The organism is Duganella sp. S19_KUP01_CR8 (assembly GCF_036688705.1).
GTDB lineage: Bacteria > Pseudomonadota > Gammaproteobacteria > Burkholderiales > Burkholderiaceae_D > Rugamonas.
The window spans coordinates 56403-113372 of sequence record NZ_JAQQPR010000020.1; the positions used below are offsets into that span (position 1 = coordinate 56403).

Sequence of the window (56970 nt, forward strand, 5' to 3'; positions counted from 1 at the left end):
CGTCGTCGAGGACGAGCACCATCTGGACTGGCTTCGACTGCGATTCGGCAGTACCGGCCGGAACAAACGCGCCAATAAAAAGACTGGTGTTGACGGCCGAACGCAGCGCCTCGTTGGCAGATGGGTCGATCAGCAATGGCTCCCAACCGGGTGGCAGCGTAAGCGCCAGCGAGCTGACTGGCGCGCGGCCTGTTCGCAGTTTGCTCTCGCCGCGCGGTGCGCAATTCAAAGTGTGACTGGTGGCGTCGGGCCGGACCCGCACCGAGACCGACTTCAAATTGCGCGGCTGCCTGGCCCCGCTCCCGCCAGCGGGAAACTGCCGCTCGAACAACAGCCATTCGTCTTCGATGCGATATCGAATCTCCGCCGGCGCGCCTTTGGCCGCACGCGTCGATGGATCGAGCAGCGTCACGCGCAGCGTGTCCTGGCCAATGCGCTGGTAGGCCGACAAGGTCTCGGTCTGGCCGGATGCGCCGTAGCAGCGCGAGCGCACCAATTCCGCATCGTATTCAGACACGCAATCACCATTCTGGTCATTGCGCGACTGGTCCGCGAGCGTCACCTGCACCTGCTGGCTGCGCCAACAACCCAACAGCGTTTCATCAAGACCGACGGCATTGACGGCCGGGCCGGCGGCGAGCAGCATCGTGGCAAGTAAGACGGGCATCCGCATGATATGGCAAGCATAATATTATCGAAAATATATTATGCCATAAGCTGATTTCAGAGCTGCTCGGGATAGCCCGTGATGTCGGCGATCTCCTGGTACATCGGCTGCAATTGCTTGTACATGTTCAGGTACACGCGCCGATACAGCTTGTCGTAGATCTGCCGGTTCGCCTCGATAGGATGGAACACGCGGCCCGGCCGCGTCATCGCGTGCGTGGCGCTGTCAAAGTCCTTGTGCAGCCCCAGTCCCGCGGCCACCGCGATGGCCGCGCCCAGCCCCGACGTCTCGTACACATGCGCGCGCGCCGCCGGCAGGCCGAAGATATCGGCCGTCAGCTGCATCGCCGCGTCGCTCTGCGAGCCACCGCCGGCCACGCGCAACTCCGTCACCGGCACGCCGCTGCGCTTCTCGATCCGTTCCTTCCCTTCGCGCAGCGCGTAGGCCAGGCCTTCGAGGATCGCCCGGTACATATGGGCGCGCGTGTGGACGTCGCCGAAACCGATCATCGCCCCCTTGGCCTCCGGACCCGGCGTCTTGATGCCGGGGCTCCAGTAGGGTTGCAGCATCAGCCCCATCGAACCGGGCGGCACCTCGTTCACCAACAAATCGAACATCGCCTCCGGCGACCTGCCCTGCTCCAAGCCGGCCATCTGCTCGAAGTGCCCGAACTGCTCCTTGAACCAGTTCACCATCCAGTAGCCGCGGAAGATCTGCACCTCCGTGCTGTAGGCGCCTGGAACGGCCGCCGGATAAGGCGGTATCAACGGCGTAACCTCGACGTATTTTTTGGTGGTGGTGTTGATGGTCGCCGTGGTGCCGTAACTCAGGCAGGCGATGTGCGGCTCCAGCGCGCCGGCGCCGATCACCTCGCAGGCCTTGTCGGCGGCTGCCGCCACCAGCGGCGTGCCTTCCGGGATACCGGTCGCCTCGGCGGCGGCGGCGGTGATCGCGCCGATCACCGTGCCCGGCGCCACCAGCTCCGGCAGCATCTCCGGCTTGATGGCCAGCGCCTCCCATTTCCAGTCGCGCGCGCCGGCCCATTTGTGGCGCTTGTAGTCGAACGGCAGATACGCCACCTGTGAGCCGACGGAATCGATATGCCGCCCGCACAAGCGGAAATTGAGGAAGCCCGATAGCAGCAGGTACTTGTCGGTGCTGGCCCAAATCTCCGGCTGATGCTCGGCGATCCAGTTGATTTCGGCCTCGCGGCGGAAGTACTCGATGGTGCCGGAAACGCGCGCCAGCTTGAACGCGGTGCGCCACAAAAAACTCAACGGCTTCTGCTTGCCCACGCGGCGCTGGTCCAGCCAGGTGATCGCCGGCCGCAGCACCTTGCCGTCGCGGTCCAGGTTGACCACCGTGCCGCGCTGCGTCGTCACCGCTACGCCCTTGACGGCGGAACGCGGGATATCGGTCGAAGCCCACAACTGCTGGCACGCCTTGCAGACCGCCTTCCAGTAGCCGTCGGCATCGTGCTCCGCCCAGCCGGGATGATCGGAGAAGTAAGCCTGCAAATGCACCTGCGCCTTGGCGGCCAGGTTGCCGTTCAAATCGAACAGCAGCGCGCGCACACTTTGCGTGCCGTTGTCGATGGAAAGAAGGTATTGATCGGCCATGTCGCTCTCTATGCGGGCAAACTGTAGTGGGTATTCCATAATGCCAGATAGGCAGCCTGCTCGACATCCCAGCGTTCGTCGCTCCAGCCCAATTCCGGCTGGCAGATGGCGCGTATGCGGCCGAGGATCTCGACGCCGCCGCCGCGCAGCTGGATGCCGATGCGGCTACGGCGCAGCAGCAGGTCTTCCAGCTTCTGCACCGACTCGCAACGGGCCGCCCAGCGCAGCTGCGCCCAGATGGTCTCCGTGCCCGCGATCAGCGACAGTTCGCCCGGCTGCGCTGCCGCGATCAGCTCCCGCGCCAGCGCGCCGTAGCGCCCTTGCAGGCGCTGCGCCTGGCCCGCCGGCAAGTGGCGTTGGTAGGGCAAGGTGCGCGCCATCGCCGCGCCGCGTCCCGCCGCTGGCGCAACGCCGAAGACCGGTTGCGGCTCCAGCTTGTCGCGCCAGTCCGGCAGCAAGGTGGCCGCCAGCTTGAGCGCATCCAGCGCGATCACGCGGAAGGTGGTCAGCTTGCCGCCGGTGACGGTCAACAGCCCATCCTCCAGCCACAGCGCATGATCGCGCCCTTCCTTCGACGGATCGGCCTTGCCGCTGTCGATCACGGGACGCACGCCCGCATAGCTGGCAATCACGTCGCTCTCCTGCAAGCCCAAATGCGGGAACTGGTCGTGCAAGGCCGCCATCAGGTAATCAACTTCGGCGCGCGTGATCGCCGCCTCGTGCGAAAGGTCGCCCTTGTGGTCGACATCCGTCGTGCCGACCAGCGTCACGCCTTCCCACGGAAAGGCGAACACCGGCCGGCCGTCCTGCGGATGCATCAAACTGATCGCCTGCGCCAGCGGCAAGCGCCAGGCGGGCAGCACCAGATGGCTGCCACGCAAAGGCCGCAGGCGAGGCTTGGCGCCGCGCGCCGCCGCATCGCCCTGCAAGCGCAAGCCGTCGGCCCAGGCGCCGGTCGCGCTGATGACCAGCCGCGCGCGCACATCATGCTGCGCGCCGCTCAGCCCATCGCGCAGCCGCGTCCCGCACACGCCGCGCACGCCGCCATCCTCCCGCAGCAGCGATTCCACCGCCATGTAATTGACGGCGACACCACCATGCTGCTGCGCCTCCTGCAGCACGCGCATGACCAGCCGCGCATCGTCCGTCTTGGCGTCGGTGTAGACCATGCCGCCCTTCAGGTCCTTGGTCGACACGTTCGGCGCCAGCGCCTCGAACTCGTCCCGGCCGAAATAATGGCGCGCCTTCTGGCCCGCCATACGGTCGTAGATCGCCAGCCCAAGCAGGAACATGCGCTTGCCTGGCTTGCGGCCCTCAAACTCGCCGAACGCAAAACTCTGCGGCTCCACCAGCCCGGCCGCCTGCTGCAGCAAATGCTCCCGCTCCTGCACCGACTCGCGCGTCAGCGCGAACTGGCCTTCCTTCAGATATCGCAAGCCGCCGTGCACCAGCTTGGACGAGCGGCTCGACGTACCCCAGGCAAAATCCCGTTGCTCCACCAGCAGCGCCTTCAAGCCGCGCCGCGAAGCCTCCAGCAAAATCCCCGCGCCGGTGATGCCGCCGCCGATCACGATCAAATCCCACTCGCGCCCCAGCATCTCCGCCAAGCCGGAACGCCCGCCGCTGCGCCACAGCGCCGTCATGGCAGCAGCTTCCCGGGATTCATGATCTGCTGCGGATCGAAGTGCGCAAACAAGGCCCGCATCGCCGACAGGCCCAACTCGCCCTTCTCCGCCACCAGGTACGGAGCGTGGTCGCTGCCCACGCCGTGCTGATGGCTGATGGTGCCGCCGTTTTCCACGATCGCCATGCTGACCGCATGCTTGAGCGTGCGCCAGCGCGCCAGGTCCTGCTCATAGTCGCCGGCCAGCCGGTACACAAAGGTCGAATAGACGCTCGCTCCCTGCGCATACAGATGCGACAAGTGGGTATAAGCGTGTACCTTCTCGCCATGCTGCGCCAGCGCTCCGGTGGCGGCAGCTTCCAGCGCCCGCATCATCGTGCCGACGCGCGGCCAATCGACCGCGGTCTCCACCGTATCGATCGCATAGCCATGCTGCCAGGCCGCGTTGCGCAGGTAGACATTGCGAAAGCGGTTCTGCTTCCACTTGTCGCCCATCTTGCGGCCGATGTGCACGCCGCCGTGCGACGCCGTCAGCGCCAGTGCATCGCCCAGCGCCGCCTTGGCTGCGGCCTTGCGACCGCTCACGCCTATCATCAGCATGCACTTGCCGTCCTTGCAGCCGCGCAACGACAGATAGCCTTCCAGCGCGCCGATCAGCTTCTTGTGGCCGGCCAGCGCCAGCATGGTGGTGGTCTCCAGCGGATTCGACAAGCGCAGCATCGACAGCGACAATCCCGCCTGCACCACCTGCCGCACCGCCGTCTCCGCCGCTTCCCAGCTCGGGAAGAACACCGCGTGGAAGGCCTCGTATTCCGGCAGCGGCGTCACGCGCACCGTGGCCTCGGTCAGGATGCCCAGCCGGCCCTCCGAACCCAGCACCATCTCGCGCAGATCCGTACCCGCCGCCGATGCCGGGAAGGTTGGAATATCCAGCGTGCCGGCCGGCGTCTCCACCTTGCCGCCCTTGAACATCTGCTCGATGCGGCCATAGCGCAGCGACTGCTGGCCGGAAGACCGCGTCACCACCCAGCCGCCCAGCGTCGAATACTCGAACGACTGCGGGAAGTGGCCCAGCGTGTAGCCGCGTGCACGCAACTGCGCCTCCAGGTCCGGCCCGAACACGCCGGCGCCGAAGGTCGCCAGCTGCGATTCCGTATCCAGGTAATACATCTGCCGCAAGCGCGTCAGGTTCACCGTCAGCACCGGCTGCGCGCCAGCCGGCGCGGTCAGGTGTCCGGCCACGCTGGTGCCACCGCCCTGCGGTATCAGCGCCACACCGAACTGCTGCGCATAATCGATCAACGCCCGCACCTGCTCGGCGCTCTCCGGATAGGCCACGCCGTCCGGCGCCGTCTCGATCACGCCATAGCGCAGGCGCAGCCAGTCCGGCAGGCTCTGGCCCAGCGCATTGCGCAAGCGGACCTCGGCCGAAGTATCAATCAACCCATCGATCAATCCATCGATCAACGCATGCGGCGGCAGCCGCGATGGCGCGATCCGCGCGCAGGCCTGCTCGAACGCCGCATCCGCCACCGGCTTGCCGGCGCCGACGCGCTGCGCCAGAAATCCCAGCGCATCCTCGTTCAGCGCAAACTCTATCGTATCGTCACCCCAACCGTTCCAGCGTCTCATTGTTTTCCTGTCTGCGTAGCGGAGCGCTTGCTATACTGGCGCGCACCGAGTTTGAATGACAACAGAATAAGATAACGAACCAACCTGGTATTGCGCTTTTATGACACTCGCCTTGTTCGATCATGCCAAGTACGCCCGCTGACCTGTCGCGCCGCGTGGCCGGCTCCTACCTGCAGCCCCTGCTCGAAGCGGCGGCGGCGCGCGGCGTCACGGCTGCGGCACTGGAACGCGCCGCCGGCATGGCGGCAGGCGCCCTGCAACCGCTGCCCGACTCGCTGCCCGCCGACGACTACGTACGCCTGCTCGACATCGGCGCCGGGCTGGCCGCCGATCCGCATTTCGGCCTGCACGTGGGCGAACGGGTCAAGCTGGGCACCTACAGCGTGTATGGCCTGATCCTGCTCAGCTGCCGCGACTTCGGCCAGGCCTTCGAGCAGACCATGCGCTACGAGCAGCTGGCGCACGACCTGGGCCGCTCCACGCTGACCGTGGCGGACGGCGTGGCCCACTACACCTGGCACAGCAACTACGGCCCGGCCCAGCGCCACCTGGCCGACAGCGTCTTCGCCGGCATCCGCGTGTTCGGCAACTGGCTGGCCGGGATCACGCTGCCGGCCGCGCAGCTGGCGCTGATGCACGACGGTGGCGCCGCCGAAGCCCGCGACGAATATCTGCGCGTGCTGGGCGCCATGCCCAGCTTCGGCGGGCCGGCCAACGTCGCCAGCTTCGACGCCGCCCTGCTGGCCTTCCCGGTGCCGAATGCCGACGTCAGCCTCTACCCGGTGCTGCAGCAGCACGCCGAGCAGCTGCTGCGCCAGCGCGCCCAGACCGACAACTCGATCGCCCAGCAGGTGCACGCGGCCATCGTCCGCAACCTCGCACACGGCCAGGTGCGGCTGGCGTCCATCGCCGAAGAACTGAAACTGTCGCCGCGCACGCTGCAACGCAAGTTGAGCGACGCCGGCGCGACCTTCCAGCAGATACTGGACCAGGCCCGCTTCGCGCTGGCCAAGGACTATCTGCGCCAGTCGGAACTGAGCCTGGTGGATATCGCCTTCCTGCTGGGGTACCAGGAGCAGAGCGCCTTTAACCACGCCTTCAAGGAATGGGCGGGCGTCAATCCCGGTGCATACCGCAGTTAGATCGCGTTGCCCTTGACCCGCACGAACGGGCCGATGCACTTGTCCGTGCGCCGCTCCACGCACATCAGGAACATATCGCCGCTGGGGTGGAACAACAGATAGCTGGTGACGGCGCGCCCGACCTCGGTCACATCGCCGAGGCAATCGCGCTTGCCGTTGTCCTTGACGATGGTGTCGACTTCCTTGTAGAAGCCCTGCTTGTCCGGCTGGTCGCTGATGGCGAAGGTGGACTCGGCCACCTCCTCGTTGCTGAACACCAGCGTGGTGCCGTCGGCGCGGATGCGATAGGTCTCGCTGCAGGAGCCATCCGGCATGGTGATCCGCCAGGTGCCGATCACGGGATGGCTCTGGCGCAGCACGGGCGCGGCGCCGGCCGGCGCCATCAGGACAGCCGGTATCGCCAGCATCGCCACCGCCCGCCTCAGACGCATGTTCATGGCCCGCCTCCGCTCATGCTATTTTTCAGCCACCGCCTTCATGTTCGCCAGGCCGGCTTCGAAGTCCTTGCCGATCATGGTGTCCATACTCACCGCAAGGCCCATCAACTTGGTCATGAAGTCGCTCGGGCCGGACATGGTCCAGCTGACGGTGGTCAGTTCGCCCTTGGTTTCCAATACGAACTCGGTCTGGCAGTGCGATTCGAACGGCTTGAGGAAATCGAGCTTGATGTCCACCTTGGTGGGTGCCTGGCCGGTGATCTCCATGCGTCCGGCGCCGACCTTGTCGTCGCCTTCCCACGCATAGATGGCGCCCTGGTCCTTGGGCGCGCCGCTGAAGGTGCGCTTCATGGCCGGGTCCAGCTTCTCCCAGGGAGACCATGATGTCCAGTTGTGGAAATCGCTAATCAGCGGCAGGATCTTCTCCGCCGGCGCCTTGATGGCGATGGTGCGCTGCACGCGGAAACTGTCAGGCTGCATTGCGGCCAGGCCCAGCACGACCAATACCAGAATGACGACACCCATGGCGATCTTCTTCAGCATGATTTCTCCCTTTTTTTAAGATGCGCCTCTAGACTATCATGTTTTTTTGACCAGTCGCACCGGCAATGCGCTCGGCGTCATCGTGAAGGTGAAGCGCTCCTCGACCGGCGCCGCGCCCGGCACGCGCTCGATTGCAAAATTCTTGACCAGCATGGACATCGCCATCTTGATCTCGGCCATCGCCAGATAACGGCCGGGACAGAAACGCGGCCCGCCGCCAAAGGGGAACAGCTTGCGCGCGGGATCGTCGCCGTTGCCGTGGGCGCCTTCCAGCCAGCGCTCCGGCTGGAAGCTTTCCGGCTGCGCCAGGTCGCAATCGCGCTCGGACGCCTGCCGCAGCAGCAGGAAGATCACGGTACCGGCCGGCACCAGCAGGTCGCCCACCACCGCGTCGTCGTTCGGCTGCGCCGCCATGAAGGGCGCCACCGGTTTCAGGCGCATCGCCTCGCGGGTGGCGGCATCGATGTATTTCAGGCGGTCCAGCAGATGATAGTCGTCCAGCACGTTCTTGGCGCCGAGGACCTGTTCCGTCTCCGCCGCCATGCTGCGCGCGGCCTGCGGATGGGTCGACAGAAAATCGATCAGCCAGGCCGTCGTGTTCGACGTCGTGTCCTCGCCGGCGAACACCATGGTGATCGCATTGCCGACCACCGCCTCGTCGGTCAGGCCTGAATCCGGCTCGTCGCGGGCGACGATCAACGCCTCCAGCATATTGGAGGGCTTCTGCCGCAAGGCCGGATTGGCCTCGATGCGCTTGCGGGCCTCGGCGATGAAGCCGAAGATGGCGCGCTGGATGCGCGCGGCGGCGGCGATGGCCTCGCGGTCGTCGGCGCGCTTCAGCATAGCGATGCGCCAGTAGGCAAACGGCGACGTCAAACGCTTGGCCACCAGCTTGAACAGGAATTCGATGTCGCGCTGCAGCGGATGCTCCTCCAGCTCCAGCGTGTTGATGTCCTGGCCCATCGCCAGGCCGATGGTCACGTCCAGCGTGTAGGCCTTCAGGTCGCGCAGCACGTCGACTGGTTTTCCGGCGGCGAGGGCCGCGTCCCAGCGCAGGCGCAGGCGTTCGGTCAGCGCCGTCAGCGTGGGGAAGAAATTATGGATCACCTCCGGCGTCAGCGCCCGCATCACCAGCTTGCGCTGGCGGCGCCAGTCCTCGCCCTCCGCCGTGAACAGGCCGCGCGTGCCGACCTCGTTCAGCATCTCGGCCGTGCGGCTGGATCGGCGCATCGCGTCGGGCCGGTCGCGCAGCAGGCTGGCGATCAGTTCACGGTCCGAAGTGGCGATGAGCTCCTTGTTCATGATGCGGAATTTGTACATGGTGCCGAACTCGCGGCCCCAGTCCTCCAGCACCTGGTGCAATGGGCGGCGATTGATATCGCGGACATTGCCCAGCAGCGGCCGGCTTTTCGGTCCAGGCAAATCGGCGAGGCTGCGCAGCTGCGGCGGTGCGACGGACGTCAGTTCCATGGTGTTTCCCCATTTGTTTAAGTCTCCGCGTACACTATACCCCGAAATGTTGACGATATACTCACTTAATCGAGGAAACCGATGCTATCGCATATTTATGTGGGGATTAACGAGTTCGAACCGGCGTTCGCCTTCTACAACGCGATGATGACGGAGCTGGGCACGCGCCTGCGCTTCAGCGACGCCGCCAAGCCGTGGGCTGCGTGGCAGCCGGCCGAAGGCGCGCGGCCCTTGTTCATTATCGGGAAGCCGTACGACGGTCAGCCGGCAGCCTGCGGCAACGGCCAGATGGTGGCCCTGATGGCGCCGACCCGCGCAGCGGTCGACCGCGCCCACGCCTCCGCGCTGGCGCATGGCGGCGTATGCGAAGGCGCGCCGGCGTTGCGGCCCCACTATCACGCCAACTACTACGGCGCCTACTTCCGCGACCCGGAGGGGAACAAACTCTGCGTGGTCTGCCACGACGCCGAGTAGGAAAAATGCGGCGTCCGGCCGGCCGCCCATTTGCTGCATTGCGGCAACTTTTCGACGGGTATAATCTTGCTTCGCATGCTGGGTCACCACCGCTACTCCGGCATGCACCAATCAAAATTAAAGGACTCCTCGTGAATCGTTCACTGATCAGCGCCGCCTGCTGCGCCCTGCTCGTCTGCTCCACCCCGTCGCTGTACGCCCAGACCGCCGCGCCGGTATCCGGCATCGACCTGAAAACCCTGGACCCGGCGGTACGTCCGCAGGATGACTTCTACGGCTACGTCAACGGCGTCTGGACCCGCAACACCGAGATCCCGGCCGACAAATCGACCTGGGGCACCTACATCGAATTGCGCGAAACCGCGCAAGGCCAGCTGCGCGCCGTGATCGACGCCACGCTGAAGAATCCCGGCAAGCCAGGCAGCGACGCCCACAAGATCGCCGACCTGTACACCAGCTACATGAACGACAAGGCGCGCAATGCGGCCGGCTTCAAGCCATTGAAGGCCGACCTGGCCCACGTGGCCGCCATCAAGGACAAGAAGGACTTGCCGGCGCTGTTCGCCTACCTGCAACGCAACGGCATCCAGACGCCGTTCTCGGCCTTCATTGCGGCCGACGCGCAGGATCCCGAGCACTACACCGTCAGCATCAGCCAGTCCGGCCTGGGCCTGCCTGACCGCGACTACTACCTCAAGGACGACGACGCCAAGCTCAAGGCCGTGCGCGCCAAATACCAGCAGCATATCGAGACCATGCTGACCATGAGCGGCGACAAGGACGCGGTCGCCCACGCCGCCCAGGTCATCGACATCGAGACCCGGCTGGCCTCCGCGCAATGGACCCGCGTGCAGATGCGCGACCCGGTCAAATCCTACAACCGCGTCGAGTTCGACAAATTCGCCACGCTGGCGCCGGCCTTCGACTGGAAGGCTTACTTCACCGCCGCCGGCCTGGCGCCGAAAGAATCGTCGGCCGTGGTGCGTCAGCCGAGCTTCTTCGGCGGCTTCTCCGAGACCGTGGCCAATGTGCCGCTGGATTCGTGGAAGAGCTATTTCAACTGGCGCATCATCGAAAGCTATGCGTCCTATCTGAACGACGCCGCCGTCAAGGAACGCTTCGCCTTCGAAGGCACGGTGCTGCGCGGCGTACCGCAAAGCGAACCGCAGTGGCAGCTGGCCTTGCGCTTTACCGATGGCGCCCTGGGCGACGCGGTCGGCAAGCTGTATGTGGAAAAGTATCTGCCGGCCGAAACCAAGCCGCGCGTGATGGCCATGTTTAACAACTTCGTGGCCTCGTTCAAGGACGGCATCGAGAAGCTGGACTGGATGGGCCCTGAGACCAAGAAGGAAGCGCAGCTCAAGCTAGCGGCCTTGAAGCCGAACATCGCCTACCCGGAAAAATGGCGCGACTACAGCGCCATGAAAACCCAGAAGAATGACCTGATCGCCAACGTGCGCGCATCGCGCGCCTGGAGCCGCCAGCGCAATCTCGAGAAGCTGGGCAAGACCGTCGACCGTGATGAATGGTCGATGACGCCGCAAACCGTCAACGCCAGCTACAGCCCATCGCTGAACGCGATCACGATACCGGCCGCGATCCTGCAGCCGCCGTTCTTCAACGTGAAGGCTGAAGACGCGGTCAACTACGGCCTGCTCGGCATCACGTTCGGCCATGAGATCAGCCACGCCTTCGACGACTCCGGCAGCCAGTACGACGCCAAGGGCCGCCTGCGTAACTGGTGGACCGCGGAAGACCGTACCGCCTTCAAGGCGCGTGCAGCGGGTCTGGTCAAACAATACGGCGCCTACAGCCCGGTGCCGGGCTACTTCATCAACGGCGAGCTGACCCTGGGTGAAAACATCGGCGACAACTCTGGCCTGTCGATCACCTACCAGGCGTATCAGCGCTCGCTGCAAGGCAAGCCGTCGCCAGTGCTGGACGGCCTGACCGGCGAGCAGCGCCTGTATATCGGCTTTGCGATGAAATGGCGCGCCAAGCTGCGCCCGGAAGCGGCGATCGCCCAGATCAAGAGCGACCCGCATTCGCCTGGCGAATTCCGCGCCAAGGGCACGGTGATGAACCAGCCGGGCTTCTATCAGGCCTTCGACATCAAGCCGGGCGATCCGATGTATCTGCCGCCCGAGCAGCGCGTGATCATGTGGTAAGCATGTAAGAGTAGTCCGGCATGCCTTGGCCGCGCGCGGTCCAGGGCATGGCATCAGTTAGTCAAATTCATGGCTTTGCGCCACGCGAAACAGCCAGCCATCGCTCGGCCTCGGCCTTGTTCACAGGGACACCATTCCCCTCGCTATAGAGAAGCGCCAAACGCTCGCCTGCAGTTTTATTGCCACGCTCACCGGCCTTCCGATACCAGATGGCGGCTTGGGCGTAATCGCGGGGCACACCATGTCCAGTCCAGTACATGGAGGCGAGATTCATCATCGCTGAGATACTACCGTTGTCGGCTGCCTTCGCGTACCACTTGCGGGCAAGGACGTTGTTCGGAGCTGTTCCCCGGCCCTGCTCGTACATGGTAGCGACATTATTCTGCGCGGCCATGTCGCCATGCTCGGCGGCCTTGGTGTACCACTTGAATGCTTGCTCGTAATCCGGTGGCGCGTCCGCGCCTGCGGCGTAGAGCGCGGCCAGGTTCGATTGGGCCTTGACACTCCCTTGGGTGGCAGCCTTCAGATACCATTTCACGGCGAGCCGCTTATCCTTCTTTACACCCACGCCGCTATCCAGCGAAACGGCGAGGTTGTACTGGGCGTCCACATTGCCGTCTTCCGCCAGCTTGCGATAGATGTCCATCATGGCTTCGGGGTGCTGCTGCGCCACGCGTAGCTGCGCTTCCATGCTGCCCTGCTCCGCCGCGGCCCGATACCAGAATGCGGACTGCTCCGCGTTCTTCGCAGTTCCCCTGCCCGTCTCATACAGTCCGCCTACTTTCAACTGCGCGTAGGGTTCTCCCTGCCTGGCCGCCTTCAGGTACCAATCGAAGACTTCGCTGTCGGGCCCCAGATCTGGATTCGCCGCAAGCAATCCGGCAAGGTCGCGCTGCGCCAAGGCGAATCCCGCATCGGCTGCCTTGCGGTACCACGTGCGTGCCTGGCGCAGGTTAAGCGCAACGCCGAGCCCCTTTTCGTACACGGTTCCGATGTAGTACGGCGCTGCGGTATCGCCGAGGTTTGCCGCTTGTGTGAACAAGGCCAATGCCCGGGGATAGTCTTGCGCGACGACTTCGCCTCTGAGAAGCAAGGAAGCCATATTGCTCATGCCAGCAGGACTTTCGCGCTGTGCCGCCTGTGAATATAGCGCAAAGGCTGCGGCCAGGTCTTGCGCCACCCCGGCCCCTTCCTCGTACGCCTTACCAAGATTGTTTTGCGCTGAGACGTTGCCGTGCTCCGCAGCTTTCCTGTACCACTCAACTGCGCGCGCGGGGTCTTTAGGTACGCCGCAGCCATCGGCGTACAGCATGCCATCAGGTTTTCCGCCGTGTCACTTCCATGCTGTTCGGCGCGGTTCAACCAAAACAAAGCCTGCTGACAGTCTTTTACCGTCCCTTCGCCGCGCATATGCATCCGCCCCAGCGTCGATTCCGCGATGGGGTCGCCGTTCTGGGCATGCACGAAAAATTCCTTGAACGCCTTCGCGAAATCGCCGCGCTTGTAAAAGTACATGGCATCGGCGGCCCCATCCGACATGGCTACGCCAGCCACAGAATCGGCACGCGCAGGCATGCCAAGCGCCAGTTGAAAGCCAAGAAAAATAAGTGCGGTGTTTTTGATTTTCATCGCCAGCGTTATACCCTTAACTGATTACAGAACCAATCACTCCACCGACTACGCCCATGAGAAAGAGCAGTACAGAGTAGCCCAGCACTCTGCCCAGCGCACGCAATCGAAGGCCTTTCTCGTTGCTGCTGAATACGTACAATGGAATGGCTAACGGCGCGACCGCTACAACACCCACATTCAGCCAAAATGTGCGTTTGAATTCTTTTTGTATGCTGTCTGCGCGATACCAGCAGAAGATCGATACGCTGACTAAAAACGAGGAAAACAGACGCCACCAAGTCGGCTCTGACAAGTTACGAGCGTCAAAAAAACCGCCTACCAGACCCATAAAAACAAACAACGCCAGCTAAAAAATTTCTATCTTTTTCTTCATAATGAGATTTCATCGGTCCAAAAATATCGCGAACATCTTTTCGAGGAGGGCCAGCATAGCATCTTGCTTATCTGAAAAATCCACCAATTGTCACGCCAGGCCGACAATGGCATCGGCGACGCCATCCGGTCATATCAGAGGGTTGCGGTAAGTTGCAGTTCCAAGACTAGTAAGCGACGTCTTCTAGCCGGTAACGGAATTTCCTGCGCTCCGGTAAATCCCAGCGGGGCTCGCGGTCGGTATTACGCGGTGGCGCGGCAGCTGAGTATTCTTCTCAAAAAGGACACTACTTCTCATATCAAAGCGGACACCGATTCTCATAACAAAACGGACATCGAATCGCATCTCAAAGCGGACATCGATTCTCCAAAGCGGACATCCATATATAAGTATGACAAAGGTAACCGGTTCCTGAACGGCGTTGTTTCTATCGGTTCGTCATGCCGGCACAATCTTCTCCGAGTTCAACAACACGGAGCGGGACATGGTCAAGCTGGAATTTCAGACCTCGAAAGAAGCGACCTGGCGCAGTCACCTGGCACGACATGCCGCAAGCGGCAAGAGCATCGCCGCCTTCTGTCGGGATGAAGCGATCTCGCGGGCCAACTTTCACGTCTGGCGCACGAAACTCGCAAACGGCGCCAATGAGCACGCCGCCCGGCCCGCACCGCAGGCGACATTCATCGATCTTGGCGCCGGCGTCGTACTGACGATCGCGAGGCGCTGATGTTCTTCCCCAAAGGCCAGGTGCGCGTATTCCTGTACGGCCCGACGGTGAGCATGCGCCTTTCGTTTGATGGCCTGTACGCGCTGGCCAGGCACGTCATGCGCCAGGATCGGTTGTCTGACAAAGTGTCTGCGGTATAGGTCGATTGCAAGGGAAGACCAGAAACTTTAATCAGTGACGTTGCGCCTCGGGTCAAGACAAATAACCCAAGGCACTAACAACGCTACCTTTCCTTCGTAGGCCTAACCGGCTTTTTCGCTTCGGGGGTTTTCCTCTTCCTCAAAGAATCTCCAGTGAGTCGCATATGATACGAACTGTGGATGATACGATCCATAACAGCGTCCGCGACAGTTTTATTGTCGAAGCCATCGTGCCAGAGATTTAGCGGGTGCTGACTTGTGATGAGTAATGACGTCTTCCCCATGCTCCCATCAACGAGTTCTAGTAGATCATTTTGAGAGCGCTTAGACAGCGGTTCAATTCCCCAGTCATCCAAAATTAGAAGATCAAATTTTTTCCATTGTTGGAGCCGTGTCGCGAAGCTGCCTGTTGCCCTGGCTGCCGTAAGTATTTCCAATACCTGTGGAATGCGCATGAAGAGGCAAGACAGTCCCATGCGGCAGGCTTGGTTGGCCAGCGCGCAGCCGAGCCACGTTTTTCCTGTCCCGGTTGGGCCGGTTAAAACAAGGTTATGCGTGGCACGGATCCAATCAAGAGAAGTGAAAGAGAGCATGATTGCCTTATCCATGCCGCGCGGCGCGCGGTAATCGATGTCCTCGATACATGCCGGCTCAGGCAAATGAGCCTTTTTTAACAGAGCCTGCAGCCGTTTGCTTTCGCGTACCGTCGTTTCGTTCTCGACGATCATGCGGATGCGATGCTCGAACGGCAGATCGTTGGCCGCCGGCGTCGCCAGTTGCCGCTGCAGCTCATCGGCCATGCCGAATAATTTTAAATCATTGAGCTTTTCGATTGTGTTGTTAATCATGCCTCGTTTCCTCCTGGACTGTTGAGCAGCCGCTCGTAATGGCCGGCGCCGCGGATATTTTCATGATCGGTCTCGTTTACTGAGTTTCCTACGATCTCATCAGGAAGCAGAAGGTCGAGCTTTTTAGAGATGATGTTGCGCAGGTCTTCGGTACCAGAGACCTTGTGGGCGAGCGCATACAGACAAACGGCCTCCAATCTCTCCCTACCATAATTCTTCCCCAAGCTTCGCATGGCCTCAGTAATCCGGTACCCGAAGTGATGCCCACGTGTCTTCGCCAGCTGTTGTTTCAGCATCGCCTGCGCGCTGGGCCCCACGGTCGCGGCCCAGGACATGGCTTCCTCCTCGGTCCAATTAGCCACCGCTTTATGCGATGCAGGACGATGCGCAGGGTTCGTGCTCGTGCCGCCGACGAGATAACTTCGCGTGTGGGTTGCTATGACCTTGCCCTGACAGATGATATCGAGGGTATGTTCGGTAAGCCGAGTTTCCAATTCTCGGCCTTTGAACTGAAATGGGACGCTATAAAAATGCTCTTCGATGCTGATGTGATAGTCCTGTCCAGCGCGGACCTTTCCCCATTCCGATAGTTCATAGCGCTGGGAAGGTAGAGGTAGAAGCGCTGATCGCTCGTGCTCCAGCCAGCGGCTGAATCGACTTCCCGCCAATTTTTGGAATTTTCGCGCATTTAACTTTTGGAGCAGGCTGGCGATTTCCCGATTGAGTTCTGCGATGGAGAAAAATTTATGGCGCCGCAGTACAAATAGGATCCAGCGCTGTGCGAGCAGCACACCCGACTCTGCCTTCGATTTGTCGCGGGGCTTGTATGCTCTTGCAGGAAAGGGATTAGTACCGTAATACCTGCACATGGCGAGATAGGTTTCGTTAATGACGGGTGAAAACCTGTCTGCCTTGTTGACTGCCGCCTTCAAATTGTCCGGTACAACAACGTGCGGCACGCCACCAAAATATTCGAACATACGAACATGGGATGCGATCCAGTCCCGCGAGCGTTGCGTGGCACTCGCCTCGCAATATGTGTAGTTGGAAGCGCCCAGTACGCCTACAAAGATTTGCACCTGACTGATTTCACCAGTGTCGGCATTGGTGACCGCCATCGTAAGTCCAGAATAGTCGACATAAGCGACTTCGCCATACGCATCAATGCGACGCATCGAAATTTGCAGACTTTTTTTGAAAATTTGATAGAGTTTACAGTAGTGTGAATAGCTGATCGGAGACAGGTCTGGGTGTTGCTCCAGCCACTCATGGTGTAAAGTTGCCAGCGTCGCACCTTTGGCTTTAAGCGACTCATGTACGGCACCGAAGTCTATGGGGGGGGCCAGCCCGCTAGGGCCGGGCGCCTGCCCCGGATATAAGGCGCGCTCCAGCATGATGTCATCTATTTCAGCCGTTAGCGGCCAAGTCAGACCGGCCAAATCAAAGCGCTTTTTCACGGCATGAACAGCGGACCTTCCAACGCCGGTATAAAGCGCGGCGTCTCGATACGATAAATTTCTCTCTAGCAAGCATGTGAGGACATCGCGAATTTTTCGCATGTCTATTCTCCTATTCACCATACATTTCCCTTACGCAGGACGTGAGTCGTCCTGCCGCAAAACGGGGCTAAGTAAAACTGCGTTTGTTGGCTTGACAGCGGGGGAAGGAGCGCAGAAAATAGGCACGAATACTTTGTATTAGACGCACCTGCAGGGATACGGATCTGATCATCCGTATCCCTGTTTTTCATTGCCGCCCCAGGTTTTCTAAGGGCTCATTTCTAAATCCTTTCGCTGTTGGATGTAGCCGTCCTTCAGGTCGAGCAGGACGGCGATTTCATGTGATTTCCCCCGCAAACACCGTGCACGCCCTGACAACACCTGTTGCACCAAGTAGACGGGATAGCCGTTGTTGAGCGCCCAACCCGTGATCGATTGGCCGGCACGGTCAAATTCCTTGCGTACTTCTTCGACGGTTTTCATTTGGCGGTGTGCTCGCGACAGAAGTCATTTAAAAACATCTCATGACGTTTTTTTCGACTTCGTTGTACGTTTAAACGTATAATTATCTGTATCTTACCTCCGCATTTGTAATTCATGCAAAGACTTTATGGACAATGAAACTCTAGTTGAAGGTTTTGGCGAGCGCATGCGCGCTGAGAGAGTTCGACTACTCATGACGCAGGAGTCGCTCGCCGTGCGAGCCGGCGTGAAGCAACAAACCATCTATCAATACGAAAAGGGACGGACGTCTCCAACACTGCAGTTCGTGTATGCCCTGCAGGGCATTGGATTTAACCTGCAATTTTTGCTCTTTGGCCGCGAATCCGTTCCGAACCCGGATAACTTCCCACCGGAGGTGTTTAAGGTCGTCGTCGAGATGGTGGAGGCGATCGAGGGCAAATTTTCGGGTGGCTCTTTTTCCAATGAAACGCGTCTCCGGATGATGTTGATTTTGTTGGGACAGTATGTTGCGGAGCCATCCTCGCTTCCGTTATCCGATACGCAGTCTCTTGAGTTGCTGGTGCGTAGCTGATGTTCGAGGCGGATCCAAACGATCAGAAGCAGCTGGTACAGCTGCTGACAAAGGCCGTCCGACGCGCTGGAACTTTTACCACAGACACGCGCGATGTCGCTAACTTCAAGGATCTTGTGATGAGCCCATTGGCTGATGCTTCGACAGCGCGGCCAATGGAAATGCGGATGCTCATGCTCTTCTTCAGAGCTGCGCTATGGCTACAGGGCTTCTGGCTCGCAGTTCATCCTTGCGCATCGACTTCACAGCTGCAGTACCATGACGAACTTCGTCAAGCGCTGCGTTTTGGCGTTCGTTTCGGTCGCATGGCAGGCGCCTCACAGCGTGCGTGGTGCCAAAGGGAAATTGAGCGCCTTGGCATCACTTATTTCGACGCGCCGATTTTGGTCTGGAGCCGTACTATCGACTTTCGCAGAGGTCGAATCTGCTTCGGACATTGGGACTGGATAATCGGGTTGCTCGCCATGTACCAAGTTTTTTTCATGATCTTTATGACTGTGGTCACTTGCATGTGTCCGTGTTTTCAGCCTTACGACAAGGTTATATACGGTGCGGGATATTTGACGTGCGTTGCTTTCTTGTTTCAGTTTCACAAGGGAAGAACTTTTGACGTCTACACAGTTGGAAGAAGGTATTTCAAGGCCCGTGGATGGGGATTTACGCCTGCCATCCGTGCACGCGCGACGATGCCGTTACACTAGTCAGGCGGCCGCATCGCATCGGTGAAGCGTCTACAAAGACACGGGTTGCCAGGGCTATTCACCCTCGTCCGAAAGTTGCAATTCCACCAAATGGAGTAGCTCAGATGGTGCAATTCCAAGCGGCGCTGCCAATTTGAAGATGACTCGAATAGTTGGTTGATTAATGCCGCGCTCAATCAAACTGACAAAGTTCCGCTCAATCCCAGCCGTCAATGCCAATTGCTCTTGCGATAGCCCAGCTTGCTTTCTTAGCAAGCGCAGAACTTTTCCAAAAGCGATAGCTGGATCCAAAAATTTCTCCCAATATACTGGGAAGAATGTTCTTCTTACGCTATCATTTAGTCTTCACAATATATTGGTAATTTAGCGATTTAAATGCCAAAATTTAGACCAAGATGATAATAAAAATGAAACATCAACCTCTTCTAACCCTACTGCCCTTGGCATTTCTGGTCGTCGGCTGCGGCGAAAAGGTCATAGAGAAGCCCGCAAATTCTGTGTCGTACTATTCCAAGCATCTAACAGAAGCACTACAAGTCAACGCGAAGTGTGTGGCATTCCAAAATAACGAATTTAGTGTTATGTCTCCAAGCAAACAGCGTGCTTGGAAGGAAACTACGGATGGCATTAACTGTGCAAATGCTGAAACGGCCAAGGTCTACGCCGCGATGGCCGCGCGTCAACAGAGAATGATCGACGCTGACGCGCCGTTCCAACCCGCTCCAGAGAAGAAGATGGGTAAATAAGCTGGCGCCATGATAACAACGAATGAGCAACATGAAGTCCAACCGTTTTCTTTCATGCGTACGCCAGGATTCAAGTCCTGGCGCGCAGTTGGCGTAGATATATCGAAGACTTATTTTCTTCTAAATTTTGCGTGCAAGGAAGGCCGAACATGGGTCAGCCAAGGAATGATGCTATGGGATGACGAAGATCTATTAGGTCTTTGCGTACAGGCTCGCGAAAGTACTTCGAAAAAAATATATCAAATCGCAAAGCTCATGCCACCTAAATCCGGTCAAAGTGCAATTTGGCGTTGGTCTGCGATCAAGGAAATATGGCGCTGCCAGGATGAGCGCGGGGAGGAAGTTATTCTATATATGACGGACGATAGCGAGCAAGAGATTAGCCATCGAACTGCAATTGATCAGAGCCGCTTAAAGCAAGTTGAACAATTGTTTGTTGCGTCTAAAAAGCCCGTTTCAATCCTATCGTAAATTAATTAACGTATGCTTAGCACCATAACAATACCGCAGTTGGACATTCCATGAAACCGATCATTTGTCTCGATGGCGATGGTGTCTTACTGGACTTCCATTTGGCGTATCGCAATGCTTGGCATAAAGCGTTTGGTACACTCCCGGCCCTAAAGGATCCTGACGCATACTGGCCAACCGATCGATGGGATGTTCGCTGGTTGGATGGAGAAGAACTTCGTCATTTCCGCTCGTATTTTGACCACGACTTTTGGCGGTCTGTTCCCGCCATTATTGGGGCAAAAGAAGCCTGTAAAAACATATCTAACGCCGGCTATGAGCTGGTTTGTGTAACGGCCCTGGATGAGCAATTCCAAGAAGCAAGGCTGCAAAATCTACGAGACCATGGGTTCCCGATTGAGCGGGTCGTCACAACTGCAAGTACTATCGGCGACGTGAGTCCGAAAGCTGAGGCGTTGCGGCAACTTATGCCAATCGCATTTGTCGATGACTATTTACCATATCTCCGCAGTATTCCCGAGTCTGTTCATGCTGCATTAATCCTGCGGCAGCCACATGGGAGCCCCAATGTAGAAGAAAAATTCACTAAGGTACACTCGCGCCATAACGACTTGTCAGAGTTTGCTGATTGGTGGCTACGAAGATTAAAATCATGAGAAATATTTATATTGGGAGATGCAATGGACCGGAACAGGCATGAGGCATAGCCCAAGCGTTCCCGTTAAAAACCAACCGGGCATTCTCATCTAATGCCGGTCAGAAGCTCTGATCTGGAATAGCCCTCCGATTCAAGTTGCATGCTAACGCAACAGGACGTACCTCAACCAATGGTGGCGGGTGGGTGGTCCAGATTACCTATTTCATTTCTAGTGATTGGTTCGCTCAGTATTTTTCACTACGTGCTCAGCCCGGCAGAGTAAATATAGTTTAATTGCGAAGATTTCTACACGGCCGGCTGCTTCCGCCCCTCAGCGGACGGTGGCGTTTTTCGCCGTCAGATCAAAGTTCCGACATCCGCGCAGGAAGTCAGAACGTGCGTGCAAGGCGCTCAAGGTGCAGCGGCACGAGTGCCGTCGCTTTTGTTTACCATGGTGGAATTTATAATTGTCTATCTGAGTCGGGCAACCGGTCAACTATTGCCTGACAAAGCGCTTCACATTCTGTCCTCTCAGCCGGTGTAAGCAATCCATTTTTCAGTCTATCAAGCAAAATGTGAAGCCTCGTAATTTTGCGATGATCGACGCCGAAATATACTTCACCATTTCGTTCAATCCAGTCATCATTTTTTCGTTCAGACATTTGAATACTTGATGCGTTATGTTGTTTAGATGATGTCTAGCAATTATCAGCTCAGCCGACACGTTATGCAAAGTCTAATCAACCTGATCGAGGAAATTGCGCCCGAGGAATGTGTGTGAATATAAAAATTCGTCGTTAGGTGGGACGCTCAGTTTCGTAGAAAATTTATTACGCTGATCAGCGACAAGTTCCCTGCTACGCCATGTCTGCCCCCACGAGTCAGCTACACTTACATATACCGATTCAGTCGTCACTCTAGTAATGTAATAGTCTGTGAGGCGGCATGCTGGGCGCACGTGCGGCGTAAGTTCTATGACCTGCACGCGGCGAGGCCGACGGCGCTGACCATCGAGGCGCTACGCCGGACCGCCGACGTTTATGTGATCGAGGCCCAGACTCGGGGCAAGCCACCGGATGAACGAAGGCAAGTTCGGCAGGCCCGCTCGCGCCGCTGGTCGATGATATGGGGTGATGGTTGCGCGCCACTCTCGATACATTCTCGCGCAAGTCTGATACGGCGGCGATCTTGTCCGCGCTCAAACTCTGGCCGGCGCTGCTGAGCTACTGCGACAATGGCACTATAGAGATTGACAATTCGGCGGTCGAACGCGCGCTTCGCGGGGCGGCGATTAACCGCCGCAACGACCTGTTTGCCGGCGCCGACCAGCGGTGGCGAGCGCGCAGCCGTGATCTACTCACTGATCGTTACGGCCAAGCTGAACGGTAAAGGTACCTAATGTGGGACCATGTTGGTGGTGTATCTTTAACTATATCGAGATGTTCTGCAATCCGAAGCGCCGTTCGTCGCCTCATCTTCGTTAAGCCCCCTCCCAACAGCGCGCCACCTCACATCATGAAGCCTACAATGAAGTTCTATTTTGGAGGATTCATGAATGAGCACCGAAATTCAATTTACATTCCGTTCACTACAGTGCGCACAAAGAATGCTATAAGGGATTTAGTCCCTGGAGTTCTTTCAAAAATCGACGTGGTCAACACTAAGGATCCGGAAGACCAAAGGGAGGTAGATGTCTGGGCTGTTGAGGCTTCCGACGGTATCAAAATCTACTACAGGGACGGTCCGGGTAGCAAGGTCTTCCTCGGCTTTAGTGACAAAGTTCGTGTTGTGATTGAGGAAGCTGCGACGGAAGGGGAGCCTGAAGTAGAGGTACCAGTTGAAACAGCGGCACGAACAGCGACATGATCCACTGGCGCGCTGGACCCGCACTACATCTCAAATCAAAAGGCATTTGTGGATACCGTCGAAAACTCCAGTGTGCAACTTGATTCAGGCGGGCTGGTAAAAATTCTGTATGCCCAAAGCGCCGAGTCCAGCAAGACCGATACCATTGCACTGTGGCGGCGGCTTGCCGCCGAACTGGTCGCCATTATCGGACGCAACGATTTCGACTCGCTGTATGCGCGCACCATCCATCTGGTGCGCATGCAGCACCCATGGCTGGTGGAGGGGAGAGATCAGACTTTCGACCACCTCCAGACGAGCTTGGAGGGCCAGGAGCAAGCAACTGCGTACATAGCCAGCGTCGCCCTGCTCACCACTTTCACCAACGTGCTAACCCAATTGATCGGGGAGCGGTTGACCACTGCCATACTTAAATCGGCTTGGAGCCAAGAAACGGCGGACACTTCCGCCAAGGAAATCAACAATGAATAACAAGGTCACGATTCAACGCTTGGCGACGGGCGTACCGGGTTTGGATGAGTTGCTGGGAGGGGGTATTCCGGAGTATTCACTCAACCTGCTTGCAGGCACGCCGGGCAGCGGAAAGACCACAATGGCGCACCAGATCATGTTTTCACTGGCCAATCCAGACCGCCGGGCGCTATTTTTTACCGTGCTGGGAGAGCCGCCGCTAAAAATGCTGCGCTACCAGCAGCAGTTCCCATTTTTCGACATCGGCAAGGTCAACCAGTCGATTAAGTTTGTCAACCTAGCTCCGGATCTGCTGGACAGAAACTTTGACCGTGTGCTGGAACGCATCGCTGAAGAAGTGCGCAATTTTTCGCCGAGCTTGGTGTTTGTCGATTCGTTCCGATCGCTAGTGAAGTCGGCGCAGGGCAGCAATCATGGCACCGCCAGCTTGCAGCATTTTGTGCAGCAGCTTGGCATGCAGATGACTAGCTGGCTGGCGACCACCTTTCTGATCGGGGAGTACATGGAGCCGGAAGCGGAATCGAGCCCGGTTTTTACCGTCGCCGACGGCATCATATGGATGTCGCAGCTTGTGCATCGCGACGCGTTGGTGCGCAAGATCCAAGTGGTCAAGATGCGTGGTCAGGCGCAGAGCCTGGGCGTACATACCTTTCGCATCTGCGGCAGCGGTGTGGAAATCTTCCCACGCGCTATGCTTAGCAGCACCGCTACAGAGGTGAAGATCGACAGGCAGAAGCGGCTATCGATGGGCTCACCCGAACTGGATGAAATGATAGGCGGCGGTGTGCCGGCCGGTTATTCACTTCTGGTGGTTGGACCGTCGGGTTCGGGAAAATCGGTGTTGTCCACGCAGTTCCTGGCCGAGGGCGTGCGCATTGGCGAGGCCGGCGTAATCGCAGCATTCGAGAAGAGTCCGAACCAACTGCTCAGTCACCAGCTCAACTCGCTCATCGAGAGTGGGCAAGTAGACCTGGTAAATACCCGGACGCTGGATCTGTCGCTCGACGAGATTCTGCATGACCTGGTCACGATGATCAAACGCAAGCAGGCCAAGCGGTTGGTGATCGATTCACTATCTGGCTTCGAACTTGCACTGGCCCCTTCATTCCGTGACGATTTCCGCGAATCACTGTACCGCATGGTGGCGGTGCTGACGGCGATGGGCGTGACTGTGCTGATGACGGCTGAGTTGGAGGACCGCTATGAGATGCTGCGCTTTAGTTCTTACGGCAGCGCTTTCCTGGCCGATGCCATAATCATGCAGCGCTACGTCGAACTGGAGGGCCAGCTCAAGCGCGTGATCTCGGTGGTCAAGGTGCGCGCCAGCGACCATAGTAAGGAGATCCGTTTTTTTGATATTACATCTGATGGCATAGCCATACGAAATCCGCTGCATCAATACGTGGGCATACTTAGCGGACGACCTATGCCAGTCTCTGTTACGGAACAGTGATTTCATATGCGGAGTAGACTGTTGGCGCCGACGCTACACTGACCCACCGTGCCGATTTTGGCTGACCCAGGCGATGCCGCGCGACTCCGTATAGGATCTGCGTTTGCGCGAGTTCAGCAGGGTCAATGAATCTCGGCAGCCTAGCGTCTTCGACAACACTGGCCCGCCATCTGGCTACATAAACGTACATAGCGCCACCCTCACATGATTTGGGGTAGTATCAGTGACCATCTCCTTGTGCGACGAGCCCCGAAAAGGACAGGCTCAGCAACCTTCGCGAGCGTACGACGCCCACGATTGCCTCATTTTCCCAGTAGAAATTTTCCTATCCTATCCAAATATTCTTGGACTGGATGAGGCTCATTTATTGCAATTTAAACAAACACTGTAAAGGTTCCGCCGACCCTCTGCCGTACGATTTGAGTTTTAAGATGAAACTTCCCAGAACTCCCTCCATCCGCTCACGACTTACTTTTCTCGTTCTGGCGTACATCATTCCTGCTTCGATTATGGCAATGATGCTGATTTCGTACGACTATCAACTTACTCGCGCGGGACTCGTAAAAAACGCTGAGGTAGCTGCCCAGGCCACGGCATCGGCAGTCGATAGCGAGTTTGCGATTCTTGAATCAAACCTCTTAGTGTTAGCTACATCACCAAGTCTTGCCAACCAAGACTTAGCCACATTTTATGCCCAAGCCACTGAGGTGCGTCGAATTCAGGGTGTGAACAATATTGTTCTCAGCGACATGGTGGGAAAACAATACGTTAACACCTTGCTGCCTTTTGGTGCTGCTCTGCCTGAGAAGCATGACAACCCACCACTGAGGCGGGTCAATGAAACCGGGGAAGCGGCTATTTCCAATCTATTCATTGGTCCAGTATCCAAACGCCCTACGTTCGCGGTCGGCGTTCCTGTTCGCCGTGGGGGTCCGGTCTTGTTCGCCCTCAGTGCCGCCATGTCCACGGAACGCTTCGGCAAATTGTTGAGCCTTCAAAATTTGCCGCCAGACTGGGTGGCCGTCATCCTGGATAGAAGTGGAACAATCGTTGCACGCACTCATGATATACAACGCTATATCGGCAAGAAAACGACACCGGACCTATTGAAGCGAATGCTCACATCCCAAGACGGTGCGTTTGAGAGCACTACCACTGACGGAATGCATGTGCTCGCGGTCTTGAGCCGAGCGCCCAATTCGAAATGGTCTGTTGCCATTGGAATCCCCTCCAAAATTTTGAGTGCTGAGCTAGACCGAAAATTCATGTGGCTCGTCGTGGCAACAGCACTTTTGCTGAGCGGGAGCCTTTTACTGGCATGGCGAGTCGGCGGCGCGATAGGACATTCTGTCAGCGGACTGGTTGAACCCGCGCTGGCGCTTGGTTCGGGCAAAGTTGTTGAACCAAAATCGTTTAACTTGCGCGAAGCAAACGAAGTAGGAATGGCTTTGGCAAGAGCATCGAAAATGCTACTTCTGGCACAGCATCATGCCAGCCACGATATGCTTACTGGCCTTGCGAACCGAGGGCTATTTCAAGATTTCATTGACCAGGAACTTGCCCTCTGCAAAAGAAATGGCACGTGCCTATCGGTCCTCTACATCGACTTAAACGATTTCAAAAAAATCAACGATGAACATGGGCACGCAACGGGCGACAAATTATTGCTGGCGGTAGCTGAGCGCTCTAAGGAGACCCTCAGAAAATCAGATTTAGCGGCTAGGCTCGGGGGAGATGAGTTTGCCGTTGTGTTAGTTAACACGCAAGAAGAGGAGGCCGAGCACGTAGCTGCAAAATTATTTGATTGCCTTGCCGCCGCCTACGATATCGATGACTTGGTTATCTATACCTCGGCAAGCATCGGAGTCGCTGGCTTTCCTGACTCCGGAACAACGAGCAAAGCTCTTTTGCATAGTGCTGATATCGCCATGTATAGAGCCAAGATGAAACACAAGAAAAATCCGATAGCTGTTGCGTAAAAATGTTTTTGCATGCGCTGGCTTTATCCTAAACGTGTCTGTCCTATATGGAATCCTCCTCTTTTGCAAACATTCCGTTTTCGACTTTTAGGTACGACTGCTCACGTATACGCCAACTGTTAACCCTAAGCCGGTACCGCATTCCGAAGTAAGGGCATTAAACCGACTAATGCCCCAGCATCTGGGTAATATGGGAAATCCCATAGGCGTCTTGCAGTTGCGACGCAGAGGCGAAACGGTAGCCGCGTTATCCCGTGCTCGACCTTTGTCATGTCCGGCGCACTGGCTGGCGCGATGACTGCAATAGTTGCGCTCTTTCTTAACATCACGGTTAACTCTTTTCATCACAGGCTAGGCGACAGCGCCGGGAATTTCTGCATACGGTATTCAAAATACCGCGCTACTTACTTGGGATGCGGCACATATAGCAAACCTTGTGTGTGATCTTGTTGTCAGGTATAGCCTTGCTAGGCCACGAGCTTTTGTTTGACGCCGACGGGCCGCTGTTGGCCGGTTGCTGTCTATTCTAACGACTCTTTAGACCAAAGAAGAAAATAGGCATTTGTACAGCAACCAGAAGCCTCTGCCAAAGCTCTATTGTCCAGTCCGGGAAAACGTGTTTGCAGTTCCTTTACCAATCCGTACTGGCTTGCCAATTCACTGGGGATGAGGATACCTTTACGGTCTCTCCCATGTATCCAAAAAAACATGTCATCAACCGCAGGCCCCGCATCGGTTGTTTCCACCTCTATCTTGGTTACGTCCGACCAAGCTAGTTCTTCTATTTTCTTCGCACGTAACTTCGGACCGAATGTGCGTCGTAAGCCCCAAGCTGAGAGTTCAAGACGATTTAAGTAAGGCTTCCAACCAGACTGCGAAAGTAGGACTGATATGGTGCACACTCCAAAGAAGATTGCTGGCCACCATGACTCATCATGCCTTAGAGCTTCAGCAACGCCGACACCAGTGTATGCAACACCAATATCTGGCCACTATACAACTCTGCCAGTGGCCCCTCTGAAATTGTGTCCTGGCCAAATCTATGCAAGTTCCGTGGATGGAGTCTTTTGCGTGCGAACGAAAACGAGGCAGGGTAAGTGCGTATTCCGGTAAAAACCAACCAGCCATTCTCATTCGCAGCGAGCAAAGCACTCTCCGTCATTGGAGGCCAAGCACCAACGTCCAGCTATCGCTATGATTTCACCCGATATGCGGGGGGGGGCAAGCCAATTCGGTCATCGCCTCCCCCCCCAAAAAATCGCACATTACCAATGTGACAACCAAGACTGATCTCTCAGGGGAAAGCGGCTCTTAAGAACTTTGACAAACAACTCGGCGTTTCGGCAAACGATGAAAGCTCGGCTAGTATTTGATTGCTCCATACCAATGACGATTTACGCTTTTCGCGGAAAAATGAAGGATTATCCTTTCGTGAGTCTGCCTTTAGACCTTCGAGAATAAGCTTGTAAATTTCGATAATAAATTTTCCACGGAAGTAATCGAAAAAATCTTGCTCATTTAGATCGGCTACTATCTCTTGAACGCGCGCTATATCTGCCTCAGCCGCATCTGGAAAAAGTTCCTTAGCGCCTTGTAGAGTAAATTTTTTTGTAATTTCCAATTCACATGCTGAATTAAATTTAATTTCAAAAAAATTACTAAAATTGGTGCCATTTAAATTTAATTTAGGTGGCCTTCCACCAACTCTAGGCGCTTCTCTCAACTGCCAATAAAGCCATGCTGTGAAATCCAACGCTTCTTTTGCGATTTTGTGCATCCAAGACTTATATAGAACCACTATCGCGTCAACTTCGTTGTCATATTCAGGTTTGGATAAGCCAAATTTGTTAGACAATAGACTTTTGAAAGACTCTGGACAAGTGTAAAAATTCTCCACAGAATGTCGACTTGTTATATATAACCTGTCATCCCCAATCGCATCATCAAAATCCCTATCGGCGAAGAGAACATATCGATTAGGATCGTACACGTCTGGTGATTTTTTAAGATGCATACGCATATCAATAACATTATCTTTCCCATCAGCATCGATAAAATAGATAGCTGCGCCCTGAGTGAACCCGGTTAGTCGCGGCCGGTAATAATCCTCATCTTTTCCTTCTACCACGGCGATTGTTGGGCATGATGGATTTCCATAACGCTTATTGAAACTTAGGAGAACATGCGGGAAGTCTTTCCTCAGTTTAGTCATTGCGTGCCGCCTCTTTACTGTATGTGACGTTCATAGGTCGAGCACACTCAGCAAGTTCATTCGCGAATATATAAGGCGAATGGGTCGCGGCCAATAGAAATTCACAATTACCCGACTTCATTAAATCTGGGAGAAGCTTTTCCTGCCATTCGGTAGAAAGGGAAAGTTCAGGCTCATCGAAAATAACCGCATATTTTTTATTTTCCAAGTAAATTAAGGAAAGAATGGATATAAGTTGTTTTTCTCCGGATGAAAGTGTATTGAGTTCAATAACCTTTTTTGATCTCTTAGAGCTAACGTAAATTTTCGGATCAACCTCGTCATACACCATTTTTTTATCGTTAAAATATTCATTGATCGTATCAACGAATCGATTTATTTGTTGATCAAAAACCTTTTGCTCTTCGTAAATCTTGATTAAGTTTCCTAAGAAATATGCGATTGGCTGATATCTGGCATTCGCAATTTCTCCACTTTTAACTAATTGAAGAATTTTGCTTCGCCCGCTATCGCTGATAGACGAGCCAATTCGTTTTAAAACCAAATCCAATTTGTCTTCATTGTTTTGAAGATATTTAAAGTCAGCATGATCATTAGAGAAATTCGGCATTTGAAGCAATTCATCTAGCATACCGCCGCTTATTTTTGAATATGACGCCATTGTGTCATTTTTGATTTTTTGTGTAATTTCAAAAAACCTTTTTGTTACGTCGTCCATGCCAAAGTGAATAAGCGTCTCCTCTGCGCGAACATCAAGATCTTCGAATTCTTCATCATAAATATCAAAGTCTTCGCTCTCATCGATTCCTTTAATTCCCAATTTCGCAAGATTTTCCTCCACTCGACGATAAGTAGGAAGATAAAGAACCTTAAATGGGAAGCTAGCCAAAAACTTTTGAAGTTCTTTGCTAATAATGTAGTGCTGAATAATCTCCGGGGACTCCATTAAATAACGTGTCACGTTACTTATCGCTATCGCTGGCGATTCCGGTGATATGTCGCGCATTAATGTCCTTATTTTCCTTAAATCGCCCTCGGCTAGCATTTCAATAAGGGTGCTCGACAAATTTGTATCTAGATTTTCCTCGACCTTATCCAAAAGATGGCGCATCGAATTGGGAATTCTATTTTTTTTACGCTCAAATCCACTCTCGCTAAGATCGCTTCTCTTTACAGAAAAAGCCTGCTGCCCATCTGACATCTCCAGTCTTGCTTCTACAAAGTTATAAGCACAAAGTTTCTTAAGGTTTCCGCTCAAAATACTAAACAAGATATTCAATATCGTTGTCTTGCCGACCCCATTCTCTGCCATAATAATAGTTGCATTTGGCAGGAAATTTATGACTACATTTTTTTCATCATGTAATCCGTAGATAGTAACTTTTTTTAAATAGATTTGGTTCGTCATAGATATCCTAAATCTTACTGTTAGAATTGCGGTATTTTTCTTTTTTACAATTTTCAGTAACTACTTCGAGCTGAGGAGCCGAGCACGAATTTGTGCCAAACTTTTCATCTGTACGCCACTAAGATCGGAATAAATTTGCCTTCTTAGCGCTGAGCTAACTGGCGCTGCTCTTGTGCTGGCACTCCTGTCGCAACGGCTTAATACGGTAATCTCCGGATTCTTACGTGTAGGCGCAACAACTGTATTTAGAACAGGTTTGCGACTAGTCCCCTGTTGGCCGCTCTCGGGCTTCTTATTTATTACCAAAGCTGGTGCAAGCGGAAAATCCACACCTTATAGCTCTTCAATATTTGACGAATGGCGCAAGCTGTTTTTCTATGAAATGGTTGGGGCGCCATCCCTTAAATAATTTATCAATAACAAATGTATCAGAAAGACCTGCAACAATTCCAGCGACTGGATTTATAGCATCCATTCCTGTCGTTAGCATATAGCGGATTACTTTTGCTTTAGTACTTTCGATCCAGCCTTCTTTGGTGACATCCTTCAGATATTTGCTGACCAAGTGCTCGTCAGGATTGGTTTTGTGCAGCCATTCTTTAAAGCGTCTCGACTGATCCAGCAACTTAAGAAATTCTTCAAAAGTTCGCTCTCCGGCATCAATCACTTCAGCAAGAGCAGGAGCATCCGACAGCACAATTTCGGTGAACTGATGTCGTTCGCTGTGGTTGATTTCCATCCTGCGAAGAAGTTCGGAATGCTTTAACTGGATGATTGCCGACGTACTATCGGAGGTTGCAAAATCGCCGCCATAGAACGAAGCCAATATGAGGTCTGCGCGCGCATCCAGGAAACTACTAAGAATGTGAGCGGGCGTAATGGGGTCTTGTGGGGGACTCATTCGTGCGCGAATTCTATTAATGGCTGTGAAGTCCGCGTTCGTAAAGACGAAATGCCCAATTTCCGACTTCAGGATTTCGAACCTAAAGTTAGCTCCAGGCTCATACCCACCAGCGGCTGTTTCTATAACGCTCCTTGCTGCCGATTGGATATAATTGGAATCCTGTAAGTCCGCAGTCGCGGCATCGATAATCCCACCCTTTGAATAGTAGTTACTGCTAAATGTACGAACAGGAACGATATCCAAGAAATTTTTAATAAAGTTCTTTGCTTTTTTGCCGGTTATTCCATCATTGCGCATGTTGTGTTCGATACGGTCTGCGGCAGATCTAAAAGACTTGCCATTGGAATCCCCTGAAAGTGTGAACGCAACAAAGTTATGGCATTGTGTTGCAGCGGACCCTTCTGTGTTTGTCCCGAGCATTTCATCGCAGTAGACCCCTGAAACTCCACCTCGTTTAAGCAGAGTTAGAATGAGGTCTGTCCCGATCGACCTTATCAATGCTTGTAGGGTTCCTGCGTCAAATACAACATGAACATTCTGGTAGTATAGTATAGCCTCGGCCAACTTACCTTGGGAAATTGGGCTTCCATCTTCGGATCGTCGCAACACCATCCTGTCAAACATTATTCCCCCTTGAAATGTGCGTCGGGCTGCACATGGTCGAACGCGTCCGCACTCAATATGCACTCCTTAATCTTCAGCCAACCACTCGCTAAACCACACTGCTAAGTCAGTCGTGACAAAAAACTTCATAGCCTGAGCATTCCACTTACCAACTCCAGCATCATGCAGGAGGCCTCTTGCAACAAGCTCGGAGCACGCCAATCGTAGTGCAACGTCCGAATAGCGACCATCCATCTTTGCCTTCAATGATTGAGAGAAGTTAGCAAGGAGGCCGTCTGCCGATTCGATATCGAATGCAACAATCTTCATCCCATTGGTGTCAGCCACGGCGTGGCTAACTGATAACACTGCTAATAAAACATCGATATGTATGCTCTCAAGTTCAGCAACCAGTCGAACAGCCATGTCGGCATCGTCCCAAGAACGCGCCGTTATTATTTGTTTGGATACCACAACCGCAAAACTCCGTCGTTTCTCAGCGGTACGCGCACGCCAGACATTTTCTAATACAGTCAGAACAAAATCGGCAAACTCATCCCCTTGAACATCCGCGCTAATGGCTTCAACGACTTCCAATCGCATTCGAAGCTCGTACGCGAATTGCTCAAAACGCTCAAATTGAATACGCGATGCACGCCCAGAAAGAATTGTATCAATCGGGCCCCCTATGTAAGGAATAAGCTGAACTCCAGCCCTGAAAACATCAAGAGTAGAGTATTTTTCGACAGCCTTATCAACTATCGAACCAATCTTTTCTATATTTTTATTCATTTTTTAGTTCGTTAGAGTGCCTGTCAACGACAGTCTGCAATTGGCCGAACTCGGCCGACGGCGTTCAGGATAGCAGCTTGCTTACCTGCAAAACTCACGAATTCCCACTGCAGGCTGAAGCCTCCCCAAAGCCGTCAGTCACCTTGCAACCGTCGATTTCAATTGCAGGGCCACCGAGCACTTCATAATTACTTACGAAAGTGACAATTTGATAGTTTTGATAAAATTAAATCAATTACAATAATTGAACTCATCACAATTTCAAGGCAAATATGAAGATAGCTCGACTGCTCATCGCTACACTTCTGGCAGGAGTAGTATCCTCCGGAGCAAGCGCGACCGTATACAATCGCATTTTGCATTCCGATCAACACCTCTTACCTGGGGATTCTTTGGTCTCCTATGACGGAAGATATGAGCTAATCATGAAGGTTGACGGCTCAATCGCTATTCGCAAAACCGGGGGAACAGCTGAGTTTTGGAATCCAGGCAAGTTTGGTCAGGAATTAGTATTTCAGTACGATGGTAATCTGGTACTTTATGATCTAGGGAGACAGCATGCGCTGTGGACGGTCGACAAGGGAGTCTTTACCCCAAGCATCTACACCTTGGAAATCGACACTACCGGCGGTTTGAATGCAACGACTGCAGCGGGTAAGTCAATCTGGTACGTACCCGGTGAAGCCCAGCCCGCACCTCCGCATCCGCCTTGCCCTGGCGGGGCCGCCCCACAGCCATATCCCGCCTGCGCCAATGCTGGAACACCGTATCAATGGAATCTTCCGATCCCTGCATGCTCGCCAGCGGAAGCCGCTCAATTAGCGCGGGCATCTGGCCTTACACCAGGCGCTTGTCGCTAGGCAACTAAGGAATCATCGGATGGCGTGTTTTTCCAGCGCCATCCGCCACCTTAATAGTTTCTACATGACCAAACAAAGCTTCGTTGCATCCGTCATCATTACTATTGCAGTCATTGCTTCTGCGCGCTACTTCATACACACCGAAGAAAAGTACGATCAAGCAAAGCCAATCGAAAATACAGTACGTGCAGACGTTATTCCAGTATTTCCCGAGATCAATCACACCATAGCCCAATCAACAACAGGCATCATCTCACCATTCGGGCGAGGGGCACCACCTCCACCAAAATCCCTTGAAGAACGTATTCGAGTACGGAAAGTCCGTATGGAGAAAAATGGATATTCAACTCCTCCAGAATACTACGCGATGAGTTTGCAGGAACTTCATATCAGGGCAAAACAAAACGACGTGTACGCACTACTGCAACTCGGAGAACAGTATTGGTCCGAAAGTGAAGAGCTAGTGGACGCCCCGTCTTTCGATAAGGCACTTCCTCCAAAAGATAATGCAATTAAGTGGATGACTGCGGCAGTTGGACAAGGTCATTCTCGCGCAGCGACCCTGGTTTCTTTAATGTACGAAAGTCAAGGCCAAGAGCTCCAGGCATATACTTGGGCGCTGATATCCGAGCGCATGGGCGACCTATCTATCCAAGATCACCGTAAAGGTTTCGAAGCTCAGCTTACAGAAAACCAACGCTATCAAGCTGTGCTAATGGCCGACAAAACCAATAGCGAAATCCAGACAACCATTCTTGACGCATTAAGGAATAAAGCCGGAGCACGGTAATTTAGTCCAGAACAGATACCATGATCACCTCTCCACGCACACCATCTCATTGCCAAAATTCTTAAGGGGCCGTGGGAAGAAGCGACCGGCAGCCACTGGCCGTTAGCCGCATTGCTCAATTGCCAGCCGCACTAAAAGCTCGCCGAGTTTCAACGCCTCCTGCTTTCCCAGTTCAACAGGGTCTTTACCTGGCGCATTGACTTTGAGGTGAATTCCGCCATCGACCCAAACACTGATATCCCCACTCGCTATTTCGAAGACTTCTGTTTCTTGCTTATCGTCGGTCATAATTTTGTTCGCTTTCAGTGCGCGGAATATTTTTGTGGGACTAAGAGTTTCAATGACTGCTGCTGGCCGACAGCAGCAGCAGCGGGTTACTCATGCCTCCAAACAGGAAAGGCCAGCGCAAAACCTAAGCCCTCCAATTTGTTCATCATTGCATTAACGGCTCCATGTTCCGCCTGCGGAGGAACATCGATTGCATAGAGCTGCAGGCTTGGAAACCCTTCTATACTGCAGCCGAGGTGAAGCAGTTCCGATTCATATGGTGCGAGCTTCAATGCTGCCTGCTCTATGATCCAAACTAATGAATGTCCTGACGACTCCTCGACGGTGAATTCGAAGATACAGCCATTTACCGCATCGGGTACGGCTGAAAACCTATCACCGAATGCTAGCCCCTGCACAAAGAAAGGAGCATTTTTTAATTCATAGACAGAGCCGTCTTTTTCACACCAAACGTGCTCTACCGCAACCGGCGGCCAACCATCTTCAACATCTAGTGCGAACGAAATTTTTTCCATAAACGCGTATGTCAGTTCCTGGCCGGACCCGGCTGTTGGCGTTCAGGATAGCATGTTGCCTGTGTGGAAACTTCACCAATTGTCACACCCTGCAGATGTCGCCCCAAACCGGAAGTTCAGAATTAAAGCTTTGAAAGTGTGTATCGAGCACGTACACCTGACTTACGCGTTGCAGAAATAATATTTCCCTTAATTGCTGGATTACGGAGCTCTTCAAAAATTTCGGCGTCCGGAAATACTGAAATTTGCAGGGTATTGCCGGTAATTCGCCAATAAAATATAGGTGCTGCAACTGGGCCGTTCTTCGTTCCTATGGTTGCGCTACTGGTGCCTTCTTTCGAAAACGGGAACCACTCCGATTCTTTATCGTCAATCAGTTCTAGCGCTTTTCCCGGCAAGGACAATGAAGTCCAGTCGGTTCGAATTCCTTCATCCGGATAGGTACATCCGAATAAAATAGCAAAAACCAGAAAAAACAAATTTCTTTGCACGAATTCTCCAGTTTTATAAATGGAAACTCTTTATTATTCTCATTCACAAATCCTAAGGTCTGCTGCTGGCCGACTGTCGACCGTTCAAAAGATCTAGCTTTCCATCGAAATTTCGTCGACCTCACCGGCCTCATCGAAACTTACACTAATTACATAATCAGTTACATCGTCCGGCAGAGTGAAGTCAAAGTTTTTGATGCCATCGATCTCGTCGCCGCCCCAGTGTGAGCGCAGCCTAATAATGTCGAGAATTTGCGTTGCATCGGGACTCTCCGTGCCAAGGTGCTTCAACCAGTATTCTCCATCGAGCTCGTCCAGGTGGTGAGAGACGAATAAGTTGACGTCACCATCCTCGGTCCCCATTGCACGTTTGATGGCTACGATAGCCAGCTTCTCTCTCCGCACAACTTCATCAACATTTACGACCATGACCAACTCCATACGAGTATTTTTTCGTTTTTAGAACGGACTTGGAACGGCCGCTGCTGGCCGTTCTCAGTCAGCTACTGCGGTTGGGTTCCCAGGGCTCGGCCGTTCCACCTGTGCAGCAAAAACCAATCCGCAAGACGCTATGAAACATATTGCGCCAGCGGGACCGATTCTGTCCAACATTAGAACCCAAGACCAATATTCATCTTCAATGCTAATAGACGCCGCGTGCAAGGACAAAGCAATACCGCCAACAAAGGAAGCACTCGCCATCGCTATGCCGAGCTGGCCGCAGATGTATAGCTGCTTATGCGACAAACGAACGGGTGTCAGTCCCCATTTTGCCCACACGACGATAAGGACGGATGCCACACACACAAGCGCCACCATCAAACCGGCGCCATGGCTAGGACCAACCCTGGACACAGGTGTATCCAGGAGCCATCCCAGCAGATAGCTAGCGCCTGCCAGGGCGGCAATAAATGCGTTGAGGTTCGCAATAAACATAAAGGTCCGTTATTGGCCGTTATGCGCCGCAACCACCGGCAATTAAGATGTGCTTCCTCATGCCACCACGCTGGACCTCAATATAGCCTCGAAATGTAGCAGAGTCGTCGCGGCGTGCTGTCTCGACGAGGTCAAGTTGCATGGTGACTCCGTCCGCTTTCAATGACTCTCGCCACCGCTTATTTTTAAGCTGCCTCTCAATTTCAGCACCGCTTTTCTCACTTTGAAAAGCGAGCATCTTGCCATCAATCTTCATCCAGAATTTTTTATCCCAGTCGCTGACCAATAAAGTATCTCGCTGCACACCGAATTGGCAGTAGCTACCGACAAGGCCAAGGCTTTCCGGCCCGAAGCTGTCTACATTCAGCGCCTGAGCCGATGCGGACAATCCAGAGCAAACAGCGACGACAAGGAATACCGTTTTTCTCATAGATACTTTCGAAACATGAACCGTCCGGTCCTGGCCTAATTCGATCTTTCCAAGCAGGATACCACCTTGCTGAAATGGAAAGTGCGCACTTTCTCACTCATGTGAGGCACCTTGGCAGCGTTCGTGACGGAATATGCCTGAACAACGGCAGATTGAGTTCTCAATCGCTGCGTGTACAATCAGCACATACCCATTCGTTGAAAGAGCCATCTATGTCAACTTCTTATCAGGAAATCCAAAAGCAAATCGCGGAGTTACAGGCCAAGGCCGAAGAGGCCCGGCGCGCTGAAATGGCTGCTGCCCGTGCACAGATTCAGGCGATTATGAAAGAGTCTGGGTTGACGCTGGCCGATATTGGCGGTGGCATTAAGCAGCCTAAGGTCGCACGCAAACCAGTAGAAATCAAGTATAAAGACGACACAACAGGGAGCACCTGGACTGGCCGTGGACGCGCACCGAAGTGGCTCGAAGGCAAAGACAAAAATCAATACCTTGTCCGATAATTTGTAGTAAGCCAGACTTGACCTGACAACCGCTGTCAGATCAAGTCAGTCCAAGGCTAGGCGAGTTGATTGCCCCTGCGTGTCATTGGCTTCCGATGTACCCAGTCCGAATATTGAGGCTAAGGTTTGATACCGGTATTGCCCCCTATCGGCGGGATGCTCCCCACGCAAGATGATGTGGCCCTGGATAAAGTCCGCGACGGGAATCAAGTAGTACCCCATGACACCGGCGTTAGCAGCGTCCATTTGCACACATAAAACGAAGTCTGCCACTGGCCAGGTATGGACTGGGATACGCCATCTGATGTGACCAGCAGCGTCGTGACGCGAGCGCGCCACCACAAGCTTGAGGATAACTTTCCCATTGAGACGCAGCAGCCAGGGGTGTTCGCACTGCACATGCATCCCGCCTGCTTGTTCAATTGCCATCTTGATCGCTGACATCGTCGCCTCGCGCAACTGCCTAACTGAGCGGAGTGTTCGCGCGCGCAGCAGCGGTCGTGCCGCCGGCAGCCCTGCGGCCGAGTACGCCTCAGCCAAAGTTCCGAATCGAGCGTTAAAGTACTTAGGGTTCGGAACACCAGGCGTGGCATTGATGATCGATACCGTAACCTTGCCATGTTTCTTGTACAGTGCCCTCAGTATCTGAAGCAGCTCATCTGGCGTTTTAGGTCGATTCCGACGTAGCCGCTCATCGGCGGCTTTCTCAAAAAGTTGCGGTGCTACGATAGGCGGGAAGGCATCATCTATGCAAATCCAGTCATCCGGCGGGTTGAGCGCCCTTGGCGTACTCATCTTCGCGGACCCGCGATTAAACATGATCCGGCCAATGTACTTTTCATTGGTCAGAATGCTCTTCACCAAGAATGGAGTCCAAGGTCTGCGCCATTCCGTTGGCATTTTCAGTGCATTGAGCTTGGCCGCAATTTCTGTATCACCCAATTTGTCGTACACATACCAGTGATAAATCTGTCGAACAGTTTCAACTTCGCGTTGCGGCCCCCAACAGAAGCGCACTCGATCGGTCGCTGCGGCCTTCCGTTCACCTGGCTTTAATACTCGCCGCCTTTTACCGTCCCGGTCATAGGACACCCGCCGCAACCCATAGCCGGCAAAGCCGCCCATCTTGTAGCCTTGGGTTGCGAACCGACACTGAGCAGAGAATACCTTGGCGGACAACTCCCGACTGTACTCGGCCGCCATGGTGCGCTTCATGCCCTTGAGGATCGAAGCGATGGCCGAACCATCATTTTCAAATTGCTCTGCGCAGTAAATCACCTGAATACCAGCCTGCCGGCACAAGAATTCGTAATGCGCGCCTTCATCTGTATCTTGAAATCGCCCCCAACGGCTGACGTCGTAGACCAATACCATTTCAAAGTCCGTCTTCCTAGCAGCGACGTCATCCATCAGCTCCCGCAAGCCGTCTCGGCCGTTGATGCGTAAGCCGCTTTTCCCAGAGTCCGCATACATCTTGACGACATCAACGTCGTGCTCATCGGCGTATTGCTGAAGCCGCTCGCATTGATGTTCGATGGAGCGATCTTGCGGGCTGCTCGACATGCGAACGTAGACTGCGGCACGCCGCCGGTCCAGTGGAGGAGACGGAGCCTGTGACGTTGGTTGGCGGGTCATAGAATCTCTACATGCCCTTGTAGGCTAAACCAAGCCGAATTGCTTCACTCGCTACTGCGCGTGCGTCACGACCACACAGGCGTCTTCGTGTGGCGATTAGAATCGCCGCTCGATGATGACGCACGAAATCAGCAGCAAAATCGGCACCATGGCTTTGCGCAAGGGCACGAAGCACAGCAGAGATTGCAGCCTGCTGGTACGTGAACGCGCTGTCGAGCTGGATATGTCGGGGTGCTAACACAAAACCTCCGCGTCTATTAGTTCAACATAGCCTCACTTCAGGTCAAGGCTAACGATCTCCCGTGCCTCCGGCTTCCGGAACGATTGGGGTAGATTACAACCTTCACGATTCAGCGATTTGAGCCAGCGCAAGCAAGCGGACTCGAACTCATCTGACAATTGAGGTCTGATCAAGTCTGAGCTACTACAGATAATTACTCCGCTGCGCGTCGTTCTTAAGCGCATTTATGCATCTGTTTGTTCGGCCATTTCGAGCGCATCGTCGACCTCGATTCCAAGGTATCGCACGGTGCTCTCCAGCCTAGTGTGACCGAGCAACAACTGCACCGCCCTCAGATTTTTTGTTCGGCGATAGATCAAGGTTGGCTTCGTTCTGCGCAGCGTATGCGTGCTGTACGCGGTCGGGTCTAGACCTATTTCATCGAACCATTGATGGGCAATGCGCGCATATTGCCTAGTTGTGATGTGCGGCGAATTCCCGATGCGACTAGGGAACAAGAAATCGTTGTGCGTGAGCTTTGCCACCGCGATCCATTCAGCCAGGCTTTTGCGAGTACCTGCGGTCAATTCAAACTGCACCGGCTGCTTTGTCTTTTGCTGCATCACAGTAGCTCGGTTGGCGACGTGGCTGCCATGACATACGTCCTGCACCCGCAACTGAACAAGATCGCAGCCACGCAGTTTGCTATCGATGGCCAAGTTGAAAAGTGCTAGCTCTCGCTGGCGGACGGAGATTTCGAGGCGAACCCTGATCGCCCATATCTCGCTGATTCTCAACGGTGCCTTCTGCCCAACTAATTTTCCCTTGTTCCAGGGCGCATTCTGTTTACGAACTTCTGTACCTGTATCCATGATAGACCTCCATTGGTTGGAGCTCCACTATGCGCGTTCGCGGCGGCAACATCATCGCATTGTGGGAATGTGTGATATTTCCATTTCGGCAAGCTGGTATCCTGTTCACTTAGTCCGAGTTCGGCCAACTGCAGACATTCAGTTCTTGTCGTACCGCAACCTTTTCACCGCCTATCCATGGCTATCCCTCGTGTCTTCGTTAGCCTCCTTTTGTTGCTCATCGGAACCGCACTGTGATGAGGAGGGAATATTCCAATGTTAAATTGCAAAGAAATAGTAAAATTTCGTTGTATTTTTTAAATTATTTTTCAGGTGGAAACGTGCGCTCCGCCGGCTAAAATTGGTGATGGATAAAATTATTTTGCTCCCGACTCGGAGCAATCATCCGGCGTATCTAAGGCCGGCCATCAATCTGAAGGGGAAAATTGAAATGAAAACAAAAGCTCTTTTCTTTGCACTGGTGCTTGCGCTATCCGCTGGCGTTGCCTCGGCGAACGATATCCAAGTGAACGCTGGTGCGATCACCCAAGACACGGCACACCCGTATGGACATTTGTTCATACATGATGCCGGTGCATTTACGGATACGATTGACTTCACCATCCCTTCGGGTAGCTTGCAGTCGTCGGCGAACCCGCTCTTAGTGTCCTTGGGCGGCACCGATGTCTACAAAATAATTAATCTTGCGTACTCGGTGTATGACGGGACCTCGGTTTCACCGGGGGCTTCCTACGGCACCTTCTTGGGCGACAACACGACGCACGACCTTGCGCTGGCGGGAGCTGGCGCATACCACATTATCGTTAGCGGCTCGGCGGTTGGCTCAATGGGCGGCAGTTACGGCGTCGCGATAGTATCGGGGGTACCAGAGCCGGAAACCTACGCAATGATGCTCGGCGGCTTAGGTTTGATGGGCGTTATTGTCCGTCGTCGGAAGTCCCGGGTTTAATCCAAATGTATTTAGGAAACCGCCTTCGGGCGGTTTTTGTCGGCGGAACATCTTGATCTGCGTCAAATGGGCCACGAATCTTCCAGGATCTTGTTTTCCTGATAGCTAATTCGGCGTAGGATATCCCTTCTGACTTCTACATAAGAGGGCTTGGCTTATGTGCGACATAGAGGCAGGCGATCTAGTGCGAATACACGACACAGACTGCATGATGCTAGTAATTGGGAGGGCAGATGATGAGTTCTGGCACTCCGATGAGGAGCACGCGGTTTTTTGCGCTTGGGAACAGGAGAATCTTCTGTACGCGGCGGTGTACCCGGTACACAGTCTAGTATTGGTTCGGCAAGAACGGAGGCGCGTCCCACGGGGCGGTGAGCTGCATTTCCCGACGCGCTCCAAACAAGCACACAGTTAGCGGAATTTTGCCGAGCATCCGGGCTATGTGTCAGCCGATTCCTCATTTCTCTACACTATATTGCCTTGCAGGACATCCGTCCCATATTACCAAGATCGTGAATGTAGTTACCCAGCCGGTGGCAACTGTCGGCTATCATTTTCCACCAGGCCACGTAGATTCTGAACATGCTGTAAGACGCTCGTCGTCGATATCCTGCCTGCAATACGATCTAAGAAGTTGACTATCAAGAGAGGAGTAGTGCGTCCTGTTTGCCACTCATTATCCCAAATAGCCCAGACATCCTTTAACAGATCGGCTAGCACCTTGGCTTCGCGCGGGGGCTGTTGGGACGACCAGTGTGCAATCTCCTGTTCTAAAGCGGTGAGTTCATACCAGATCGCTCGGCGGCCGGAATCCATTAGACCCGGACCGGCTTGGCTGTCCGAACACATAAGGTTGCCCAGATAGCTCTGCAGTTTCAAGCCGTCGGGCGAAGTGCGGGGATTTCGATTTTTCATTATGGCCCTCACAGTCGTTTAATCCATCTGACTGGCGGTACAAATTACATAACGTTTGCCGTAAATGTGAGTCTACCAAAATATAAGCTACAGAGCGCGAATTTACGCATGTCAGCGCATTTTTTTTGTGCCCACGGATGGGGCTAAGCACTACGAGGCTGGGCGGTCTCTCGGCCATTTTCTCTAAGATATTTCAAACGATGCGACCATTTCCACTTCCATGTTCCTTCCATGAAGCGCGACCGCCGATATAAACACCAGCATAGATGCCGCCAAGGCGCTATGCCAGGATACCTCAACCGTCATAGCTTCCAGGAGTACCTTGTTCGCCATAGCCTCGTCGCATATGTCGTGATGATGGAACAGCCAACCGTGGACGCCCCCAGCACGGTGATGCATGCTGAACTATCTAGTATTCAAGTGTTACTGCGCCCCGGGCGAGATAATTGAAGAATTTGGCTGCGCTATTCATTTTGAAGAAGGCGAGCGGCTCCGTATGACACGCTACGTTCCCAACAGCAAGCCTGTATGAACTGACAAATGCCGCTACCGGCCAGCAGCGGACCTAGACATAATGATGGGAGATGAGGTGGCAGAATTTCGTTGGACGAATAGAGGTATCGTTTCTGAGGGTGAATTTTTCGCCGTCGGTGGTGAGAACGTCTGGTCGTACAAATGGCTAACAGCTGAAGATGGCGCTGTCCAGTTGCCTCATCCCAGTTACCTGACACAGACACATCGTTTCAGCGTATATCGAGTTGAAATGCCTGCAGGGGAAGTGCGATTTGCTGCTGCCGAGGTTTCCCCCAATGTATGGGCCTTTTACGTGTAAGCCGGATACGGCCAGGAGCTGCCGCTCACCGTTTGACAAGTACCATAATAATTTTATGCCGCAGACTTCGATTGAAACCCTCTCAGTTATTGCCAGGCAGTGCGTCGCCGTCACTTGCCTGGAACGCTTCTGTCTGCGCTACCAGATTAATCACCCTGCATTGTCCGCTCTGATTGAACATGTTTGGGCAGTGACCAAGGTCGAGCCGGGAACATTCGGGCCTTGGGAACAAGGCTTTGCTTCGTTACCGATTTCTGGTTTCGAGAGCGATTGGCCGGAAGATATTTGCCGCGAATTACCAAGAGAACTTCTCAGAACATTGAAAGAACTTGTAGAGCACGTTGTCGAAACAAGCGCAACTACTTGGTACGGAAACGACCTCCCGGCGACCAAGCGGCAACTCGAGATTGTGCTGGAGATTTGTAAAAAGCACGGAGTACCAGCGCCCGAGCTTCAAAGATACACGCAGCTCCACGCTAGAATTCATGGAAGTTGGGGGCCTCCGCTCAGCAACCAAGAGCTGGCAACATGGCGTGCACTTGTATTGAACGACTAAAACCGGCCAAAAACGGCCGGTCAAGCATTGGTCTCGCAATTTGTGCGCATGAAGAATCACATCATTCCAAAAGCTAACTTCTCATTTGATCTCATGGACCTTATATGCGAGAGTTGACAATTCATGCGCTAGTGGTCGCAAGAGTGCTGCTTGAGCAAGCAGAGTCCCTGTGTTTGTCGCACGATCGATATCTTGCATCGTCTGGTCTTGTCTTGCTTCAAGACGCACTTGAGGCAGTTATATATGCACTATTACTTGAGCGTAGAGTCGATGACGAGAAAAATCTCGAGCGCAAGGGTTTCGATGAGCTCATTGGTGAGCTGAAAGCAGCAGGCGTCGCGGTTCCGAGGTCCGGCACGCTTAAGGCACTAAACAAGCAACGAGTGCTCGTCAAACACTATGCGCAGCTGGCGGAGCCAGCCATGGTCCGGACATATCACTCAGCAGCCACCGAAGCAATCACGGCGATGACACGATGCGTGCTAGGCAAATCCTTGCATGATTTGTTTATTGCGGACCTGCTCAAAGACAGTGAGTCGAAGGGATTTCTAACATCCGCCGAAGCAGCCATCAAGGAAAGTCGTTACCTTGACGCACTCATTGCAACCCGTAAGGCCATCTTCATCGAGTTCGAGGAGGACTATAGTGTCTACGGTTGGCGTGACCACGACGGGACGAAGCAAATGGGCATACTCGGATCATTTATGGTGGGTGGGTGGCGCGCGCCAAGTTGGACGAAGAACAAAGAATGGATAGAGAAAAATGTCAAAGTGCCAACGGACTTTGTCCAAATTGACCATCAGAACTGGCGTCTCCAAGCAATGGAACTGGGTATTCACACAGTTGAACTGCACAATCTTCAACGGCTTACTCCAGCTGTGTTCCGCGCGAGCGGACGTTCTGGATGGGCCGTTAGCTACGATGCCTCCTTCGGAACAAGTAATGCAAATGAGTCGAATGCACGCTATTGCCTAGACCGCGCCGTTTCTATCATTCTGAAGAAGCAACAGCACGCTGATGCACGCCGTGAACCCACGAAGGATGTGCCATTCGATCCCCCACCAATTTATGTTGGGCATACCCTTCATGTTCGTCCCTGCACCGAGTCGCAAACGATTCATACTGTTCAGGAGGGGTTTACGTACTCAATATTGAGATTTGTGGGGGGATTCAATCCGGACGAGTCTTTCTACGAGATTTTGGCCGAGTCAGTCGAACAGGCCGACAAAACACTTCTCGGTGGTCCAGTCGCGTACTTACAAGGCTATTTGCTTATCTTGCCGAATGATGCGTAGACGATCGTATCTATCGGCATTCAATGCGTCTCGACAACGAAAGTGAGATACTTGCGATGAATTCCCCAGAAAAGGCTCGGAATAAGACAAAGAGGTTGAGGAACGTTTGGACAACGAACGCAATGGGACGGCTGTCATCCCGCTGGCGTCCGGTTGAATCCGCAGGCAATTGAGGTCAGTCCAAATTGATGAGCGGTATCGCTGAAAGTGCTAGTTAATTGCTGTGTCATTTTTAGAGAGCATACGAATGAGTAAAGAGCAAACCAAACGAATTATTGATCTTGCATCTCTTGGGACGGTACTTCTCGGGGTGATCGGAATAATTTCCGCCGCTTATTTATCTGAAAAGACCACTCCGGTATCAGGATCGCTATTAAGTGCATTGGCATCGGGCTTGACTACTGTTTCAGTGTCATTAATTGGATTTGCAGTATTCAATTTTGCGATTGAAACTAAGGATTGGAAGTCATATTTCGGTGAAAGAATAAAGGAAGTTGTGATCGAAAATGATTATTTAAGCACACTCAGTAATGACGCTCTAAAAGAAACTCAGACGCGATTACTTAAGGCTCAATTTAAGAATCAATCAATAGACAAGGAAGGAAGTTTTCTTCACTATTTCCATCATAATTTGCATCGTTTCATTTCCGAACCCTTTAGGGAAGATGTATCTGCTGAAGTACATATTACGGCGCATGAAGGGACAACTGAAAAATTCGTTATACAAGACAAGGTCACATATGTATGTAGAGCATCACGCGGAACGATTCAGTCTCACGTAGGATGGCAGCCTGATGACGGTGAATTTGAAGAAGTGGTTTCACTTAAGATCACTGTCTCATATCCTCCAAGTAGTCCACATGCAGGAAAGAGCGAAGTCGTATACCCGCCTACAGATGCAAATTTAAAAGAAGATCTGAAACGTGGCATCAGCGTCCCTCTGGACAAATACAAGGAAGTGGATTTTCTGATAGTTAAGACTGAGGCGGAGTACATCGTGCGGCAGGGGAGTTTCCAATATTGGCAGATGGCGCACCCTACAAAAAACTTTCAAATTGCAATAGTTTATCCTCAGGATTTTTCAATTCAATTCAAAACATTAGTACTGGAAGATGTCGGTAGCCAGATCACTGAGCAACCTGGATATCTTCGTTTTGCGTATACTTCTTGGGCTCTTCCGCAAAGTGGACTAACTTGGCTAATTCGGACGTCCTGATAGAAGGTTGCAATAAAGGTATTGTGGCTGAAGGCGTGAAATACTCGACGCTATTTTTTTGGGTTCACGGATTTTATTTTTTGAGGCTTAATAAATTACTTCAGAAATTTGCAGTCGCTTCAAGCCGACCAATTTGAGACGGCCACGAGCGACCCCTCGTAAAAATGGCAAAAATTCACCTTGCAGCAAGGCAGAAGAATATGGCTGAAAATTTAGAGCAATCTATGACCGTCGAGTATCTGGGGGAAACTTTAATTTATGTATTAAGCGGCAAGGTTCTACCTGAGCGTGCGAACGTGAATTTGCCAAAGTCCATCGCAATGAAAATTCTTCCTGGGAGAACAATTCCAGAAGGTTCTATGGTCTTTGTTACGGTGATTTGCTCACAAATAAGTATGGTTGTACATTCGCGAGGGGAAATCGCAGATCTTCAAGCGCTGGCCCATGAATGTGAGGGCATGTGCCGGATGATTGTCGATTGTCTGGGCTTCCTATTAACCTGCGGCTACGATATTGAAATTACGCAGGTTTCAGGCACCGGAGGGCTCCATGTCGTATATGGTGTACAACCAGCTGACCTTCGACCAATTCCATTTTCAGATGATAGTTTTCAAGATAGCTTTGAACGGCTCGTTACCGTACCCAGGGCATACCAGCTCGCATATAGACGAGCACTTGCAGATTACAGAGAGGCAATTCGGTCCTTCGAGGACACAGCGTTTTTCTGCTATCGAGCGGTCGAGGATCTGAGGCAGGTATTTGTTGAAAATGAACGGAGTAAGGAAGCTCAAACTTGGGAGCGCCTCTGGGAGGCAATGCCGGTTGTGGAGGATGCTCGAGCCTACGTAAAGGATGTTATCCGGCCATTAGCGACTGGCAACCGACATGGCGAAGGCACACTTATAAGCCGCCAACAACGCCTTGAAATGCTGGAGAAGACATCAAAGATTATTGCCGCGTTTGTTGATTGGGCTTGGATGCAAAAAGCGGCAACATCCTCGTGAATTGATACCACCCGAAAAACCTGTAGATTCAAAGAGCTGTAGGCTTCTCGACGGTCGGCTTAGGGGCGGAAGCAGTCCTTCGCTTCCCTTAGGTGATGGCCGCAGCCACCGCAGAGCGCTGGCGGTGGCCAACGAGAACGAGTGGCGGCGTTCAATGCGATTTGGTAGCGGTGAGCAGTGAGAAAGGGGGGCTGCGACTTATGGGGTCATGCGACCGCGTGGCGGCGTTCGCCTAGCAGTGGAAGTTGCGTCAATCGGACTGGACCAACTCGGCAAGCAAACGAACGTTCACTGGCCCCTTGAACTTGATGAGCCCCACTTCGCCAGATCCTCTCAAAATTCAATACTGCGCACAATCAATGCCGATGTTGGCTTTTTCCGATTTGAAAACGGGTGTCCCATTTTAGAGAACACCTGTCCGTTTTGAAGAATGACTGTCCGTTTTGGAGAAGAAGTGGTTTCTTTGAAGAGCAGCCGTCCGTTTTGAAGAATAACTGTCTTTTTTCGAGAACACGTGGTTTCTTTGGAATGCAGCCGTCCGTTTTGAAGAACGGGAGGCTGCTATGAAATGAGAATCGGTGTCCGCTTTCGCCAAAGAATACGTGTCCTTTTTGCGATGAGAATTAGTGTCCGGCTTGATGAGAATACTCAGCAGCTTCCGGCCCGGCCGACGGTACGGGTAAAGCCAGCGCTGATGTTGCGGGCAATGGCGGGGGCTCAACTGGGACAGGCATGGCCGTAATGGCAGGTGTTACCGCAGGCGCCTTCGAGGTGGCAATCAGTTCGTCGCGCAGTCGGCACGCCATTTTGAAGGTCTTATCGCCTGGGCGGCGGATGAATAAATCGTGCCATGCATTGCGCGTCGAGCGCGCGAACGATTGCGCGAACTGGTTTGGTGAGACTGCGCGGCCATTGTGGATGATCTGGTCGCCTTCAACGCACGCGTAATTGTTCTCGCCGTAGCTCCATGATTTCAACACGGTGCCCTCGGGTAGAAACAGCGTTTTCCATTGATAGCCGTGTAAGCCTGAGGGATCGGCTCCGGGGGCGAATGCGCCCGGGTCTGCGAGCCAGCGTTCGAGGGCCAAAGTCATCGCGTCCGAGAGATCCTGCGAGCCGCCACGGCGGCGTAGTCGTTCAATCAGTTTGAGCAGGGTATCGGTGGGCAGCTGCACGGTCATTGTGGTATTCATTCGATTTTCTCCCCTATTTTTTTCGGCTTCCCCAAATTTAGACCGGCAAATCCGGGAATAGTTCAATGCTTGAAAAAATTGGGAGAAATCGAAGAGAAAATCGGGGCTTTGCTACAAGGGGCGCGGCGGCGCACCCCATGCGCATACTCCCCGGACTAGTTGAGCGCAATGTTCACGTGGGCAGGCGCTTCGATGCGCTGTCTACCGGTATATAATGGCACTCAGTTAAGTCTTAATTGGGACGAATCATGGCGATGACTTCAGAACAAGACCGCACATATCGCACCAATCGTGTCTGTTCGCGTGTATTGGAAGTGCTGGAGGACGAGGAAGCCGCTCGCGCATGGATACGCCGCAGCAATCGTTCGCTTGGCGGCGAAGCGCCGCTGTCGCTGCTGAATACCGAAGTGGCTTATGAGCTCGTGATGGACACCCTGAGCAGGATCGAACACGGGATCGCGTCCTGATGCGCGGCCAGCGGCATCGCGCTGACCGCACTGGCCCGACCTGCGGCTTTACATCAGGCCAGCGCTTCCTTCGCCGCCTGCTCAGGCGTCAAGCCATCGTAGAACAGGTCCGTGAACCACTCGACCTGCTCTTCGATATGCTCCTGCGCCTGTTCCTGCGTGGCGCCGCCCTTCACCAGGAAGCCCTCCACTTCGATACACCAGTGGATCAATTCCAGAGTTTCCGGGTCCAGCTCTTCTTTTTTCTTTGCCATAATAGTTCTCTACATCGTGATGGATACAAGCCGCCAGTGTAACAGGCGGCCCGATTACTTCGCCGGATACAGCACCACCTGCACATAATTGTTGGTGTCGAAGTAGCGCCTGGCGGCGTCCTTCAGCTCGGCCGCCGTCAGCGCCCCGACGCGCGATTCGTAGGTCAGCACATCGGCCGGATCGGTCTTGTTGAAGAAGGCGTTCATCAACACCGCCATCCAGTAACCGTTCTCGCGCAAGCCCTTGCGGTAGTTCTCGATCCAGGAGGCCTTTACCTTGGCCAGGTCCGCATCTTCCGCACCGTTCTCCTTGATCCGGTCGATCTCCGCGAAGGTCGCCGCCAGCACCTTGTCGACGTTCTCCGGCGCGCACGGCAGGTTGGCCGTGATCGAATAGTTCTGGTACGGGATGCGTTCCATGTTGCCGCGCACACCGCCGCTGTACATCGCGCCCATCTTCTCGCGCAGCACCTCGATCAGTTTGATGTTCAGCACCTCGATCAGCGCCTGCAAGCGCATGCGCTCCTGTGCAGAGAACGACGCCTCGCCGGTGAAGGACAGCGAGATCGTGCTCTTGGGCTCAGAACCCGCATGCACTTCCTTCTTGATCACGCCACGCACCGGACGCACTCCTTCATCCTTGAAGGCCACCGGAATCTCGCCCGCCGGCAGGCTGGCCAGATAAGTGGCGATCAGCGGCTTGATCTTCTCGACATCGAAACTGCCCGCCATGAAGAAGGTAAAGCCCTTGGCGCTGGACATGCGGCTGTTGTAGATTTCGACCACACGGTCCATGCCCAACTGGTCGAAGTCGGCCGGCTTCGGCGCCCGCTGCACGCGCGGGTTGTTGTTGTACAGCGTCGCCGTGATGGTGTCGCTGAAGACCGACTCCGGTCGCGCCATATTGTTCTTCGCCAGTTCGCGCTGGCGGTCCACGTAGGCGCTGTAGATGGCGGCATCCTTGCGCGGCTGCGTCATGTTCAGGTACACCAGCTGCAGCATGGTCTCGACGTCGCCGCTGCCGGAGCCGCCGCTGACGGTCTCGTTGATCGAGCTGACGCTGGCGTTGGCGCCCGCCGTCTTCCCGGCCAACACCTTCACCAGATCGCTCGGCGTGTAATCGCGCACGCCCATCTGGTGCACGATGTTGCTGGCATAGCGCGCGTTGAACAGGTCCTGGTCGCCGAACAGCGACCAGCCGCCGTAGCGCAGGCCGGCCAGTATCACCTGGTCGTTATTGAAGTCGGTGGGCTTCAGCACCACTTTGACGCCGTTGCTCAGCGTGAGCTCCGTCAGCCCCAGTTTGGCGTTGACGCTTTCGCCGACGATGCTGCCGGCTTTGGGCGGCGCCGCCATCAGCTGGCTGGAATAGACCTTCTCTTCCTGCGCCTTCACGCTGATCTTCTCGGCCGCGCTGGCGGTGGCCAGCAGCTCGTCGGCCTTGGGCGCCGGCACACCGGCCACTTCGGAACCCGTGTAGATCACCAGCTTGTTCTGGCTGTCCGGAATCGCAGCCCGCACGGCGGCGTTCACCTCGGACAGCGCGATGCCCGGTATCAGCTCGCTGGCGTAGCGGTACTCCATCGCGATGCCGGGTATAGACTCCTTGTCGAGGAAGTTGCGGATGTATTCCGCCGCATAGCCGGCCGAATCGGACTTATCGCGCTCGTTGTACATGCGTTCGTAGTTGCGCAGTATGCCCTTCTTGGCGCGCTCCACTTCGGACGCGGTAAAGCCGTACTGGCGCGCGCGCTGGTCTTCCTGCACCAGCGCATTGATGGCCGGCGTGGCGCCGCCCTTACCCAGCACCGCGCCGGCGCCGAACGAGCGGTAGCCGCGCATCACGGAACTCATGCCGCTGCCGCCTTGCAGGAACGGCGGATTGGCTTGCTGCGTCAGCTCGTGCATGCGCTGGCTGAGGATAAAGCTGTACATATTCTCGATCAGCTTCTGGCGATAGTCGGCGATGGTGGTACCGGCCGGCCATTGCTGGATCGGATAGCGGATGTAGACCGAGTTCGCGCCGATCTCCTTGTCCGTGAACACCACGCCTTCGGATTCGGCGCGTTCAGGTATCTTGGCGTATTCGCGCGGACGCTCATTCTGCGGATTTTTCAGGCCGCCGAAATGCTGGGCTATCAGTTTTTCCGCATCGGCCGCTTCGATATCGCCGACCACCACCACCGCCATCAGGTCCGGACGATACCAGTCGCGGTAGAAGCGCTTGACGGCGTCGTGCTTGAAGTTCTTGAGGATGTCCTCTTTACCGATCGGCATGCGCTGCGCATAGCGCGAACCGTTCAGCACCTTCGGCAGCAGCACCTTGTTCATGCGGTCGTCCACGCCTTTGCCGAGCCGCAGCTCCTCCAGCACGATACCGCGTTCGCTGTCGATGTCGGCGTCGTTGAACGACAGGCCGTGCGCCCAGTCCTCCAGCACCTGGAACCCCTGCTTCACCACCTCCGGCTTATCGGTCGGTATCGGCAGGATGTAGACGGTTTCGTTGAAGGTGGTGTAGGCATTCAGGTCGGCCCCGAACTTCACGCCTATCGACTGCAGATAGGACACCAGCTCGTTGCGCTTGAAATGGGTCGAGCCGTTGAAGGCCATATGCTCGGTGAAGTGCGCCAGGCCTTGCTGGTCGTCGTCCTCCAGGATCGAGCCGGCCTTCACCACCAGCCGCAGCTCCAGCTTCTTCTCGGGACGGGTATTTTTCTGCACGTAGTAAGTGAGGCCGTTGGCCAGCTGGCCCACCGTGACCTGCGGCCCGACCGGTATCGGATCGCTCAACTTCAACGGCGGCTGATCGGCGGCTTGCGCCATGAAGGAACACGCCAGAAGAACGGCGGCGGAGGCGCTACGCATTGTCATCAGCTTCATACCCGTTGCATAAACAAGAAGGAAAAAGCTACCTTACACTGAAATTCTTAATTTGGGCTAGAATCCTTCCTCGCCTGCCAGCCGGCAGGATTTAACGACGTCTTCGGGGCGGGGTGCGATTCCCCACCGGCGGTAAAGCCAGCAATGGCCAAGCCCGCGAGCGCCTTCTCACGAAGGGTCAGCAGATTTGGTGTGATTCCAAAGCCGACGGTATAGTCCGGATGAAAGAAGATGTGCGGTGACGCGCCCTCCTGCCCGAGCGATCGGTGCGGCGGGCCGCGCGTATTCGCTTGCCCTGTCGCGTTTTTCGCCTATTTGCGAGGAGCGTTCCACATGTTAGACCAACAATCTGCTGTATCCCCCTACTCCCTGGTTTCGGACGATCTGGAAGGCCGCATAGCAGCGGCGCTGGAAGCCATGCGCGCCGGCGTGCCAGTGATCCTGCTCGACGATTTCGACCGCGAGAACGAAGCGGACCTGATCGTCGCCGCCGAAAAAATCACCGTGCAATCGATGGCCATGATGATCCGTGAATGCAGCGGCATCGTCTGCCTTTGCCTGAGCGCCGACAAGGTGCGCGCGCTGGAACTGCCGATGATGGCCGCCGATAACGGCAGCCGTTACGGCACGCCGTTCACGGTATCGATCGAAGCGCGCGAAGGCGTGACCACCGGCGTCTCGGCGGCGGACCGCGTCACCACCGTCCGCACCGCCATCGCGGCGGATGCGCAACCGCGTGACCTGGTCCATCCCGGCCATGTGTTCCCGCTGCGCGCCACGCCGGGCGGCGTGCTGGCCCGCAAAGGCCACACCGAAGGCTCGGTGGATCTGGCGACCATGGCCGGTCTCAATCCGGCAGCAGTGCTGTGCGAGTTGATGAACCCCGACGGCACCATGATGCGCGGCGCCGACATCGAACAATTCGCCGAACTGCACGGCATGCCCATCCTGACCATCGCCGAGATGATCGAATGGCGCACCAGGCACGGTCTTTAACCCGCACTGCCAGGCGGGGTCTGACCCCGGCCGGGGTCAGACCCCTAAGCGGTGCCGCGAGCGTATCGCTGAAGGCACACGGGGTTGCATCAAACCGGCTTGCCCAGCTTGACGTAGCGGTACACCAGCGTTAGCGCGCCGGCGTAAGCCAGCGTAATCAGGCAAAAGGCCAGTGGCAAGCGCCACGCCCATTCGGGCACCATGTGCATCACGGTGCCCATCATCGCCACGCCGACCAGGGCGCCGATCTGACGATTGGCGTTCAACGCGGCGGCGGCGCTGTTGGCGTGCGCCTTGCCGGCCACCAGCATCACCGTCGCCGTCATGCCCGGTATCGCGATACCGATGGCGAAGTTCATCGCCACGGCGGCCAGCACCAGCAGCCAGTAAGGCGTTTGCGGCGTCAGGCCGACCAGCATCACGAACGCCATGCCCAAGCCCACCATCAGGCCGTACATCATCGGCGGCCGCGTGCCGACCCGCGCGGTGATGCGTCCCGACGTCAGGTTGCCGACCGCGAAGGCGGCCATCATCGGTATCAGTTTCAAGCCGGTGTGCAGCGCATCCGCGCCGGACTGCTGGATGTAGAGGCTAAGCAGGAACAACTGGCCGAACACCGCGAAATTAATCAGGAAGCCGACACCGTTGGCCGCCGCAAAGGTCGGCGTATCGAACAGCGCCCGTGGCAGCAAGGGATGCGCGCCGATGCGCTCACGCCGAACCAACAAGAACGCGGCCATCACCGTCGCCGCGAAAGCGCCCAACACCGGCGCCGAGCCCCAACCCAGCGACGGACCTTCGATCAGTACAAAGCTCAACCCCGCCAGCGCGGCCACGCCCAGCAGATGGCTCAGCATCGACAGCGCGCGTTCAAGGCGCGGCGTGGCCGGCGCCACCACCTGCGTCAGCACGATGCCGAGCAGGCCGATAGGCACGTTCACCCAGAACACGCTGCGCCAGCCAAATTCGTGCACCAACACGCCGCCCACCAGCGGACCAGCCGCCGAAGCGCAGCCGACGATCGCCGACCAGGTGCCCAGCATGCGCGCGCGGGTGGCCTGGTCGTCATATGCGTGCGTCAGCAGGCTCAGTGAACTCGGCATGAACAGCGCCGCGCCAGCGCCTTGCAGCAGCCGCGCGGCGATCAGCGCGTTGCCGCTGGGGGCCACGGCGCACAGCACCGAACCCAGAATGAACACGCTCAAGCCGCCCTGGTAGACGTTCTTCGGGCCGTAGCGGTCGGCCAGCGCGCCGCCGGCCATCAGCAGCGCCGCGAAGGTCAGCGTGTAGCCGTCCACCACCCACACCAGGCCGGTGAGCGGCACGCCCAGGCTGAGCGAGATATCGGATAGAGCGGTGTTGACGGCGGTGACATCGATCATCGCCATCACGAAGCCTATGGCCAGTGTCATCAACACCAGCAAGGCGGGAATCTGGCGCGGCTGGATCGCCGGCGCCACGGAGCTTGGGGTAGTCATGATGCTTCCTTCAGTGGGTATGCATCGATGTTAGCCGCCTTGCATGATGCAGTAAATGCGCATAATATCGGCGCACCGATGCAAAAATGCATCACCACCGGAACCCCGCATGGATTGGGACAACGCCAGGATTTTCCTCGCCATCTACCGCAAAGGCACGCTGCGCTCGGCCGCCGCCGCCCTCGATATCGACCAGGCCACCGTCGGCCGGCGCCTCAACGCGCTGGAAAAGTCGCTGGGCGCGCGCCTGTTCCTGCGCACGCCGTCCGGCTACCTGGCCACGCCCGCCGGCGAACTGGCCGTCACCGCCGCCGAATTGATGGAGCACGCGGCCTTGCAGTTCCAGCGCGAGATGCAGGGCATCGACAACCGCCTGTCCGGCATCGTGCGCGTCGCCACCTCGGACACCATCGCCAGCCACTCGGTGCTGGGCGCCATGCAGCGGCTGCACGCCATGCATCCGGAAATCCGCATCATCCTGAGCACCAGCACCGAGATCAGCAACCTGACCCGGCGCGAGGCCGACCTGGCGGTGCGCACGCTCAAGCCCACCAGTCCCGACCTGATCTCGCGCCACCTGACCCGGCGCAGCATGGGCCTGTACGCCACGCCCGCCTACCTGGCCGCACGCGGCGTGCCGGTCCAGGGCAACGGCATGCAAGGCCACGACATCATCATTTACCAGGGAGCGGTGGCGCCGCGCCACATGGAGAAGCTGTGCATGGAACCGATCGCCAACGCGCGCGTGGCGATTGAAGTCAACAGCGGCATGGTGATGCTGGACGCGGCGCGGCGCGGCATGGGCGTGGCCGAACTGCCCTGCCACATGGCCGATGACGATCCGCAGCTCACGCGCATCTGGCCAGAGCGCGTCGACCACTACGAGGTCTGGCTGGTGATGCACAGCGACCTGAGTCGCAGCGCCCGCGTGCGCGCCGCCGCCGACGCCATCATCGCCACCTTCGCCGAAGAATAGGCGCCCGTGGCGGACACCCGCCGATGCCGCCACGGTGCTAAGATGCCAACATGAGCATAGAAGCAGCTATCCCATCGGTGCTACGGCGCCCGATCCACGCAACCGTCAACTGGCTGAACAGCTGGTGGCGGCTGCTGCAGTTCGCGGTGCTGATGCTGTCGCTGGCGTTCACCCCCGCCAGCTACGTCGGCGCCAACCGCAACCTGCTGGCGCGCCACATCGTGCGCGACACCGCGCCCAATCTGGCGTGGTACGGCGTGCTGTCGGCGCTGGTCAGCCTGGTGCTGATCCGCATCGTGGTGGTCACGTCGCAGAGCTACGGCCTGTCGCGCTTCGCGCTGGAGATGGTGGTGCGCGTGCTGGTGCTGGAGCTGATCCCGCTGACGGCCGCCGCCTTCGTCGCGCTGCGCACCACCCTGCCCGCCGGGCTGGAGTTCTCGCAAAGCCGCAACAACGCCGCCAACACCAGCGACGACGAACTGCACCAGGAGTTCTTCCCGCGCGTGGCGGCGGGCGTGTTCGCCGTCTGGATGCTGGCCGCAGTCAGCTGCGTGATGACCTTGATCCTCGCCTACCTGACGCTGTACGGTTTCACGCCCTGGGCGCTGCCCGGCTACACGCGCGTGGTCGGCCAGGTCTTCAATCCGGCGGTGGCGCTGATCCTGGTGCTGAAGATCGTCTTCTTCAGCTTTGCCGTGGGCCTGATACCGATGGCCTCCTCCTTCTACTTCGGCGCCAGTTATCGCGCCAAGGTCACGCACGGCCTGTACGACATGGTGCGGCTGTTCGCCGTGATGCTGCTGATCGAAATCGCCTCCTTGATGGGCAACTACTACTGAGCGGAATGGAATAATGAGCGAACCAACAAACGAAGCGGCGCCGGTGCGCAACGCGGAATTCAAGGCGGCCCTGCTGCTGGTGCTGATGGTGGTACTGGTGGCCGGTTCGGCGTTGTACCTGATGTACGCGCGCGGCGCCTTCGAATCGACGCAGACGTTGGTGCTGCAGGCGGACGACTCGGAAGGCGTCACCGTCGGCATGGACGTCACCTTCGCCGGCTTCCCGATCGGCCGCGTGCGCCGCATAGAGCTGGGCAAGGACGGCAAGGCGCGCGTGATCGTCGACGTGCCGCGCAATGATGCGCACTGGCTGCGCAGCTCCAGCATCTTCACGCTGGAGCGCGGCCTGGTGGGGGGCGCCAAGCTGCGCGCCTTCAGCGGCATACCGACCGATCCGCCATTGGAAGACGGCGCCGCCCGCGCGCTGCTGGTCGGCGACGCCGGAGCAGAAATTCCGCGCCTGCTGGCCGCCGCCAAGGACCTGCTGGAAAACCTCAACGCGCTGACGGCGGAAAACTCCGCGTTGGCCGCAAGTCTGGCCAACGTGCAGGGCGTCACCGGCAAGCTGAATGGCCCCAACGGCGCCTTGGGCCTGATCGCCGGCGACGACAAGAACGCACAGCAGCTGGCGGAGCGCGCCAACAAGCTGCTGGTCACCGTGAACGCGCTGGCCACCAAGGCCGATAGCCTGATCGGCCACGCCGACACCCAGGTCTTCGGCAAGCAAGGGGTGGTGAAGGACGCGCAAGCGACCATCGTGCAGCTCAACGGCCTGCTGGCGGACGCCCGCAATAGCCTGAAGAAAATGGACGCGGTGCTGATCGAAGCGCAGGCCGTCGGCGCCAACGCCAAGGAAGCCACGGCCGATCTGGGCACGCTGCGCGGCGAAGTGGAAAGCAGCTTGCGCCGGGTCGAACAGCTGGTCAATGAGATCAACCGCAAATGGCCGTTCAAGCGCGACACGGAGATCAAGCTGCCATGAAGACCAACGCCCCACTGATCGCGACGCTGCTCGCGGCTTCCCTGCTGGCCGCCTGCGGCAACAACCCGCCGGTGCCGGACTGGCAGATGAACGCGCAGAGCTCCATCGAACGCTCAACCGCCGCCTACATGTCCGGCAACGCCCGCGTGGAAGCGGCCGAGTACAAGCGCGCCCGTGAAGCGCTGGCCAGCACCGGCAAGGTCGACCTGATGATACGCGCCGAATTGATACGCTGCGCCGCCCGCGTCGCCTCGTTGGTGTTCGAAGACTGCGCCGGCTACGACAAACTGTCGCAGGACGCCAGCCCGGCCGACCGAGCCTACG

55 protein-coding genes, 1 pseudogene and 1 riboswitch (2 of these 57 running past the window's edge) are annotated in these 56970 nt (G+C 55.6%); of the genes and pseudogenes, 28 read left to right on the plus strand and 28 right to left on the minus strand.

The window, feature by feature from the left end:
- The 4 genes in view from V6M89_RS20115 to V6M89_RS20130 are tightly spaced (at most 50 nt apart) and all read right to left on the minus strand, a layout consistent with a single transcriptional unit that may run on beyond the window.
- Positions 1 to 673, minus strand: the 5' portion of a protein-coding gene (locus V6M89_RS20115; RefSeq protein ID WP_332854831.1) for a hypothetical protein. Its footprint begins 287 nt before the window's first position; the window shows 673 of its 960 coding nt (coding positions 1-673); its start codon is at positions 671 to 673; its stop codon lies beyond the left edge, outside the window.
- A gap of 50 nt (positions 674 to 723) precedes the next feature.
- A complete protein-coding gene (locus V6M89_RS20120; protein WP_332854832.1) occupies positions 724 to 2286 on the minus strand; it encodes an FGGY-family carbohydrate kinase in 1563 nt (520 codons plus the stop codon).
- Positions 2287 to 2294: 8 nt separating this feature from the next.
- On the minus strand, positions 2295 to 3929 hold the full coding sequence (locus V6M89_RS20125; RefSeq protein WP_332854833.1) for a glycerol-3-phosphate dehydrogenase/oxidase: 1635 nt from the start codon (positions 3927 to 3929) through the stop codon (positions 2295 to 2297).
- Positions 3926 to 5542 carry an FAD-binding oxidoreductase gene (locus tag V6M89_RS20130; RefSeq protein ID WP_332854834.1) on the minus strand — a complete coding sequence of 539 codons (1617 nt, stop codon included), beginning with the start codon at positions 5540 to 5542 and terminating at the stop codon, positions 3926 to 3928. Before V6M89_RS20130 ends, V6M89_RS20125 begins: the two co-directional genes overlap by 4 nt.
- A 122-nt stretch (positions 5543 to 5664) precedes the next feature.
- On the opposite strand from V6M89_RS20130, the gene V6M89_RS20135 reads away from it, so the two are divergent.
- Positions 5665 to 6684: an AraC family transcriptional regulator gene (locus V6M89_RS20135; protein ID WP_332854835.1), complete on the plus strand. Its 1020-nt coding sequence runs from the start codon at positions 5665 to 5667 to the stop codon at positions 6682 to 6684.
- On the opposite strand, the gene V6M89_RS20140 is transcribed toward V6M89_RS20135, so the two are convergent.
- From V6M89_RS20140 to V6M89_RS20150, 3 genes are read right to left on the minus strand one after another with little or no spacing between them, the layout of a single operon-like run.
- Complete coding sequence (locus V6M89_RS20140; protein ID WP_332854836.1) at positions 6681 to 7121, minus strand: hypothetical protein; 441 nt, start codon at positions 7119 to 7121, stop codon at positions 6681 to 6683. The two genes, V6M89_RS20135 and V6M89_RS20140, sit on opposite strands and share 4 nt — an antisense overlap.
- 18 nt (positions 7122 to 7139) lie before the next feature.
- The gene (locus tag V6M89_RS20145) at positions 7140 to 7664 is read right to left on the minus strand and encodes an SRPBCC family protein (protein WP_332854837.1); all 525 of its coding nucleotides are present in this window, start codon (positions 7662 to 7664) and stop codon (positions 7140 to 7142) included.
- Between the two features lie 36 nt (positions 7665 to 7700).
- A complete protein-coding gene (locus tag V6M89_RS20150; RefSeq protein ID WP_332854838.1) occupies positions 7701 to 9134 on the minus strand; it encodes a cytochrome P450 in 1434 nt (477 codons plus the stop codon).
- An 81-nt stretch (positions 9135 to 9215) separates the two neighbouring features.
- Between V6M89_RS20150 and V6M89_RS20155 the strand changes: the two genes are divergently transcribed.
- Both V6M89_RS20155 and V6M89_RS20160 read left to right on the plus strand, forming a co-directional pair.
- On the plus strand, positions 9216 to 9608 hold the full coding sequence (locus tag V6M89_RS20155; protein WP_332854839.1) for a VOC family protein: 393 nt from the start codon (positions 9216 to 9218) through the stop codon (positions 9606 to 9608).
- A gap of 131 nt (positions 9609 to 9739) precedes the next feature.
- The gene (locus tag V6M89_RS20160; protein WP_332854840.1) at positions 9740 to 11776 is read left to right on the plus strand and encodes a M13 family metallopeptidase; all 2037 of its coding nucleotides are present in this window, start codon (positions 9740 to 9742) and stop codon (positions 11774 to 11776) included.
- Between the two features lie 67 nt (positions 11777 to 11843).
- On the opposite strand, the gene V6M89_RS20165 is transcribed toward V6M89_RS20160, so the two are convergent.
- Positions 11844 to 13088 carry a tetratricopeptide repeat protein gene (locus V6M89_RS20165; RefSeq protein WP_332854841.1) on the minus strand — a complete coding sequence of 415 codons (1245 nt, stop codon included), beginning with the start codon at positions 13086 to 13088 and terminating at the stop codon, positions 11844 to 11846.
- Positions 13089 to 13117: 29 nt separating this feature from the next.
- Here V6M89_RS20165 and V6M89_RS20170 point away from each other — a divergent pair, with 29 nt between their 5' ends.
- On the plus strand, positions 13118 to 13429 hold the full coding sequence (locus tag V6M89_RS20170; protein ID WP_332854842.1) for a hypothetical protein: 312 nt from the start codon (positions 13118 to 13120) through the stop codon (positions 13427 to 13429).
- On the opposite strand, the gene V6M89_RS20175 is transcribed toward V6M89_RS20170, so the two are convergent.
- Positions 13422 to 13736 (minus strand): hypothetical protein, encoded by a 315-nt coding sequence (locus V6M89_RS20175; RefSeq protein ID WP_332854843.1) that lies wholly within the window; start codon positions 13734 to 13736, stop codon positions 13422 to 13424. The genes V6M89_RS20170 and V6M89_RS20175 overlap by 8 nt on opposite strands.
- Positions 13737 to 14265: 529 nt before the next feature.
- Here V6M89_RS20175 and tnpA point away from each other — a divergent pair.
- Positions 14266 to 14508: an IS66 family insertion sequence element accessory protein TnpA gene (gene tnpA, locus V6M89_RS20180; protein ID WP_332854844.1), complete on the plus strand. Its 243-nt coding sequence runs from the start codon at positions 14266 to 14268 to the stop codon at positions 14506 to 14508.
- 223 nt (positions 14509 to 14731) lie between these two features.
- Here tnpA and istB read toward each other — a convergent pair whose 3' ends face one another.
- The 3 genes from istB to V6M89_RS20195 form a co-directional block, all read right to left on the minus strand.
- A complete protein-coding gene (gene istB, locus V6M89_RS20185; RefSeq protein ID WP_332854845.1) occupies positions 14732 to 15496 on the minus strand; it encodes an IS21-like element helper ATPase IstB in 765 nt (254 codons plus the stop codon).
- The gene (istA, locus tag V6M89_RS20190) at positions 15493 to 17055 is read right to left on the minus strand and encodes an IS21 family transposase (protein WP_332854846.1); all 1563 of its coding nucleotides are present in this window, start codon (positions 17053 to 17055) and stop codon (positions 15493 to 15495) included. Before istA ends, istB begins: the two co-directional genes overlap by 4 nt.
- A gap of 207 nt (positions 17056 to 17262) precedes the next feature.
- On the minus strand, positions 17263 to 17478 hold the full coding sequence (locus V6M89_RS20195; RefSeq protein WP_332854847.1) for a DNA-binding protein: 216 nt from the start codon (positions 17476 to 17478) through the stop codon (positions 17263 to 17265).
- A gap of 127 nt (positions 17479 to 17605) precedes the next feature.
- Here V6M89_RS20195 and V6M89_RS20200 point away from each other — a divergent pair, with 127 nt between their 5' ends.
- Positions 17606 to 18031, plus strand: a complete 426-nt coding sequence (locus tag V6M89_RS20200) for a helix-turn-helix domain-containing protein (protein ID WP_332854848.1) — start codon at positions 17606 to 17608, stop codon at positions 18029 to 18031.
- Positions 18031 to 18732, plus strand: a complete 702-nt coding sequence (locus tag V6M89_RS20205) for a hypothetical protein (protein WP_332854849.1) — start codon at positions 18031 to 18033, stop codon at positions 18730 to 18732. Before V6M89_RS20200 ends, V6M89_RS20205 begins: the two co-directional genes overlap by 1 nt.
- A 54-nt stretch (positions 18733 to 18786) precedes the next feature.
- On the opposite strand, the gene V6M89_RS20210 is transcribed toward V6M89_RS20205, so the two are convergent.
- Positions 18787 to 19023, minus strand: coding sequence for a helix-turn-helix domain-containing protein (locus tag V6M89_RS20210; protein ID WP_332854850.1), 237 nt, complete (start codon positions 19021 to 19023; stop codon positions 18787 to 18789).
- A gap of 116 nt (positions 19024 to 19139) precedes the next feature.
- Between V6M89_RS20210 and V6M89_RS20215 the strand changes: the two genes are divergently transcribed.
- From V6M89_RS20215 to V6M89_RS20250, 8 genes and pseudogenes are all read left to right on the plus strand, one after another.
- Positions 19140 to 19478: a hypothetical protein gene (locus V6M89_RS20215; protein WP_332854851.1), complete on the plus strand. Its 339-nt coding sequence runs from the start codon at positions 19140 to 19142 to the stop codon at positions 19476 to 19478.
- A 9-nt stretch (positions 19479 to 19487) separates the two neighbouring features.
- The gene (locus V6M89_RS20220) at positions 19488 to 19949 is read left to right on the plus strand and encodes a hypothetical protein (RefSeq protein WP_332854852.1); all 462 of its coding nucleotides are present in this window, start codon (positions 19488 to 19490) and stop codon (positions 19947 to 19949) included.
- A 50-nt stretch (positions 19950 to 19999) separates the two neighbouring features.
- Positions 20000 to 20605: an HAD family hydrolase gene (locus V6M89_RS20225; protein ID WP_332854853.1), complete on the plus strand. Its 606-nt coding sequence runs from the start codon at positions 20000 to 20002 to the stop codon at positions 20603 to 20605.
- Between the two features lie 912 nt (positions 20606 to 21517).
- Positions 21518 to 21973: pseudogene (locus tag V6M89_RS20230) on the plus strand (IS66 family transposase); the annotation flags it as partial.
- 140 nt (positions 21974 to 22113) lie between these two features.
- Positions 22114 to 22452: a hypothetical protein gene (locus tag V6M89_RS20235; protein ID WP_332854854.1), complete on the plus strand. Its 339-nt coding sequence runs from the start codon at positions 22114 to 22116 to the stop codon at positions 22450 to 22452.
- 48 nt (positions 22453 to 22500) lie between these two features.
- Positions 22501 to 22923 carry a hypothetical protein gene (locus V6M89_RS20240; protein ID WP_332854855.1) on the plus strand — a complete coding sequence of 141 codons (423 nt, stop codon included), beginning with the start codon at positions 22501 to 22503 and terminating at the stop codon, positions 22921 to 22923.
- Positions 22916 to 24376, plus strand: coding sequence for an ATPase domain-containing protein (locus tag V6M89_RS20245; protein ID WP_332854856.1), 1461 nt, complete (start codon positions 22916 to 22918; stop codon positions 24374 to 24376). The genes V6M89_RS20240 and V6M89_RS20245 overlap by 8 nt, the downstream gene beginning before the upstream one ends.
- A 431-nt stretch (positions 24377 to 24807) precedes the next feature.
- A complete protein-coding gene (locus V6M89_RS20250; protein ID WP_332854857.1) occupies positions 24808 to 26355 on the plus strand; it encodes a sensor domain-containing diguanylate cyclase in 1548 nt (515 codons plus the stop codon).
- Positions 26356 to 27649: 1294 nt separating this feature from the next.
- On the opposite strand, the gene V6M89_RS20255 is transcribed toward V6M89_RS20250, so the two are convergent.
- The 4 genes from V6M89_RS20255 to V6M89_RS20270 all read right to left on the minus strand — a co-directional run bounded on the left by V6M89_RS20255 (position 27650) and on the right by V6M89_RS20270 (position 32274).
- Complete coding sequence (locus V6M89_RS20255) at positions 27650 to 28567, minus strand: DUF4435 domain-containing protein (RefSeq protein WP_332854858.1); 918 nt, start codon at positions 28565 to 28567, stop codon at positions 27650 to 27652.
- A complete protein-coding gene (locus V6M89_RS20260) occupies positions 28560 to 29975 on the minus strand; it encodes an AAA family ATPase (protein ID WP_332854859.1) in 1416 nt (471 codons plus the stop codon). Before V6M89_RS20260 ends, V6M89_RS20255 begins: the two co-directional genes overlap by 8 nt.
- Positions 29976 to 30318: 343 nt before the next feature.
- Positions 30319 to 31503 carry a hypothetical protein gene (locus tag V6M89_RS20265; protein ID WP_332854860.1) on the minus strand — a complete coding sequence of 395 codons (1185 nt, stop codon included), beginning with the start codon at positions 31501 to 31503 and terminating at the stop codon, positions 30319 to 30321.
- 66 nt (positions 31504 to 31569) lie between these two features.
- A complete protein-coding gene (locus V6M89_RS20270) occupies positions 31570 to 32274 on the minus strand; it encodes a hypothetical protein (protein ID WP_332854861.1) in 705 nt (234 codons plus the stop codon).
- Between the two features lie 879 nt (positions 32275 to 33153).
- On the opposite strand from V6M89_RS20270, the gene V6M89_RS20275 reads away from it, so the two are divergent.
- Positions 33154 to 33924: a hypothetical protein gene (locus V6M89_RS20275; RefSeq protein WP_332854862.1), complete on the plus strand. Its 771-nt coding sequence runs from the start codon at positions 33154 to 33156 to the stop codon at positions 33922 to 33924.
- 102 nt (positions 33925 to 34026) lie between these two features.
- Here the strand turns inward: V6M89_RS20275 and V6M89_RS20280 are convergent, their stop codons facing one another.
- The 5 genes from V6M89_RS20280 to V6M89_RS20300 form a co-directional block, all read right to left on the minus strand.
- Positions 34027 to 34212 (minus strand): hypothetical protein, encoded by a 186-nt coding sequence (locus V6M89_RS20280; protein ID WP_332854863.1) that lies wholly within the window; start codon positions 34210 to 34212, stop codon positions 34027 to 34029.
- An 86-nt stretch (positions 34213 to 34298) separates the two neighbouring features.
- Entirely contained in the window at positions 34299 to 34727 is a 429-nt protein-coding gene (locus V6M89_RS20285; protein ID WP_332854864.1) for a DUF4265 domain-containing protein, read from the minus strand.
- 122 nt (positions 34728 to 34849) lie between these two features.
- Positions 34850 to 35218 carry a hypothetical protein gene (locus V6M89_RS20290; RefSeq protein ID WP_332854865.1) on the minus strand — a complete coding sequence of 123 codons (369 nt, stop codon included), beginning with the start codon at positions 35216 to 35218 and terminating at the stop codon, positions 34850 to 34852.
- A 93-nt stretch (positions 35219 to 35311) separates the two neighbouring features.
- Positions 35312 to 35647: a DUF2004 domain-containing protein gene (locus V6M89_RS20295; protein WP_332854866.1), complete on the minus strand. Its 336-nt coding sequence runs from the start codon at positions 35645 to 35647 to the stop codon at positions 35312 to 35314.
- A 526-nt stretch (positions 35648 to 36173) separates the two neighbouring features.
- Positions 36174 to 36584: a hypothetical protein gene (locus V6M89_RS20300; RefSeq protein ID WP_332854867.1), complete on the minus strand. Its 411-nt coding sequence runs from the start codon at positions 36582 to 36584 to the stop codon at positions 36174 to 36176.
- 212 nt (positions 36585 to 36796) lie between these two features.
- On the opposite strand from V6M89_RS20300, the gene V6M89_RS20305 reads away from it, so the two are divergent.
- Positions 36797 to 37087 carry an H-NS histone family protein gene (locus V6M89_RS20305; RefSeq protein ID WP_332854868.1) on the plus strand — a complete coding sequence of 97 codons (291 nt, stop codon included), beginning with the start codon at positions 36797 to 36799 and terminating at the stop codon, positions 37085 to 37087.
- A gap of 45 nt (positions 37088 to 37132) precedes the next feature.
- Here V6M89_RS20305 and V6M89_RS20310 read toward each other — a convergent pair whose 3' ends face one another.
- Together V6M89_RS20310 and V6M89_RS20315 are read right to left on the minus strand one after the other, a co-directional pair.
- Positions 37133 to 38722, minus strand: coding sequence for a recombinase family protein (locus tag V6M89_RS20310; RefSeq protein WP_332854869.1), 1590 nt, complete (start codon positions 38720 to 38722; stop codon positions 37133 to 37135).
- A 465-nt stretch (positions 38723 to 39187) separates the two neighbouring features.
- On the minus strand, positions 39188 to 39814 hold the full coding sequence (locus V6M89_RS20315) for a tyrosine-type recombinase/integrase (protein ID WP_332854870.1): 627 nt from the start codon (positions 39812 to 39814) through the stop codon (positions 39188 to 39190).
- 346 nt (positions 39815 to 40160) lie between these two features.
- Here V6M89_RS20315 and V6M89_RS20320 point away from each other — a divergent pair, with 346 nt between their 5' ends.
- The 5 genes from V6M89_RS20320 (at position 40161) to V6M89_RS20340 (ending at position 46581) form a co-directional block, all read left to right on the plus strand.
- On the plus strand, positions 40161 to 40763 hold the full coding sequence (locus V6M89_RS20320; RefSeq protein WP_332854871.1) for an FxDxF family PEP-CTERM protein: 603 nt from the start codon (positions 40161 to 40163) through the stop codon (positions 40761 to 40763).
- 1802 nt (positions 40764 to 42565) lie between these two features.
- On the plus strand, positions 42566 to 43066 hold the full coding sequence (locus tag V6M89_RS20325; RefSeq protein WP_332854872.1) for a hypothetical protein: 501 nt from the start codon (positions 42566 to 42568) through the stop codon (positions 43064 to 43066).
- Between the two features lie 104 nt (positions 43067 to 43170).
- Positions 43171 to 44361 carry a hypothetical protein gene (locus V6M89_RS20330; protein ID WP_332854873.1) on the plus strand — a complete coding sequence of 397 codons (1191 nt, stop codon included), beginning with the start codon at positions 43171 to 43173 and terminating at the stop codon, positions 44359 to 44361.
- A 247-nt stretch (positions 44362 to 44608) separates the two neighbouring features.
- Positions 44609 to 45577 carry a hypothetical protein gene (locus V6M89_RS20335; RefSeq protein ID WP_332854874.1) on the plus strand — a complete coding sequence of 323 codons (969 nt, stop codon included), beginning with the start codon at positions 44609 to 44611 and terminating at the stop codon, positions 45575 to 45577.
- Positions 45578 to 45741: 164 nt separating this feature from the next.
- Positions 45742 to 46581 (plus strand): hypothetical protein, encoded by an 840-nt coding sequence (locus V6M89_RS20340; protein WP_332854875.1) that lies wholly within the window; start codon positions 45742 to 45744, stop codon positions 46579 to 46581.
- 623 nt (positions 46582 to 47204) lie between these two features.
- Here the strand turns inward: V6M89_RS20340 and V6M89_RS20345 are convergent.
- Positions 47205 to 47774: a hypothetical protein gene (locus tag V6M89_RS20345; RefSeq protein WP_332854876.1), complete on the minus strand. Its 570-nt coding sequence runs from the start codon at positions 47772 to 47774 to the stop codon at positions 47205 to 47207.
- A gap of 248 nt (positions 47775 to 48022) precedes the next feature.
- Between V6M89_RS20345 and V6M89_RS20350 the strand changes: the two genes are divergently transcribed.
- Positions 48023 to 48241 carry an MbcA/ParS/Xre antitoxin family protein gene (locus V6M89_RS20350; protein WP_332854877.1) on the plus strand — a complete coding sequence of 73 codons (219 nt, stop codon included), beginning with the start codon at positions 48023 to 48025 and terminating at the stop codon, positions 48239 to 48241.
- Between the two features lie 53 nt (positions 48242 to 48294).
- Here V6M89_RS20350 and V6M89_RS20355 read toward each other — a convergent pair whose 3' ends face one another.
- The gene (locus V6M89_RS20355) at positions 48295 to 48495 is read right to left on the minus strand and encodes a hypothetical protein (RefSeq protein ID WP_020702248.1); all 201 of its coding nucleotides are present in this window, start codon (positions 48493 to 48495) and stop codon (positions 48295 to 48297) included.
- Positions 48496 to 48549: 54 nt separating this feature from the next.
- On the minus strand, positions 48550 to 51375 hold the full coding sequence (locus V6M89_RS20360) for a M16 family metallopeptidase (protein ID WP_332854878.1): 2826 nt from the start codon (positions 51373 to 51375) through the stop codon (positions 48550 to 48552).
- Between the two features lie 95 nt (positions 51376 to 51470).
- Positions 51471 to 51612, plus strand: a riboswitch (FMN riboswitch).
- A 96-nt stretch (positions 51613 to 51708) separates the two neighbouring features.
- On the opposite strand from V6M89_RS20360, the gene ribB reads away from it, so the two are divergent.
- The gene (ribB, locus tag V6M89_RS20365) at positions 51709 to 52371 is read left to right on the plus strand and encodes a 3,4-dihydroxy-2-butanone-4-phosphate synthase (RefSeq protein WP_332854879.1); all 663 of its coding nucleotides are present in this window, start codon (positions 51709 to 51711) and stop codon (positions 52369 to 52371) included.
- Positions 52372 to 52460: 89 nt separating this feature from the next.
- Here the strand turns inward: ribB and V6M89_RS20370 are convergent, their stop codons facing one another.
- The gene (locus V6M89_RS20370; protein ID WP_332854880.1) at positions 52461 to 53849 is read right to left on the minus strand and encodes an MFS transporter; all 1389 of its coding nucleotides are present in this window, start codon (positions 53847 to 53849) and stop codon (positions 52461 to 52463) included.
- Between the two features lie 109 nt (positions 53850 to 53958).
- On the opposite strand from V6M89_RS20370, the gene V6M89_RS20375 reads away from it, so the two are divergent.
- The 4 genes in view from V6M89_RS20375 to V6M89_RS20390 are tightly spaced (at most 50 nt apart) and all read left to right on the plus strand, a layout consistent with a single transcriptional unit that may run on beyond the window.
- The gene (locus V6M89_RS20375; protein WP_332854881.1) at positions 53959 to 54825 is read left to right on the plus strand and encodes a LysR family transcriptional regulator; all 867 of its coding nucleotides are present in this window, start codon (positions 53959 to 53961) and stop codon (positions 54823 to 54825) included.
- Between the two features lie 50 nt (positions 54826 to 54875).
- A complete protein-coding gene (locus V6M89_RS20380) occupies positions 54876 to 55664 on the plus strand; it encodes an MlaE family ABC transporter permease (RefSeq protein ID WP_332854882.1) in 789 nt (262 codons plus the stop codon).
- Positions 55665 to 55677: 13 nt separating this feature from the next.
- Positions 55678 to 56646 (plus strand): MlaD family protein, encoded by a 969-nt coding sequence (locus tag V6M89_RS20385; RefSeq protein WP_332854883.1) that lies wholly within the window; start codon positions 55678 to 55680, stop codon positions 56644 to 56646.
- Positions 56643 to 56970 carry the 5' portion of a hypothetical protein gene (locus V6M89_RS20390; protein WP_332854884.1) on the plus strand. The gene runs 341 nt beyond the window's last position, so 328 of the gene's 669 nt are visible here — the first part of the coding sequence; it begins with the start codon at positions 56643 to 56645; the stop codon falls past the right edge of the window. The genes V6M89_RS20385 and V6M89_RS20390 overlap by 4 nt, the downstream gene beginning before the upstream one ends.

Coding starts and splice junctions, on each gene's coding strand:
- V6M89_RS20120 (WP_332854832.1), bottom strand. CDS start 2,286: ATGGCCGATCAATACCTTCTTTCCATCGACAACGGCACGCAAAGTGTG.
- V6M89_RS20125 (WP_332854833.1), bottom strand. CDS start 3,929: ATGACGGCGCTGTGGCGCAGCGGCGGGCGTTCCGGCTTGGCGGAGATG.
- V6M89_RS20130 (WP_332854834.1), bottom strand. CDS start 5,542: ATGAGACGCTGGAACGGTTGGGGTGACGATACGATAGAGTTTGCGCTG.
- V6M89_RS20135 (WP_332854835.1), top strand. CDS start 5,665: ATGCCAAGTACGCCCGCTGACCTGTCGCGCCGCGTGGCCGGCTCCTAC.
- V6M89_RS20140 (WP_332854836.1), bottom strand. CDS start 7,121: ATGAACATGCGTCTGAGGCGGGCGGTGGCGATGCTGGCGATACCGGCT.
- V6M89_RS20145 (WP_332854837.1), bottom strand. CDS start 7,664: ATGCTGAAGAAGATCGCCATGGGTGTCGTCATTCTGGTATTGGTCGTG.
- V6M89_RS20150 (WP_332854838.1), bottom strand. CDS start 9,134: ATGGAACTGACGTCCGTCGCACCGCCGCAGCTGCGCAGCCTCGCCGAT.
- V6M89_RS20155 (WP_332854839.1), top strand. CDS start 9,216: ATGCTATCGCATATTTATGTGGGGATTAACGAGTTCGAACCGGCGTTC.
- V6M89_RS20165 (WP_332854841.1), bottom strand. CDS start 13,088: ATGCTGTACGCCGATGGCTGCGGCGTACCTAAAGACCCCGCGCGCGCA.
- V6M89_RS20170 (WP_332854842.1), top strand. CDS start 13,118: ATGCTGTTCGGCGCGGTTCAACCAAAACAAAGCCTGCTGACAGTCTTT.
- V6M89_RS20175 (WP_332854843.1), bottom strand. CDS start 13,736: ATGGGTCTGGTAGGCGGTTTTTTTGACGCTCGTAACTTGTCAGAGCCG.
- tnpA (WP_332854844.1), top strand. CDS start 14,266: ATGGTCAAGCTGGAATTTCAGACCTCGAAAGAAGCGACCTGGCGCAGT.
- istB (WP_332854845.1), bottom strand. CDS start 15,496: ATGATTAACAACACAATCGAAAAGCTCAATGATTTAAAATTATTCGGC.
- istA (WP_332854846.1), bottom strand. CDS start 17,055: ATGCGAAAAATTCGCGATGTCCTCACATGCTTGCTAGAGAGAAATTTA.
- V6M89_RS20195 (WP_332854847.1), bottom strand. CDS start 17,478: ATGAAAACCGTCGAAGAAGTACGCAAGGAATTTGACCGTGCCGGCCAA.
- V6M89_RS20200 (WP_332854848.1), top strand. CDS start 17,606: ATGGACAATGAAACTCTAGTTGAAGGTTTTGGCGAGCGCATGCGCGCT.
- V6M89_RS20205 (WP_332854849.1), top strand. CDS start 18,031: ATGTTCGAGGCGGATCCAAACGATCAGAAGCAGCTGGTACAGCTGCTG.
- V6M89_RS20215 (WP_332854851.1), top strand. CDS start 19,140: ATGAAACATCAACCTCTTCTAACCCTACTGCCCTTGGCATTTCTGGTC.
- V6M89_RS20220 (WP_332854852.1), top strand. CDS start 19,488: ATGATAACAACGAATGAGCAACATGAAGTCCAACCGTTTTCTTTCATG.
- V6M89_RS20225 (WP_332854853.1), top strand. CDS start 20,000: ATGAAACCGATCATTTGTCTCGATGGCGATGGTGTCTTACTGGACTTC.
- V6M89_RS20235 (WP_332854854.1), top strand. CDS start 22,114: ATGAAGTTCTATTTTGGAGGATTCATGAATGAGCACCGAAATTCAATT.
- V6M89_RS20245 (WP_332854856.1), top strand. CDS start 22,916: ATGAATAACAAGGTCACGATTCAACGCTTGGCGACGGGCGTACCGGGT.
- V6M89_RS20250 (WP_332854857.1), top strand. CDS start 24,808: ATGAAACTTCCCAGAACTCCCTCCATCCGCTCACGACTTACTTTTCTC.
- V6M89_RS20255 (WP_332854858.1), bottom strand. CDS start 28,567: ATGACTAAACTGAGGAAAGACTTCCCGCATGTTCTCCTAAGTTTCAAT.
- V6M89_RS20260 (WP_332854859.1), bottom strand. CDS start 29,975: ATGACGAACCAAATCTATTTAAAAAAAGTTACTATCTACGGATTACAT.
- V6M89_RS20265 (WP_332854860.1), bottom strand. CDS start 31,503: ATGTTTGACAGGATGGTGTTGCGACGATCCGAAGATGGAAGCCCAATT.
- V6M89_RS20270 (WP_332854861.1), bottom strand. CDS start 32,274: ATGAATAAAAATATAGAAAAGATTGGTTCGATAGTTGATAAGGCTGTC.
- V6M89_RS20275 (WP_332854862.1), top strand. CDS start 33,154: ATGGCGTGTTTTTCCAGCGCCATCCGCCACCTTAATAGTTTCTACATG.
- V6M89_RS20280 (WP_332854863.1), bottom strand. CDS start 34,212: ATGACCGACGATAAGCAAGAAACAGAAGTCTTCGAAATAGCGAGTGGG.
- V6M89_RS20285 (WP_332854864.1), bottom strand. CDS start 34,727: ATGGAAAAAATTTCGTTCGCACTAGATGTTGAAGATGGTTGGCCGCCG.
- V6M89_RS20295 (WP_332854866.1), bottom strand. CDS start 35,647: ATGGTCGTAAATGTTGATGAAGTTGTGCGGAGAGAGAAGCTGGCTATC.
- V6M89_RS20300 (WP_332854867.1), bottom strand. CDS start 36,584: ATGAGAAAAACGGTATTCCTTGTCGTCGCTGTTTGCTCTGGATTGTCC.
- V6M89_RS20305 (WP_332854868.1), top strand. CDS start 36,797: ATGTCAACTTCTTATCAGGAAATCCAAAAGCAAATCGCGGAGTTACAG.
- V6M89_RS20310 (WP_332854869.1), bottom strand. CDS start 38,722: ATGACCCGCCAACCAACGTCACAGGCTCCGTCTCCTCCACTGGACCGG.
- V6M89_RS20315 (WP_332854870.1), bottom strand. CDS start 39,814: ATGGATACAGGTACAGAAGTTCGTAAACAGAATGCGCCCTGGAACAAG.
- V6M89_RS20320 (WP_332854871.1), top strand. CDS start 40,161: ATGGATAAAATTATTTTGCTCCCGACTCGGAGCAATCATCCGGCGTAT.
- V6M89_RS20325 (WP_332854872.1), top strand. CDS start 42,566: ATGCCGCAGACTTCGATTGAAACCCTCTCAGTTATTGCCAGGCAGTGC.
- V6M89_RS20330 (WP_332854873.1), top strand. CDS start 43,171: ATGCGAGAGTTGACAATTCATGCGCTAGTGGTCGCAAGAGTGCTGCTT.
- V6M89_RS20335 (WP_332854874.1), top strand. CDS start 44,609: ATGAGTAAAGAGCAAACCAAACGAATTATTGATCTTGCATCTCTTGGG.
- V6M89_RS20340 (WP_332854875.1), top strand. CDS start 45,742: ATGGCAAAAATTCACCTTGCAGCAAGGCAGAAGAATATGGCTGAAAAT.
- V6M89_RS20345 (WP_332854876.1), bottom strand. CDS start 47,774: ATGAATACCACAATGACCGTGCAGCTGCCCACCGATACCCTGCTCAAA.
- V6M89_RS20350 (WP_332854877.1), top strand. CDS start 48,023: ATGGCGATGACTTCAGAACAAGACCGCACATATCGCACCAATCGTGTC.
- V6M89_RS20355 (WP_020702248.1), bottom strand. CDS start 48,495: ATGGCAAAGAAAAAAGAAGAGCTGGACCCGGAAACTCTGGAATTGATC.
- V6M89_RS20360 (WP_332854878.1), bottom strand. CDS start 51,375: ATGAAGCTGATGACAATGCGTAGCGCCTCCGCCGCCGTTCTTCTGGCG.
- ribB (WP_332854879.1), top strand. CDS start 51,709: ATGTTAGACCAACAATCTGCTGTATCCCCCTACTCCCTGGTTTCGGAC.
- V6M89_RS20370 (WP_332854880.1), bottom strand. CDS start 53,849: ATGACTACCCCAAGCTCCGTGGCGCCGGCGATCCAGCCGCGCCAGATT.
- V6M89_RS20375 (WP_332854881.1), top strand. CDS start 53,959: ATGGATTGGGACAACGCCAGGATTTTCCTCGCCATCTACCGCAAAGGC.
- V6M89_RS20380 (WP_332854882.1), top strand. CDS start 54,876: ATGAGCATAGAAGCAGCTATCCCATCGGTGCTACGGCGCCCGATCCAC.
- V6M89_RS20385 (WP_332854883.1), top strand. CDS start 55,678: ATGAGCGAACCAACAAACGAAGCGGCGCCGGTGCGCAACGCGGAATTC.